Here is a 50711-nt window from a genome sequence, read left to right on the forward strand (position 1 = left end):
TATCTCTTTTGAAAGCTCATTTCATGGTCGCACATTATTTACAGTAAGTGCAGGTGGTCAACCGAAGTATTCTAAAGATTTTGCACCACTTCCAGCAGGTATTCGTCATATTCCATTTAATGATCTAGAAGCAGCAAAAGCAGCCATCAATGCCAATACCTGTGCAGTCATTGTCGAACCTATTCAGGGTGAAGGTGGGGTTATTCCTGCAGATCCAGAGTTCTTAAAAGTATTACGTCAATGCTGTGATGAAGTCGGTGCGGTATTAATTTTTGATGAAGTACAAACAGGTGTGGGGCGTACAGGTGCGTTATATGCCTATATGAATACTGATGTAACCCCTGATATTTTAACCACAGCAAAAGCGCTCGGTGGTGGTTACCCAATTGGTGCAATGCTAACCACAAATCGTTATGCCAATCAATTTTCAGTGGGTGACCACGGCACAACTTATGGAGGTAATCCATTAGCTTGTGCAGTTGCAAATGCTGTTTTTAGCTTTATTAATCAGCCTGAAGTTTTATCGGGTGTAGAAGAACGTCATCAATATTTTGTACAACGTCTTGCTGAAATTAATCAAAAATATCCGATTTTCAAAGAATTCCGTGGTGAAGGTTTACTTTTAGGTTGTGTATTAAAAGATGAGTTTAAAGGTCAAGCCAAAAAAATCGTCAATTTAGCAGGTGATGAAGGTTTACTTGCATTGGTTGCAGGTGCTGACGTTGTACGCTTCACACCATCATTAGTTATTCCATTTGCTGATATTGATGCGGGTTTACTCCGTTTTGAACACGCATTAGCAAAATTTCAGTAATATCATCGGGAAGCATATATGATGTTAATTCGTTACATCCAAACAACTGATTTAGAAGATATTTACCAGTTAGCTGAAAAAGCAGGTTTTGGTCTGACTTCATTACAACCGCATAGAGAAAAGTTGATGGCACGTATTCAACGTGCTTGTGACACTGTGCAAGGGATCACCCAAAAAGCAGATCAAGTCTATTTATTTGTACTTGAAGATACTCAAATGAATAAAGTCATTGGTTTATGCGGTATTGAAGTTGCATTAGGTTTAAGTGAGCCTTGGTATAACTTCCATGTGGGCACACAAGTACATACATCCAATGCTTTAGGGGTATATAAATCATTACCTACCCTCTTTTTGAGTAATGACCATACCAATTGCAGTGAACTTTGTACGTTATTTTTAGATCCAGACTATCGTCAAAATGACAATGGAAGATTTTTATCAAAAGTACGTTTCTTATTTATTGCAGCTTTTCAGTCGCTGTTTGAAAAGAAAATAGTAGCAGAAATGCGTGGCTATTCGGATGAAAATGGTCATTCTCCATTTTGGGATTCAGTCGGTTATAAATTTTTTAATATTGAATTTACACAAGCAGATTATTTAAGTGGCACAGGTCAAAAAGCGTTTATTGCTGAGTTAATGCCACGTTATCCGATTTATATCGACATGCTTCCTGTAGAAGCACAAAAAGTGATTGGTTTGGTACATCCCAATACTGTTCCTGCAAGTAAGTTATTGCATGAAGAAGGTTTACGCTTTCAAGGCTATGTTGATATTTTTGATGGTGGCGCAACCTTAGAAGCAGATGTTGAAAACTTACGTGCTTTAAAACAAAGCCAAAGTGCAACTGTAGAAATTGTCTCTGAAATTAGCCAAGCGCAAACAACGAGCCCGCTCATGATTGCCAATGATCATTATGCAGACTATAAAGCGATTTTAGTTTTTCATGCACCTGTTGATGGTGTATTACAACTCACTGAGCAACAAGCAGCTCAACTCAATGTACAAGAACATGATGTTGTACGTCTCCTTTCGATCAGAGTATCTGAACAGGATGCCGTTAAACAACTCTCACATCATACGCTAGGAGAGGCTGCATAATGTCTTTAGGCTCTGTATTTATTGCTGGACAATGGTCAAATGCAATGGGTTCTGACTTTGTCAAAACCAATCCCGTTGGTGAAGCGATCATTTGGTCTGGTCAAGAAGCAACGGTGGATGATGTACAACGTGCATGTTTAGCTGCTCGTCAACAATTTTTAAGTTGGTCACAAACATCACTGAGTTCTCGTATTGAAATTGTTGAGAAATTTGTTGCTCTATTGAAAGAAAATCAAGAGCATTTAGCAAATGTCATCAGTCAAGAAACCAGCAAACCTCGTTGGGAAACATTAACTGAAGTGCAATCGATGATTGCTAAAGCTGCTATTTCTATTCGCGCATATCAACAACGTACAGGTGATACAGCAACAGATTTACCTGATGGTAAAGCCACATTACGACATCGTCCACATGGTGTTTTGGCTGTCTTTGGTCCGTATAATTTTCCTGGGCACTTGCCTAATGGACATATTATTCCTGCTTTAATTGCAGGGAACTGTATTGTTTTCAAACCAAGTGAGTTAACCCCGTGGACAGCAGAAGAAACCGTCAAAATTTGGCAACAAGCTGGCTTACCTAATGGCGTGTTAAATTTAATTCAAGGTGGGCGTAGTACGGGTGAAGCTTTAGCCGAAGCACATGAATTAGATGGTATTTTATTTACAGGTAGTGCAAATACTGGCTATCACTTGCATAAATTAATCGCGGGTCAACCTGAGAAAATACTGGCGCTTGAAATGGGTGGAAATAACGCACTCATTATTGATGATAATACTGATTTAGATGCGGCTGTCCATCTGGCAATCCAATCTGCATTTATTTCGGCAGGTCAACGATGTACTTGTGCACGCCGAATTTTAGTCAAAAATTCTGAGTTTGGTGATCGATTCATTCAACGTTTTGTTGAAGTGGCAAAAAACTTAAAAATTGATACTTGGAATGCGACTGAACAACCTTTTATGGGTGGTGTAATTTCAGCCCAAGCCGCAGCAGGATTATTAACCGCTCAAGAACAGTTAATACAGCTAGGTGCCAAACCTTTAGCTCAAATGCGTTTATTGCAAGAACATTCATCATTGCTGAGTGCAGGTATTTTGGATGTAACGGGTATTGAAAATATTCCCGATGAGGAGTATTTTGGACCGCTCACTAAAATCTATCGTTATCATGACTTTAGTGATGCTTTAAAATTAGCCAATCAAACTAAATTTGGTTTAGCTGTTGGCTTAATCTCTCCAAATCGCGAATTGTATGAACAACTACTCTCTTCAGCACGTGCTGGCATTGTTAACTGGAATAAACCCTTGACTGGGGCATCAAGCGCAGCCCCTTTTGGTGGTATTGGTGCATCAGGCAATCATCGCCCAAGTGCATTCTATGCTGCTGATTATTGTGCATGGCCAATGGCATCACTAGAAAGTGATCATATTGCATTGCCACAAACATTATCGCCTGGTTTAGTCTTTTAATTTGGAGTGATTCATAATGTCAGGATTTGAAATAAATTTTGATGGGCTAGTAGGACCAACGCATCATTATGCAGGTCTAGCTTTTGGTAATGAAGCCTCATTTAAACATCGTCATTTAATTTCAAATCCTCGACTAGCTGCGCAACAAGGTCTAGAGAAAATGAAGGCTTTGGCAGATTTAGGATTAAAACAAGCGGTATTACCGCCCCATCATCGTCCTATTTTGCCTGAATTACATCGACTCGGGTTTCAAGGTTCAGACCATCATTGTCTAGAACAAGCGTATCAAGATGCACCACAAATTTTATCTGCGCTTTATTCAGCATCTTCAATGTGGACTGCAAATGCAGCCACAGTAAGTCCATCGGCAGATACGCAGGATCAGAAAATTCATTTTACGCCTGCAAATTTATGTTTGAATTATCATCGTCATTTAGAACAATACAGCACAGAAAAAATCTTTAAACGTATTTTTCAGGATGAAAATTATTTTGTACATCATCATGCTTTACCAAATGTTCCTCTGTTTGGTGATGAGGGTGCTGCAAATCATTTACGGTTTTGTCAGGATTACGATCAAGCTGGTGTCGAGGTTTTTGTCTATGGCAAAAGTTTTTCGCAAAAACAGCAGCATACACCGACACAATATCCTGCCCGACAAAGTTTAGAAGCCAGTCAAGCGATTGCGCGTTTACATGGTTTGAATGCAAAAAATGTATGTTTTTTACAGCAAAACCCCGAGGTTATTGATCAAGGGGTCTTTCATAATGATGTGATTTCTGTAAATAATAAAAATGTGCTTTTTACCCATGAAAAAGCCTTTTTAAATCAAGATCAAGTTTTAAAGCAACTGACTGAACAATTACAACAACAGTCTATTTCACTCAATATTATCCAAGTACCCGAGCAACTAGTCAGCGTACAAGATGCGGTCAATTCTTATTTATTTAATAGTCAAATCATCAGTCATCCAAATGGCACAATGACTTTAGTTTTGCCAGAAGAAGCACGTCAAAATCAGGCTGTTTGGAATTATTTACAACAACATTTATTAGCAGAAAAAACCATTGATAACATTCAGTTTTTTAACCTAAGAGAAAGTATGCAAAATGGCGGTGGACCTGCTTGCTTGCGTTTACGGGTTGCTGTTAATGCACAAGAATATGCTGCTATTCATCCTCATATTTTTTTGAATGATCATTTGTTTATCCAACTTCATGCTTGGATTGAACGACATTATCGTGATCGTTTATCTATACATGATCTCATCGACCCTCAATTGATGAGCGAAACTCAAACTGCCTTAGATGAATTAACTCAGATTTTGGCACTAGGAGCTATTTATTCTTTTCAAACCTAACTTATGGAGCTGTAAAAATTATGGAAGATTTTCTAAAATTGACATTGAGCGGTGAGCAACCATCGCAAAAATCTGGAGAAAACCAGATCTTACTGTGGGAATGGATTGCCGAAGGGATTATTCAATTTACCCCACGCCAATCCTATCAAAAAGCCATTGTATTATCCGCAGGTATTCATGGCAATGAAACTGCACCTATTGAAATTTTAAATCAAATTTGTACTGATTTAATTACAGGAAAATTACATTTAAAAGAACAGGTTCTTATGATATTGGGGCATCCTGAAGCGATGCGTCAAGGTGTTCGTTATCTAAATAATGATCTCAACCGTATGTTTTGCGGAGGCAGAGTACATTTAGATGAAGACCAAGAAACACAAAGAGCCTTTCAGCTTGAAAATACTGTTTCTGACTTTTTTAGTCATCAAAATCATGATGTAGATTTTTATCATTATGACTTACATACCGCAATTCGTGCTTCATTACTCCCGACTTTTGCACTCTTGCCCTTAAAGAAAGTGCCTTATAACACCACTTTATTAGAAAGCTTAAATGCTGCCCAATTAGATGCGATTGTGAGCCATAATTGTGCTGGGAAAACCTTTACGAGCTATACCAGTGAGCAATTTAATGCTCAAAGTTGTACACTTGAATTAGGTAAAGCACAGCCTTTTTCACACAATAATCTAGAAGATTTTGAAGCAACAAATGTCATGCTTCGTGCGCTTTTGAGCCAAACTAACCTATGTCCTACTGAAAACAATAAAACTAAATATTTTAGTGTCATTGAAAATATCATTAAAAATAATCATAGCTTTAAGCTAAATATCCCTGCTAATGCTCCAAATTTCACCTCTTTTTCACAGGGCGAAATTCTATATTCTCAAGATAAACAAGATTATATTGTTGAAAATGAAAAAATATGGATTTTATTTCCTAACCCTGATGTAAAGGTTGGATTAAGAGCAGGATTAATATTAAAAGAATCCTAAACCAAAGCCGTACCCGTTATACAGCAATGTAATAAACTAAATTTATATGTTTATTTATATTGATCCTTTTTAATATTTTACCAAAACAGTAAATGTTTAAAAACCACTTAGATGAAGTTGAAAAATATTGTCATAAAAATTTTATTTATTCATTATATTTTAAATAAAATGAGTGTAAAAATTTATATTCAATCATGACAAATATATTTAATTTCAATTTTTTAATATTATATCAAGCTAAAATTTATTTTAGTCAAAATAATATCTGGTTTAAAAAGCATTTATTGCCAAAACATTTATAACCCTTGTTATAAATTGGAGTGATCATTGATGCAAAAAAATGATAGTAAGCCATTTTTAGAAGGAGATCTTCTAGGAGGCAATCATATTAGCCCTGAAGAAGAAGATAAACTTCAACGTTCATTAACCAATCGTCATATTCAAATGATTGCAATTGGTGGTGCAATTGGTACAGGATTATTCATGGGTTCAGGAAAAACACTGAGTGTTTCTGGAACTTCTGTTTTATTTACTTACCTGATTATTGGTTTCTTTTTATTTTTTGTTATGCGGGCGATGGGTGAAATTCTCCTTTCTAACCTGAACCACAAAACTTTCGCAGACTTTGTTACCGCCTATGTTGGACCTGGAGCAGGTTATTTTATTGGTTGGTCATATTGGTTAAACTGGGTTGTCACTGCGATTGCAGATGTCATTATCATTGGTGGCTATATGCAATTTTGGTATCCAGACTTACCTGTTTGGATTCCTGCATTTACTTCAATTATCATTTTAACTTTACTGAATTTTATTGTAGTAAAAACTTTTGGTGAAGTTGAATTTTGGCTGTCTCTCATCAAAATTTTTGCCATTATTGCCTTTTTAGTTGTCGGGCTTTACTTGGTCAGTACGAGTTTTGTTTCACCAAGTGGCGTAACAGCGTCAGTTTCACATTTATTTGAAAAAGAGTCATTTTTACCGCATGGCTTGGCAGGCTTTTTAGCAGGATTTCAAATTGCCGTCTTTGCTTTTACGGGTATTGAGCTTGTTGGAACAACAGCTGCTGAAACGAAAAACCCACATCAAGCTTTACCTCGAGCAATTAACTCAATTCCATTACGTATTGTCTTATTTTATATTTGCGCGCTTGCTTTTATTATCTGTGTAACTTCTTGGTCTAAAATTGCACCTGATAAAAGTCCATTTGTTGAAATGTTTACATTAATTGGACTGCCGATTGCCGCAGGTTTAGTCAATTTTGTTGTAGCAACTTCTGCATTATCTTCTGCAAATAGTGGTATTTTTGCAACTAGCCGTATGCTTTACGGTTTATCTCTAGAAAAAGATGCACCAACAATATTTAGTAAACTTTCTAAAAGTAAAGTTCCATTAAATAGTCTAATGTTTTCGATGATTTGTGTTGTGATTGGAACTTCTATTTTATTTCTTGTTCCAAATGTAATGACTGCTTTTACGATAGTCACCGCTTTTATTTCTATTTTATGTATCTTTACTTTTGCCATGATTATTGTGGCATATATCGCGTATCGTAAAAAATCCCCTGAATTACATGCTGCATCTTTATATAAAATGCCAGGTGGATTATTTATGGCTTGGTCTACTTTAATCTTTCTTATATTTGTAGTCGTCGTTTTAGCATTTGATCATGACACCATGATTTCATTAGTTGCTTCTCCTATTTGGTTTATTGGACTTTATTTTGGGTATAAATTTAAACTCAAAAAAATAAGAAAAAACCAAGAGAAAGAATCTCCTGTTAGTGAAGTTGAAACATTAAGCTCTAATTAGTTTTTATACCCCAAGGACAGAATATATTTATTTTACACACATAAATATATTCAACATTATTTTAAGGATTTAACCCATGAAACCTCTATATAAAGCATTATCTTTTGCAATCGGTAGTATTATTTTCCCATCCGCTTATGCAGCGACAGATTTAGTACTGATCAATGGTAAGATTTTTACTGCAAATGCTCAACAAGAGCATGTGCAAGCTTTAGCAATTGAGGGTGATCACATTCAAGCTGTTGGTACAAATCAAACAATTAAAAAACTAATTAATAAAAACACACAAGTTATCGACTTAAAAGGGAAAAGCGTTTTTCCTGGAATGATTGATTCACATAGTCATGCTGTATTAGGTGGGATTCAATTAGGTTCTGCCGATTTGCTTGATGAAATTTTATCTACCGATGAGATTGAAAAAAAGGTCAATGATTTTCATACAAAAGGACTCACGCTCAGTGATGGTACACTAAAAGTACTTGGCGTGAATGGCGCTGCATGGGTACATGCTGATGAACTCAATCAACGTTTTAATCAAGGACAATGGCATGAAGCACCATTGGCTTTAATGGGCAGCGATTATCATACTGGCTGGGCAAATGATGTCGTGCTTAAAAAAGCAGGCATTAATAAGCAAATGATTGAAAACTTGCCAAAAGCGGAGCAACACAATTATGGACGTCTTAAAAATGGCGAACCAAATGGCTTATTAGTAGATGCAGCTTGGGATAAAGTCTCTTCTAGTTTACCAAAATATACTGAACAAGAAGTTGATCAGGCAACTGAACGTGCTGTTGCCTATAATAACCGCTATGGTATTACTGCATGGATGGATCCTGCTGCAAATGTCACTCCGAGTGATTCCATTTTTTCTATTGTACCCACTGAAAAAACGGTAGGCATTTTACCGGGTTATAAAAATTTATCGCAACAAGGTAAATTGAACGCTCATGTAGTCGCACTTTTGGTTATGAATTCAAAAAGTACACCAAAAGATATTGAAGTGATTAATAAAGTCCGCCAACAGTTTCAAAATGTTGACCATTTATATATGTCTGGCGTAAAAATTTTTGCAGATGGTATTTTAAGATATCCAATGCAAAGTGCTGCCGTTTTACAGCCTTATAAAAACTCAAACAAACGTGGTGATTTACTGGTCGATGAAAATCATTTCGGTGAATTGGTCACAGCACTCGACAAACAAGGCTTAATCGTTCATGTCCATGCTATTGGTGATCGTGCAGTGCGAGAAACTTTAAATGCCGTTGAACAAGCACGTCAAAAGCAACAAAGTAATATTGGTCATTCAATCACTCATATGCAACTGGTCAGTGCAGAAGATATTCCTCGATTCAAAGCTTTAAATGTTTATCCATCGATGCAATTGGCATGGGCTGCTGCAGATGAATATCGCATTCCGCCTGTAAAACCTTATATTGATGAAAAAGCATTTGAGCTAATGTATCCCGTACAATCGTTGAAAAAAGCAGGAGCAATTATCGCTGGCGCAAGTGATTGGCCTGATTCTCCTCCAAATCCGTGGTTATCTATTCAGCAAGGGATTACTCGTGAAGGCTCCTACGGTGTGTTAAATGCCAATGAACGTTTAGAGCGTAAAGATATGTTTTATGCCTACACTTTAAATGCAGCCAAACTCATTGGATTGTCTAATATGATTGGCTCACTTGAAAATGGTAAAAAGGCTGACTTTATTATTTTAGATCGAGATGTATTTAATACACCAACCCACCAATTAAAAGATACTGAAGTTTTACAAACTTATTTTGGAGGAAAATTAGTCTACTCTAAATAATAACGCATTAAAAATACTTCAAATCTTTTCAGTAAAGGTTCATTTCAAGCACAACTTAAAATAAATGAACCTTTACCCTAAATTACTCATTTTACAAGGAATACTTAAAAAAGGCGGTCATGGATGATATTGACGCTTTAGCCCTACTTTTTTTTATTTTTTGTTCAACGTGATTTGAAAGATAAATTATGTGAAAAGCATATGAATCATTTATTTATAAAATCAAATGATTTTTATATTTTCAAACTCAAGTTTTTCACGCTATTTTTTTCAATATGAGTCATTGAATGGGTGGTTAAAAAGTTAATTTTTACATCTCACCACCTAACCATTTTGACATGAATGCGTCATTATAAGTGATTAAATTAAATGAATTTACATTTTCATTATTTAACAATTTCTGGACTATTGATCTCATCGATTGCCTATGCCCAAGTCAATATCATTGACCAAGAGCATGTATTTAACAATCAAGATCATTTTCAACTCAACACTTCAGGCAGTATTCGCTTACAAGCACTTAATTTTGAAGAATATAATGACAGTAATAGCTCACAAAAAGCTCGACGTAATGGCTACAGTGCTGCAAGTCGTATTTATGTGAATGCTGACTATCAAATGAATGCAAAAACACATTTGATTGCTGGATATCAAACTTATATTAACCCTGCTAAAATTTTGGATTGGGATGGGCATTATCAAAAATCTGATCAAAGTTTAGATACAGCTCAACTCTATTTTGGTATTCAAGATGCTGATTTAGGTACCTTAAAATATGGGCAAATGAATAGCCTTTATTATGATGTCGTCGGTATTAAAACTGATCTATGGAATTATTCTCCTTTGGCGCAACCTGCGACTTGGAGTACACAAAGTTTTTATGATGGTACAGAAGCATCACGTAAAACTTTACGCTATGAGAAAATAAATGATCACTTCAATTGGTATGCTGCCTATATGTTTAAGGATCAGACCTATCCCGCAGCAAACGAAAATCTGCAATATAAACGTCAGCATGGTTTTGCTCTAGCAACAGATTTGAAAATTACCTCATATTTAACTTGGTCAATGGCATGGCAACGTACTCAAAGTGATTTAATTTCTCTTTTAAATGATACAGAAAAAAGCTATACACAAGATATTATGGGCACTTCTCTGTTTTTTTTAAAAGATTCTTGGATGATTGGTATCGGTGCTGGTCTTTATAAAAACATTCATCCTAATCGTCAACTCAGTCTGAACAATAATCAAGATGTTGATCATTTTTTAAATACCGAATCTTATGGTTTAGAATATTATGTCGGCTATAAACTTCCTATTGATCAACACATTATCCAATCAATACGACCCTATTTTATGGGAAATCATTTTTCTTATACCAGTGGAGGTGATTTTTATCGTAAAGACAATGGTTTAGGTGTAGCAGTACGTTTTAACAAAGGTATTGGCTTTGATTATGAGCATCTCTTTACTCAAGATTCATTTAATACACCATATATGGATTTATTTCGTTTACGTTATGAATTTTAATTTTTAAAATCAATATAAGCAATCAATAGTATTTATTTATACCATTGATTGCTTTTTCAAAGCATTAAAATAAAAATTATTACTCAATAAAACTCATTATTAAAGAAAATTAATCACATAAACAGATTAACTTTTCATTTTATATGATTAATTATTTATTAAAAATTTCGTTAGAATACAATCTTTAATATTTTTTGGTCTATATTATGTTAGGTTTATCTATTGGGCATATCGTATTATTCTTATTGGTTTTAGTTTTATTATTTGGAACATCAAAATTAAAAAATTTAGGAAAAGATCTTGGTGGTGCTTTAAAAGATTTTCGTAAATCTATCAATGATGATGACCTTGAAAGTTCATCCACAAAACCAAAGGATAAAAATTAATATACCCTATTCTATAAAAGCACTATTTTATGTTCAATATCGGTTTATTTGAATTATTATTTTTTCTTGGTTTTGCACTTATTTTTTTAGGACCAGAAAAATTAATTGAATTATTCAAAGCATCTTATCAATTTTATCACCAATTTAAATCATTATTTCGACACCTTCAGACTGATTTAGAACGTGAATTAAAATTAGATCAATTACAGCGAACACTTGAAACTGAAATCAGTAAAATTCATGCTTTAGAACTTCGCTTACATGAAAAAATAAACGCTCAATCACATGACTCTTTACCTTACCAACTTCTTCCCTATTTTTATCATCAAGAAATTTTAGCTTTAAAACCCTTACCTAATACAATGATTTATCATCATTTCCTCCCCCATAGTTATAGTTTTTTAAACTTCAAATTTGGTCAGTTTTATGAATCCAAGCAAAAATATTAATCATGCAACATCAGAAAAATTACAGAATATTTTTTCTCACCTGACTGAATTAAGAAAAGCTTTAATTTATATGAGTATTTGTATAAGTGTGGTCTTTATCTCACTCTTACCATTTTCTAAACAACTTTATACGGTATTTTCAACGCCATTAATTGCGCAAATGCCAATAAATAGCCAGATGATTGCCACAGATATTACTACAATATTTTTAGCACCTTTTAAATTAAGCTTATTTTTAGCATTTTTGATTTCTTTACCCTTTTTGTTATATTGCTTATGGAAATTTATACGTCCTGCCTTATATAAATTAGAAAAAAGTTTGATTCAATATTTATTAATTACAAGTTTATTTCTTTTTTATATTGGAATTTCATTTGCATATTTTATTGTTTTACCTTCTATTTTATACTTTTTTATGCATGCCGCTCCTGAAGTCATTCAACCTATGACCGATATTAATAGTTATCTTAGTTTTTGTTTGAAATTATTTTTTATTTTTGGATTGTGTTTTGAAATCCCAATTATCATCATCACACTGATTATAGGTAATATCGTTGACCGAAAAACGATGATTGAAAAGCGTAAATTTATTATTGTTTTCTGTTTTTTTATTGCTATGCTTATTACTCCACCTGATATTTTTAGTATGTTATTTTTAGCAATTCCGATGTGGTTTTTATTTGAAATTGGGCTATATTCTGCTCAATATATCGAACTTAAAAAATTGAATTAAAATCATTTGAATTTAATTCAATCTATGTAAGATTAACTTAAATTCAAAATCAATTTTATACAGCAGCAAATCTTTTTTGTAAAAAGATGACCGCACGATCCAAAATAAAACCTATTAATCCAATAATTAAGATAATAGATAACAACTCTGTATAATCTAAACGATCACGTGCATCTAAAATAAAATAACCTAATCCCGAGCTGACGCCTAACATTTCACTTGGGACAAGCACAATCCAGACGATTCCAATCGCAAGACGTAAACCAACTAAAATTTGCCCAAGAACACTTGGCCAAATAATATGCCGCAATACTTCTAGTGGCGTTGCATCTAAACTTTGTGCAAGTTTTAAAAATTGAGGATTAACGTTTTTTACACCAGTTGCTGTATTTAAAATAATAGGCCAAACAGCAGCAAATGCGAGTAAAAAGTAAATTGGTTTATCTCCAACCCCTAAGATCATAACAGCGATTGGCATCCAAGATAGAGGAGAAATCATTCTTAAAAATTGAAAAATTTGTGAACTAAATGCATCTGCTTTTTGATTTTGCCCAATCAATAACCCTATGGGAATTCCTATAAGTAAAGCATAAAATAATCCAATAAAAATACGTTTTAAACTCATAGCAATATGTGTATAAGTTTCAGGATCTTGAACCAATCCTATAAGCTTTAATAAAGTTGAATTTAAAGTAAATTGTTGAAAAAAACCTTCTGGTATTTGCAAACCTAAAACCCACCACATCATGAAAAATGCAATAAGCCCAGTTAACCCATAAATATGATAGAGCCAATTTGGTAATTTTTTATTGTTCATAACTGAAAAATCTCCTGACGATTAAACTGCTCAGGTAAACCAAAAACCTTCATTCCGCCCAAACGTAAAATCGCTTTTTTGACAAATCGATCATCAACAATATCTCTGGCGGCTAAAGTTGGATTCAATTGTTTTAAAAATAAAGTATTACCCTCAACTTGCGTGTTTCTCATTCTTTTAATCAGTTCAATCATATAACTTTCAAAAGGATAAGGTTGAAAATCAATACGTTGCTCTTTCCATTTCACATGTTTTATCGCACCTGAACGTTGATAAACCAACGCTTGTTCTGGTTTAGGATTGATCACTTTTTCAATTACAGCATGGATATGGGGAGTAAGCCGAGGTTTATGCTCCCTCGAAATTAATTGTGCTGTTTCAGCGCGATGATTTCGACACCAGTGTTGGGCTTCAACAATGCTATTCACAACCTTTTGCGTCCATTCAGGATATTGTTTTAAATCTTTTTCATGCATATATACAACACAACACGCATGTTTATCCCAAATATCGCCTGTAAAACGCAAAATTTTTCCAATTTTTAAATGTTCTGCAATCGCATTAAAAGGTTCAGCAACCAAATAACCTGCTATTTGTTTACTCAGTAACGCAGGTGGCATATCAGAAGGGGCTAAAACAATAATACCGACTTCATCTGCTGCCAGTTTTTCTGTTTGCTTTGTGACAACCTTCAATCCTTCTGCACGTAACATTTCTTGTAACACGACATTGTGAATTGAGTACCAAAAAGGAATAGCAACTTTTTTACCCGCTAAATCTTTTAGTTGATTAATTTTGGGTGAAACAGTTAATGCTGAACCACCGATATGATTCCAAGCGACAATTTTTGCAGGAAAGCGACTGCTAAAGCGTGTCCAAATCGCCATGGGTGATAATAAATGAATAACATTGACGTTGCCTGATAAAAAGGCTTCAATCAATTGCGCCCAACTTCTAAATAAAATCGGAGGATCAACTTTTAGACCTTGTTGTTCAAAAAGTTTTTTTTGATAAGCAACCAATAACGGCGTTGCATCTGTGATCGGAATATAACCAATACGAACTGTTTTATTTTGCATGGTTTCTTGAGGTTTTTGTGCAAAACTTTGCTGTATAGGCAAAGCAAGCGTACCTGCAAATAATCCCATAAGTTTTAAAAAATCACGCCGCGAGGAATTAAAATCATCATCACACATAACGGTTTCTCTTTAAGCACTCTGTTGAGTTTTAAGTTGATGCTGATGTAAACTTTTTAAAATACAATTTCGAATATTTGAAAATTCATCTGCCCATAAATCACGGTCTTTATTTAAGCCTAAAGTCCAAATTTGATTAATTTTTGCAGGTTGCCCTGATAAGAAAAATATACGATCTGAAATCAGTAAAGCTTCATCAATATCGTGTGTAACCATAACCGCAGCGCCTATTTCTTCACGATGAACAAGTTCAATTAATAACTGCTGGAGTTGGCTACGGTTTAATTCATCTAAAGCACTAAAAGGTTCATCTAAGAGTAAAAGTTTTGGCATTTTTGCCAATGCTCTAGCCAAAGCGACCCTTTGCGCCATTCCACCAGATAAAATGTTTGGTTTTGCATGCGATACATGATCAAGTTTGACTCGAACTAAAGCATTTTCTACACGCTGTTTAATATATGCAGGAGGATGAGATGCTTGATGTTTGAAGTTTTGCCCAAATGCAACATTTTCATAAATACTGAGCCAAGGTAATAGCACAGCTTGTTGAAACATAAATGCCAATTCAGATTTTTGAGTTTCAATTGCCTGACCCAATAACTGTATTTGCCCTTTTTGTGTTGAATGTAAGCCAGCCAAAGCAGATAAAAGTGTTGATTTCCCAACTCCACTGGGTCCTAATATACTAATAATTTCACCTTGCCTAATCTCAAACTCGACTTGATCTAATACCGCTTGAGATTGTCCAGCATGGCAAATTTGTAGCTGTTCCACCGTTAAAATTGGCTGACTCATTTCGACTATACCCTTGTTTTTGAAAGCTCAGTTTGTAATTGCAAAACACTAGGCGTAACTATGGGTATAAATGCAGCCTCTTTAAGACGTCGAGTAAATCCTGCTTCATAGGGAGATAAATAGCATTTCCCACCCGTACTACACAATTCCAACTGGATTGCTTGTTGTGTTAACTGACTGAGGCTAATTCTAATTTGAAATAAAGCTTGTGCATTTTCAACAAATACACCCGAATCCAATCCAGTAAAGAGCTGCGTACATAAATCCGTTAAATTACTTTGAATTTCATGGATCTGTTGTTCAACTAATGCAGAATGCTTTTTAGCAATCACTTGTTTTAGACTACGTCGAATTAAACCTATCGCTAAAGCGCACTGTAAGCCTAAAAATGCTGGACGTATTTGAGGTAAATAGCTTTGTGCCTGTAAACTCAATACTTCATCTGTACGCACAAAAACATCTTGTAACTCAGCCGCTGCTGTTGAACTACCTCGTAATGCTATTAGCTCTAGATTTGGTAAACGTTGAAAACCTTTTCTATTTGACGGCACTAAAAGCAAAATAGCGCCTTGATTGGTTTGTGCTGCAACTGCCACACTAAACCCATGAGGATGAAAATTAGTTACCCATGGTAATTTACCATTAAGTTTCCATCCCCCTTCAACAGCTTCGGCTTCAATCTGTAATGCTTCTAAGCCTGATAAAAATTTCATGGCATTAGACAGACCTGTAGCACCTGCATATTTTCCAGCTAATAAATCTGAAAATTGTAATTGATCAAATAAAGCTGAATCCAAAGTCATTAAATATTCAATATATGTACGCTGGCTCCAACTCACAAAAGCAGCAGTAAGTGAATATTCCGCAATTTCTGCAATGCTAAGAATGGCATCTTTAAGGTGAGTACCTGTCCCACCTAAAGTTTCTGGTACACCCTGACGAAAAATATCAGCTTGTCCCAGTTGATGAAGCAAAGCAAGACTTGCACTTGCTTCGCCTTCATTTAATTCCTCAGCATGCTTTTCTAACCACGCAAGCAGATTGGAATTAAGCATTTTTGGGTTCCCATCGATGTGCAGCAAGTTGACTATTTAATTCTGTTCGAGCCAAACTATTTGCATAGTTGCATAAGGTTGCCAAACTTAATCCTAAGATCACATCTAATGCCTGCTGTTGTGTATAACCTGCTGCAAAAAAAGCTTGAATCTCAGCCTCATCAACAGCACCTTTATTTAAAAGTACTTGACGAGAAAAAGTTGATAATGCATTTAATTTTGTATCAGATAATGTAGCTTGGTCACGTAATTCTTCTACAATTTCAGGTGATAACTTGGCTTTATTTTTTGCTAAAGCAGTGTGTCCAGCAACACAAAAAGTACAGCCATTGTCTGTTGCTGCAACCAATTGCACAACTTCACGTTCTTGAACATTTAAACTTGAACGAGAGTTAATTTCAGATACCGTTTGGTAAGTTTCTAAAGCGGTTGGGGCATACGCTAAAACACCCAATAAATTTGAACTAAAACCATTCGCTTTTTCAGCATTGCTTAAACGTTGTTTTGCTTGTTCAGGGGCTTGTTCAATGGTTAAAGGTTGAAAATTTGTCATCTGATTTACTCCAAGTAGAGTACATAGTGTTAGAGATTTGCTATATTCACTCAATACTGTTTCTTCTATAAAAATGCTTTTTCGTCTAAACAATTGGAAGTTTTTATGCTTAATAATTCTGAAAAAATGCTAAGCTGGTTTATGGAGAGTTTAGAAATTGAAACCTCTTTACAGCATCTAAGTCGTTATCATGAACAATGGTCAACATCTATTCAGGGCAGTGGTTATGCAAGTTTTCATTTAGTTTTAGAAGAAGATTGTCATTTTCATTTTTTAGAACAACAAGATTATATTCATTTATATCAAGGTGATGCAGTTTTTCTATTGCGTGACTTACCTTTTATTATTACCGATGCATCTCAACGTACAGCACCCTCTCTGCAACAGCTTAACCGAAATTTAGCGAATACAAAATCTGGTACTGTACTGAACTGTTCAACCCATTTAGCATGTGGTTTTTTTAGTTTTCGTTCAAAACTCTCTGAACTCTTCTTAGAAGCCTTACCTTCATATATTGTATTACGTCAAAATGATCATACATTAATTGAATGTTTTCATATTTTTGAACTCATTCGTAATGAAGTAAAACAAGCCAAGCAGCCTGAGAAAAATACAGCCTCAGAAATCTTAATCGAACGTTTAACCAGTATTTTATTTTTTTATTTAATGCGCCATATTTTAAATAATCCGAACAACAAACAAATTAAGTTATGGCAATTATTTAATGATGCTGTACTTTACCCGCTCATTTTAGAAATTATTTCACGACCTGAGCATGATTGGTCACTCACTGAAATGGCTGAACGTTGTAATATTTCACGTGCTACTTTTTCAAAATATTTTACTGATGTTGCTGGTTTTTCTGCTACAAAATTCTTGTTGTACTACCGAATACAAATTGCACAAAAGTTGCTAAATCAGGGAGTACCTTTACAAAATTGTGCTGAGCAAGTGGGCTACCAATCTATTTCAGCTTTTACACGTGCTTTTCAACGTGTAACAGAAAAAAATCCAAGCGCATTTATGCAAAAAGTATAATGAATGAAAAAATAAAAAAATTGGTAGCATTTTCAGATGAATATTTTTTTAAATATTATCATTTAAATGCTACCTTTAAATTCTATATTAGAAGTCTATCAAGCTAAATTTTAAAGGATTTATATTTTATTTTTAAGCTCATGTTTTCTGTCAAAAGTAGTATATTCCAAACGATGATCTAAGCGATCTAAAGGTTGAACTTCCTGCAAAGTATTTAAACAACGGGCTGTTAAATCAATATATTCTTCAGTTCCTCTGCGTTTCCATGCAATTTCTTTAGGCTCTAAATGACGTAGCACTTTTGCAGGACTCCCTAACGCTAAAACATGAGCAGGAATGATCGCTTTTGCTTTTACAGTACTATTTGCACCAATAATTGTATTTTCACCAATTTCAGCTTCATCCAAAATCACACTGTTCATTCCAACTAAAACATTTTTGCCAATCGTACAACCATGCAAAATAGCAGCATGACCAATATGCCCATACTCCTCAACCAAAGTAACGCTATTTGGAAAACCATGAATTACACAATTATCTTGGACATTGGCATTTTTTTTGATATGAATACGTCCAAAATCAGCTCTTAATGAAGCAAACGGTCCAATGTAGACCCCTTCCTCAATAATCACATCACCAATTAATACAGCAGTTGGATGCACAAATGCTTGAGGACTCACGACAGGAATCACATTATCTATTGCATAACAAGGCATATAAATATTCCATTATCTATAAAAATTTTTTAATTAAAAATCTATTTAACTATATGACTCTTCAACTTTTAATCCCCCAAAACGTTTATAAAACTGAGGATGTACAGGCGGCATTGAACCTTCTGAAGTACGTGCATATTCCATAAAATATTCTTCACCTGCCGTAATCACCAATTGATACAAATTACTACTTAAATTACGAGCATTTAAAGACAACCAATTTGAAGGTAACAGCTCAAATGGTAGATCTGGATCTTTAAGTAAAATACGGCGAAATTGATGAATCAATAAGGTACGAATTTGAAAAGCTTGCATACTATCAAGATCATCAGCACTTTCAACCAAATTTAAAAATTCACGAAAATCTTGGATAAACTTCTCATATCGTGCATGTAGTTCGATAATCGCCCAATTTGTTTCAACCATTCGTTTAATCGTAGGATAGGACTCTTGCCATAATTGTAAAGTTTCTGCTTTAAAAATCACAACTTGATCAGTCATATTTAAATTAAGCAGTAAATTCTGTAATTTCAAATGATCACAACCTGGATAAGCCATGACATTGCTTGCAATATTTGCAAAACCCAACCATTCCAGTTCTTTCTTTAAAACTTGCTTCGCTTCAATTTCGACTGAACTGAGTAAAACCAAATCCCATTTTTGATCCCATTCGATATGATTAAAATTATAAATTTTTGCATCGGCTAAAATAAAACGTTGTCGACTACTTTCAGTCACTCGATAATAACTTGTACGCCCTATTTTTTCTGATACCAACCAACCATTTTGTACAAGTCGAAAAACTGCGGTTCGCACAGATCGTTCATTGAGTCCAAAAACATCCATTAATTGAATGAGACTCGCAAGGCTAATGATTCCACCATGATGATAAATGCTGTCACCAAATACCGTCATGATGAGTGATGTACCACTTAATGCTTCAGTTGCAATGAATTCATCAATTGCTTGCTTTAATTTTAGATTCATAACGTCCTAAATCCTGTCATCCATTGCAACTTAATAATCAGCTTAACATCTTAAGCTGATTTGTAATTTTCTGAAATAGGTTGACGAATATCAAAAATTCGCTGAGCCTTACCTTCAGAACGTGGCAAACTTCCTTCCATTAATAATTCTACACTTACCGTAATTCCGACCATGGTCTTAATCTTATTTTTTAATTGAGTACAAAGTTGGTTCATCAGTTCATGTTCAGTATCTCTACGCATTTCAGCACGGACATGTAATCCATCTAAATGACCTTGTTTACAAATTTGAATTTCGTAATTTGGCAATAATTGTGGAATATGTAAAATTTGCTCTTCAATTTGTGATGGAAAAACGTTGACGCCACGGATAATCATCATATCATCACTACGCCCGACAATTTTATCCATTCTACGCATTGTTCTTGCTGTACCTGCTAATAAGCGCGTTAAATCACGTGTTCTATAACGAATTACAGGCATACCTTCTTTGGTAATAGTTGTGAAAACAAGTTCACCGAGTTCACCATCAGCCAAAACTTCACCCGTTTCAGGATGAATAATTTCAGGATAAAAGTGATCTTCCCAAATGGTTAAACCATCTTTAGTTTCTAAACACTCCATTGCAACACCAGGTCCCATAACTTCAGAAAGACCATAAATATCAAGCGCATCTATCCCTAAACGATCCTCAATTTCTTTACGCATTTCATTGGTCCACGGTTCTGCACCAAATACGCCAGTTTTAATTGAACAATCTCGTGCTGTGCCATATTTACGTTCTAAAGCTTCTATAATGTTTAAGCAATAAGATGGTGTGACCATTAAAGCAGTAGGTTTAAAGTCATGAATCAATTGTGCCTGTTTTTCTGTTTGACCACCTGACATTGGGATCACGGTAGCACCTAAGCGTTCTACGCCATAATGTGCGCCTAAACCACCAGTAAATAAACCATAGCCATAAGATACTTGAATAATATCTTTGTTCGTTAAACCTGCTGCACGTAATGAACGTGCCACGACATCAGACCAAATTTGAATATCATTTTGCGTATAACCGACCACCGTTGGTTGCCCTGTCGTACCTGATGAGGCATGTACACGCACAATTTGTTCTTGTGGTACAGCAAACATACCAAAAGGATAATTATCACGTAAATCTTTTTTAGTGGTAAAAGGAAATTTTGCTAAATCTGCCAATGTTTTAAAATCATCAGGATGTACACCTGCCTCATCAAACTTTTTACGATACACTGCGCTATTGTTATACGCATGTTCCAAAGTTTTTTTCATACGGACAAATTGAACATGACGTAATTCATCAATCGAAGCAGTTTCAATATGTTCCAAAGCATTATTATTCATCTTTTATCTCCCTGAACAGCCATCCATTGGCTGTTACTTATATCCTTGTCTGTAATGTCTCAGCGTTTATCGCTGCACTCATTTACATTTTCTAAAATCAATGCCACACCTTGTCCTACACCCACACACATGGTGCAAAGTGCGTATTTTCCATTACGGCGTTTTAACTCTTTCATTGCTGTGATGACCAAACGTGTGCCACTCATCCCTAAAGGATGTCCCAGCGCAATTGCACCACCATTAGGATTCACTCGGGCATCGTCATCTTTTAAACCTAGCTCTCGCATTACTGCCAAAGATTGTGCAGCAAAAGCTTCATTTAACTCAATAACATCCATTTGCTCTAGTGTTAAACCTGCGAGTTTTAAAACTTTTTCTACAGCAGGCACTGGACCAATACCCATGTATTTCGCTTCTACACCTGCGCTTGCTGTCGCAATAATTTTTGCTAGCGGAATGAGTTGATGTGTTTGAGCAAAACTTGCGCTCGTTAATAACACACAAGCAGCACCATCATTGACACCAGAAGCATTGCCTGCTGTGACTGAACCACCTGTTTTACGAAATGGTGCTTTCAGTTTGGCTAATGCATCTAATGCTGTATCAGCACGAGGATGTTCATCTTGTGTCACTAAAATACTATTTTTTTTACGATCAAAAATTTCGACAGACATGATTTCTTCTGCAAAAATACCTTTTTGCTGAGCTTGTGCTGTTTTTTGCTGACTGTTATAAGCAAATAAATCTTGATCCTCACGGCTAATTTGATATTTTTCAGCCACATTTTCAGCCGTTTCAGGCATGCTATCGACCCCAAAACTCGCTTTAAATTTTGGATTAATAAAACGCCAACCGATGGTTGTATCATAAATAGTTGGTGTGCGGCTAAAAGCTGTTTCAGGTTTAGACTGTACAAAAGGTGCTCGGCTCATCGACTCAACACCACCAGCTAATACAAAGTGTACTTCACCTGATTTAATTGAACGTGCTGCAAAACCTATCGCATCTAAGCCCGAAGCACATAAACGATTGACTGTAATTGCAGGAACAGTTTCAGGTAGACCTGCCAACAAACTTGCCATACGCGCCACATTACGGTTGTCTTCACCCGCTTGATTGGCACAACCTAAAATCACTTCATCTACCTGCTGCCAAGGTAAATCAGGATGTTGTTGTTTTAAGTATTGGATCGGTAAAGCTGCTAAATCATCTGTACGAATACTGCTTAAAGCACCAGCATAACGCCCTATTGGAGTACGAATCGCATCACAAATAAAGACTTGTTCCATCATGTACTCCTTAACCTGCTTGTTTTAATGTTTGTGTTTCAACATCTTGTGATTTTTTCACAGATTGAAGCGCCACTTTTTTACGTAAATACAGACTTGGACGATAACGTTCTTCGCCATAAAGACGGTATAGATTTTCAAGCGTTGTTAAAATCTGAGTCGCCCCGATTTGTGCTGCCCATTGAAATGGACCTTGCGGATAATTCACACCATATTTCATTGCAGCATCAATATCTTGTTCAGTCGCAATACCATGTAATACAGCTTCACATGCTTCATTGACCAACATTGCGATGCTACGCATTACAAATAATGCAGGATGATCTTTCACCCAGATACTTGTCACCCCCAATGCTGCAAATAATTGGCTGACTTTGTCACAATCAGCAGTTGTACAGCGCGGAGATGCGGTTAGCACCACTGCTTTTGCTGTCGTGGCATTTGCTAACCAATCCATCAAAACCACTTTTTCTTGTGGATATTCAATCATCACTGATTGACCTTGCGTCAACATCACTGCCATGTCATCAATCAGAATTTTGTCTATTTCTGATTGGATCTGCACAGAATTGACACTTGAAGTATTTTTGAGTCGCTGAATAAGTCCTGTATCGTGTAACCATTGTCCTGAAATTTGCACTTTAACGCTCGTGCTGAGTTCAGGTTTTAATGCAGGTAAAATATATTCAGGTCTACGTTTTTCTTGACGATAATCATAAAAGCCTTGACTGCTTTTACGACCATAACAACCTGCATCAACCAATTCTTTTTGAACTAAAGATGGACGATAACGTGGTTCATAGAAAAATTCCTGATATACGCTTTGTGTCACAGAGAAGTTTACATCTTGCCCAATTAAATCGGTTAATTCACAAGCGCCCATGGCAAAACCACCACACTCACGTAAGATAAAATCAAGTTGTTCAGGTGAGCTCACATTTTCCTGTAATGCTCGAAAAGCTTCAGCATAGTAGGGGCGTGCAACACGGTTGACAATAAATCCTGGTGTAGACTTCGCCATGACAGGAACTTTATGCCAGCTTTGCATCAAGACAGCGAGCGCTTCTGCAATCTCAGGTAAAGTCTTTAATCCTTTTACGATTTCAACTAACTTCATGACTGGTGCTGGATTAAAAAAATGTAATCCAACAACACGTTCAGACTGAGAAATACCAGATGCAATTGCTGTGATTGAGATCGAAGAGGTATTTGAAGCAAAAATGGTAGTTTTCGAACAAATTTCAGCAAGTTGTTGAAATAAACTTTGTTTGACTTCTTTCTTTTCCACCACAGCTTCAATAATCAAATCGGCATTTGCTAACTGCTGTAAATCTGCAACGACCTGAATATTACCCAATGTTGTATCAACGGATGCTTGAGTCATTTTTCCCAATTGCACGCGTTTTTCAAGCTGGATTCTGAGTTGTGAAAATGCAGTTTTGGTTTTTTCAATGTCCAAATCAAATATATAAGTAGTATGACCATTCATTGCTGCTAATTGTGCTATTCCGATTCCCATCGTTCCTGCACCAATCACAGCAACTTTTGCCTGCTGTAAATTGAATATTTTCATTTTTAGCATCCTTTAAATTCAGGGGTACGTTTTTGCATAAATGCTTGTACACCTTCTTTATAATCACTTGAACGACCTGCTAAACGTTGTAAATCACGTTCTAAAATCAGTTGATCATCTAAGTTATTATCTGCGGCTGCATGAATCGCTTTTTTAATTAATGACAAGCCAAAAGTGGGTTGTTTAGCAAGATGTTCTGCCATTTTTTCAGCTTCAGCTTTTAACTGATCATCTTCAACACACTGCCAAATCATGCCCAACTCTACTGCTTGCTCTGCTGCAATTTTATCGCCAAGCATTGCCAAACCCATCGCTTGAGCACGACCCACCAAACGCGGTAAAAACCACGTGCCGCCAGAATCAGGAACTAAGCCTAAACGACAAAATGCCTGAATAAATGATGCAGATTTTGCAGCAATTACAATGTCACATGCTAAAGCAATATTGGCACCTGCACCTGCCGCAACACCATTCACTGCACAGATCACAGGTTTTGGCATTTCAGTAATCAATTTAATCAAAGGGTTATAGTAAGTTTCTATCGAAAGTCCTAAATCAGGTGCATCTGCATGAGGGTCTACAACACGATCACCTAAGTCTTGCCCTGCACAAAATCCTCGTCCTTCAGCCGAAATCACCACTGTACGGATATTTGAATCTTTTGCCCAAGTTTTAAGTACACTTGATACTTCTTTATGCATCATTTCGTTAAAACTGTTGAGCTGTTTTGGGCGATTAAATGTTAAATAACCCACTGCATTTTTTTCTTCAGCAATAATTGTTTGGTAATCCATCACACACCTCTAAATTCGGGTTGTCTTTTTTCAAAAAATGCTTTGATGCCTTCTTGGCGATCTTGAGTTGCTGCAAGCCAGACAAAATGTTGACGTTCTTGCTTTAAACCTTGGCTTAACGTTACTTCATGAATTGATTTTAAAGATTGCTTAATGACTGCAATCGCAAGGGGTGCTTGGCGAGCAATTTTTTCTGCAAGTTCAATCGCGTACTCTACCGTCAAAGCAGTGGGACAAACTTGACTGCTAATGCCATATTGCAACGCAGTTTGTGCAGTCACTCGCTCGCCTGTCATTGCCCAACGCATGGCTAACTGTTGCCCTACCAAACGCGCTAAACGTTGCGTGCCACCTGCACCAGGTAACATCCCTAAACCAATTTCAGGCAGTGCAAATTGTGCATTTTCACCTGTTAACACAATGTCACCATGCAATGCCAACTCGAAACCTGCACCAAAGGCAAAACCATTGACTGCCATAATCAGAGGTTTTGAAAATTCGTCTATTTTCTTCCACAATTTAGGACGTGGATCTTGTTGAATGGATACCACATCCAACGCAGCGAGTTCATTTAAGTCTGCTCCTGCCGCGAAGCATTGCAAATTTCCTGTAATGACAACGCTGCGAACATGGGGATCTATATCCAATTTTTGCAATAATTCTGATAATTCTATTAAAGTTGCATTATTCAATGCATTACGCTTTTCAGGTCGATTCAGCTCTATCAGCATCACCCCTGATTTTACGACTGTGCTTTTTAATAACGCCATCTCATGCCTCCCATTGATTCAATTATTTTCAAGTTATTCATCAAAACTTAATCGAACATTGGGTGTTGTTGGACGTGCCTGACAACTTAAAACATAACCTTTTTCAACTTCTTCAGGTTCAAGGCTATAGTTAATTGCCATTTCGACTTGACCTTCAAGTACCTTACATTTACACGTTGCACATACGCCACCTTTACAGGCATAAGGCAAATCTGCACCTGCACGTAAAGCTGCATCCAAAATGCTGTCATCTTCTTTTGACACATCAATGATCAACTCACGACCATCAAGAATAATATTGACCCTTTCTTCCTGACGACGATCAATTTGTTCAGCACTTATTCTTTTGGTGCTACCAGTGTTAAAACGTTCAGTGTGAATTTTGCTACGTTCAATACCAAGCTTAGGCAATACTTTTTCGATAGCATCCATCATTTCATCAGGACCACAAGCAAAACAGTGATCGAAATTTGCATGAATTAAATCAGCTTTAAATAACAACTGTAATTTCTCAGCATCAATACGACCATTAAATAACGCACTGTCATTCATTTCACGTGAAAATATATTAACCAATTGAAAACGTTCTTTAAAACGATCTTTTAAGTCCATAATCTGTTCAGAAAACATGGTTTGTTTCCATGAACGGTTGCCATAAATTAAGGTAAAACTCGAGTCTGGTTGTTGTGCAAGTACAGTTTTTACAATGGATAAAATCGGCGTAATACCGCTTCCCGCAGCAAAACCAAGATAATTTTTCCCGCCAACTTTGGCTGCTTTTTGGAAGAACACGCCTTGTGGTGGCATCACTTCAAGCTGATCACCTGCTTTTAGATTGTCATTTGCCCATGTTGAAAACTCACCTTGATCAATTTTTTTAATGGCAATACTGATATCTTCTTGCATATCACTACAAATTGAGTAACAACGGCGTAATTCACCATGTTCTGTCATATGACGAATGGTTAAATGCTGTCCTGCCTGATATTTAAAACGGTCTTGCTGTTCAGGTGCGAGATCAAATGCAATACAAATCGCCTGCTCAGTTTGAGGCGTAATTGATTTTATGGTTAATGGTATAAATTGACTCATTTGAAAATCCCTCTTTCTGTTTAGATGTTGATGCATTCAGTATTTTTAAATCCACCCCAACCCTCCTTTTTTAAAGGAGGGAGTTTTCCATGACTAAAGTTATTTTAGTTTCGGTACTCCCCCTCTTTTTAAAAGAGGGGTTAGGGGAGATTTTTAGTATTTGTTCAATCATTGACTGAACTCACCACCATCAATATTTGGCTTTAACCTATAAATGCCTTAAATACATTTAAAATAGTCAAATGGTTCTAAGCAGTCTTGGCATTTGTATAAGGCTTTGCATGCAGTCGAACTAAATTCGCTTAATAATTTGGTCTGTAGGCTATGGCAATGTGGACATTCAATGCCATCAATCAGCGCAACATGTGTTCCACAGCTATGTGCTTCACCCTGAGGTGGTGCAATGCCATACTGTTTCAATTTATCTTTACCGTTTTGGCTCATCCAATCGGTTGTCCATGCTTCAGATAAATCCACAACAACTTGGACAGGTGTTAATCCTTTTTGAGTAAATGCTTGTTCAATTTCATCTTTAAGAACATCTGTTGCAGGACAACCGCTATAAGTTGGCGTCAAGCGAACCACAAGTTCATTTTGTGTATTCAATTCCACGCCACGAATCATGCCTAAATCAACAACAGATAACACTGGAATTTCGGGATCAGAAATATGCTGCAAAACGTCCCAACATTCATCAGTACAATGTCGAATTAAATTCATGTGGTTCACTCCTTGTGAAATACCTTTACCAAGCCATATTTGGATAAGCCCGTTGCATATATTGAATTTCAGCTAAAACAAAACCCAAGTGTTCTGTGTGTAAACCTTGTTTAGCACCTGAACGATAAGCCCCTGTTTCAGGTAAACTTAATTCAAAGCGCTTTAATTCAGCATTTACATCGATTAACCATTGCTCTTTCAATGTTTCTAAATCTGTAATAATGTGGCTCTCAATTAATTGTTTTTCATCTGTCGTTAATACGAATAATTCTTGGGTAAAACGCCATAATTCATTTAAGGCTTGTTGTGTTTTTTGATGTGCTTCTTCAGTCCCTAAACTTAAACGTTCCATCCAAGCCGTTGAAAAACGTAAGTGATATTTCACTTCACGCAAAGACTTAACTGCAAATGCACGAAGTTGATTATGGCTACTTGTCGTTAAAGCAGTAAATAATAAATTATGGTAATGATCCATTAACCATTGTCGTACCATGGTTTGTGCAAAGTCGCCATTCGGTTGTTCACACAACAATAAATTGCGATATTCACGCTCTGTACGTAAAAATGCCAATTGGTCTTCATCACGCCCTAGACCTTCAACTTCACCAGCTAAACTGAGTAAAGTACGGGCTTGACCCAATAAATCCAAACCGATATTGGCAAGTGCAATATCCAACTCTAGTTCAGGTGCATGACCGCACCACTCAGCCAAACGATGCGACAAAATCAGTTGGCTATCCGCTAAATGCAATAGAAATTGAGAAAATACAGAATGATTCATTGATCTAACTCCTTACATATGCTCAATGCCATCAGGGATATGGTAAAAAGTTGGATGACGATAAACCTTGTCTAATGCAGGGTCAAAAAATTGATCTTTTTCATCAGGTTGTGAAGAAGTAATTAACTCAGATTTCACTACCCAAATACTGATCCCTTCATTACGACGTGTATAAACATCACGCGCGTTTTGCAAAGCAATCTCAGCATCTGGTGCACGTAAACTACCCACATGACGATGGCTTAAACCTTGTTTACTACGTACAAATACTTCAAATAACGACCAGTTATTTTTATTGTTCATGAGAGAATCCTTCCTGAAAATTAAACCTGTATAAAAGCTAAAATTAACCAATACGCTTTAAATTAAGCGACTTTTTCGGTTTGTTCAGCCTGCTGTTTTTGTGCATAAACTGCTGCTGTATCACGCACCCATTTTCCACCTTCCCATGCTTTACGACGAGCTTCTATGCGTTCGTGGTTGCATGGACCTTTACCTGCAAGGATGTCATTGAACTCATCCCAATTAATTGCTCCAGACTCGTAATGCCCTGTTTCTTCATTAAAACGTAAGTCAGGATCAGGCACTGTCAGACCGAGCATGTGTACTTGTGGCACAGTGTTATCAACAAATTTTTGGCGTAGTGCATCGTTACTAAATAATTTGATTTTCCATTGCATGCTTTGTGCACTGTTTGGTGAATTGTCATCACTTGGACCAAACATCATTTGCACAGGCCACCAAAAACGATTCACAGCATCTTGCGCCAACTGTTTTTGTTCAGGTGTACCGTTGGCGAGTTGCATCATGGCTTCAAAGCCTTGACGCTGATGGAAACTTTCTTCTTTACAAACTCGCACCATAGCGCGTGCATAAGGTCCATATGAAGTACGGCATAAAGCAACCTGATTGACAATCGCAGCACCATCAACCAACCAACCAATCGCAGCGACATCTGCCCAAGTTAAGGTTGGATAATTGAAAATAGATGAATATTTCATACGCCCAGAAATAAGCTTATCCATCATGTCATCACGATCTGCGCCTAGCGTTTCAGCAGCACTATACAAATACAATCCATGCCCTGCTTCATCTTGAACTTTAGCCAACAACACCGCTTTACGTTTTAAGCTTGGTGCACGAGTGATCCAATTTCCTTCTGGCAACATTCCTATTACTTCTGAATGTGCATGTTGTCCAATTTGACGAATTAAGGTTTTACGATATGCATCTGGCATCCAGTCTTTTGGTTCTATCGAAATATCCTTTTCGATGGATTGGTCAAACTGTTGTTGATGATTATTCATTGTGTCCTCACTTATCCCAAGTGTTTATGCATTTAAGTTAAAACGATACAATATAAAAATCAAGATTAATTTTTCGTATCATAATTATTTTATTGTTAAAATTTTATAAATTATTGTTTTTTATATTTATTTATTTTAATAAAAATCATTAAATTATTTTTTATCATAAAAATATTTGACAATTTTAAAATTTAAGAACAAATTATGAATCATTAAAAGCAAAATATTTCACAAAGCGTATCATAAAAGGAGTTTTTCAATGCTTGAGTTAGATACGGGAATAAATCCTACAGAACATGAATCAGTCAACGTTGCAGCACAAACATTGTCCATAAAGTCATTAAGCTCATTGGTCTATGGTCAGGAATATACGGCTGCTCAAGATTTTCGCACGGTTTATCATGCTATTTCGGGTCAGGCAATTTATCAGGTCAGTAGCCACGGTATTGATACCAAAGCCATTATTCAGTATGCCAAAACCAAAGGTTCAGCGATTGCTCATTTAACTTTTCATGAACGTGCAAATGCTTTAAAACAGGTGGCACAATATTTGCTCGAACGCAAAGAACACTATTATGCCTTAGCCAAAGCAACGGGTTGTACGCGTAAAGATGCATGGATTGATGTGGAAGGTGGAATTGGAACATTGTTCGCTTATTCTAGCCTTGTTCGCCGTGAACTCAGCGATGAAACAGCTTTAGTCGAAGACAGTTGGATTCCATTGTCTAAAAATGGCACATTTGGTGCAAAGCATATTCTTAGTCCTAAAGCAGGTGTTGCTGTACATATTGATGCATTCAATTTTCCAATTTGGGGAATGCTAGAAAAAATTGCACCAACACTTTTGGCAGGCGTACCGTGTATTGTCAAACCTGCCACTGAAGGTGCAGAGATGACGCATGCTGTTGTCAAAGACATTTTAGCAAGTGGTTTTTTACCTGAGGGTGCTTTACAACTGATTTGTGGTCAGACTTATGATTTGTTTGAACACCTTAATCCACAAGATACCGTGACGTTTACAGGCTCAGCCACTACAGGGCAAAAACTTCGCGCACATCCTCATCTCAACCAATATTCAATTCCATTTAGTATGGAAGCAGATTCTGTCAATAGCGCAATTTTAACTGAACATGCTTCTGATGAAACTATTGATTTGTTTGTTCGTGAAATATTCCGTGAAATGACCACCAAAGCAGGACAAAAATGTACAGCCATTCGCCGTGCCTTTGTACCACATAGTTTATTGGATACAGTACAAACGCGCTTAATTGCTAAATTACAAAAAGTCGTTGTCGGAAATCCTGAACTTGAAAATGTTACGATGGGTGCGTTGGCAAGCATTAAGCAAAAACATGATGTCGCTGAAAAAGTTGAACAATTAAGCCAAAATGCTGAGATTGTATTTGGTAGTCATTTGCGTGATGATTTTAAAATTGAGGCTGAATACCCTGAAAAAGGTGCATTTTATCCACCGACTGTTTTGGTCTGCAAATCACCTAATACAGCCCAAGCCATTCACCAAATTGAAGCATTTGGTCCTGTTGTCACACTCATGCCTTATGACACACTGAACGAGCTAGCAACATTAGTTGCCAAAGGTGAAGGGAGCCTTGTCGCATCTATTGTACGTAATGCTGACGAAAATATTGAAAAAATCATTGCCAAAATTGCGCCATGGCATGGTCGTGTGCATGTATTAGACAGTGAAAATGCGAAAGAAAGTACAGGACATGGTTCACCACTTCCTCTGCTTGTACATGGTGGACCTGGTCGTGCAGGTGGTGGAGAAGAATTAGGTGGTTTACGTGCAGTGAAACATTATATGCAACGTACTGCGATTCAGGGTTCACCTAAAGCCATGACCCAAATTGGACATAGTTGGACCATTGGTTCAGAAGTTTTTGAAGATCGTGTCCACCCTTTTAAAAAATCATTTGATGAACTTCGTATCGGAGAACGCTTATTAACAGCACGTCGTACCGTAACTGAGGCTGACATTGTTAATTTTGCCTGTTTAAGTGGCGATCATTTTTACGCACATATGGATAAAATTGCTGCTGCCAACTCTTTATTTGGTGATCGTGTTGCACATGGTTATTTCATTGTGTCTGCTGCTGCTGGTTTATTTGTTGATGCAGCCCCTGGCCCTGTCATTGCCAACTACGGTATGGATAATCTTCGCTTTGTTGAACCTGTAAAAATTGGTGACACCATTCAAGTTGAGTTGACTTGTAAGCAAAAGACCCCAAAACCATTGCGTGATCCTGAACAAAAACCGCATGGTGTAGTGGTTTGGGACATTAAAGTCAAAAATCAACGTAATGAGTTGGTTGCAACCTATGACATCTTAACCCTCGTCAATCGTGACTAAAATATAAATATTGGTTAGCCCTTCTCCCACTGGGAGAAGGGCTAGCATGAGGGTGCTTTGATATAAATTCATTCCTTTTTATGAAACTTAGTGCTCTATCCTGAAAAGGAAAAGAGTATTGAGTTCAAAGCAACTTTGAGAAAAACATCCTTCCAAATATGGATTTTGGAGCAGCACAGAAGGATTTAAAAATGAATAAAGTCTACCCAGACAGCCAGACCGCTTTGTTTGATATTGTACAAGACAACATGCTCATTGCAGTGGGTGGTTTTGGGCTGTGTGGCATCCCTGAAATGCTCATTGAAACATTAAGAGATACACAAGCTCAGCAACTGACTTGTATTAGTAACAATGCAGGAATTGATGGTATTGGATTAAGTTTACTTCTTGAATCACATCAGGTTAAAAAAATGATTTCCTCTTATATTGGCGGAAATAAAGAATTTGAACGTCAATATTTAAGTGGTGAACTAGAGGTCGAACTCACCCCTCAAGGCACATTAGCTGAAAAATTACGTGCAGCAGGTGCAGGTATTCCAGCTTTTTACACCAAAACAGGAGTAGGCACGGCTGTTCAAGAAGGTAAAGAAGTCAGAAATTTTAATGGTCAAAACTATCTTTTAGAAACAGCTTTACATGCTGATCTTGCTTTAATTAAAGCTTACAAAGCAGATAAGGCAGGCAATTTAGTCTTTCGTAAAACGGCACGAAATATTAATCCCGACTGTGCGATGTCAGCTAAATTTACCGTTGTTGAAGTAGAAGAATTGGTTGAAATTGGTGAAATTGATCCAGATGATATTCACCTTGCAGGCATTTATGTAGATCGTATTGTGGTCAATGCACAGCCAAATAAACATATAGAGATTCGCACGGTAAAACCCGCAGCCTAAAGGAGTACAACCATGGCTTGGACACAAGAACAAATGGCACAACGTGCAGCATTAGAACTCAAAGATGGTGACTATGTTAATTTAGGCATCGGTTTGCCCACCTTAGTTGCAAATTACATTCCTAATGATTTGTATGTATGGCTTCAATCGGAAAATGGTTTATTGGGCATTGGAGAATATCCTATTGAAGAAGAAGTAGATGCTGATTTAATCAATGCTGGTAAACAAACCATTACAACTCGAGCAGGCGCTTCATTTTTTTCAAGCTCAGACTCCTTTGCTATGATTCGTGGCGGACATGTCGATATTGCAATTTTAGGTGCAATGGAAGTTTCTAAAACTGGTGATATTGCAAATTGGATGATCCCAGGTCAAAAAGTCAAAGGAATGGGAGGTGCAATGGATTTAGTTGCAGGAGTAAAAAAGATCGTTGTACTGATGCAACATTGTAATAAGCTTGGTATGCCTAAAATTTTAGATCAATGTACTCTCCCATTAACAGGCGTAGGCGTAGTCAGCCGTATCATTAGTAATTATGGTGTTTTTGATGTTAAACCTGATGGTATACATCTGGTGGAACTCGCAGATGGCATAACACTGGAACACGTGTTGCAATCTACTGGGAGTCATGTCATCACAACATCTTTACAGCATACAGCCGCTTAACAATACGCTAGATTCTTGTTATTTATTTTGTAGCAGACAAAGATGATCAATACAGCGAAGCGAGTGAGTCTAATCACCTGCTCGCTTTTTCTCACCCATTAAAAACCCTCAAAATATGATACATTTTAAAATATTTTTAATTATTTTAAAATATTTTTAATTATTTTAAAATCATTTAATATATAAAAATTAAAACCCAAAACACGAAAAATTCTATAAAATCATAAATTTTAACAATTATTTAAATAAAAAATAGCAGTTAAACATTACATTGAAATAATAAAAAGATACTCTTTATTAAAAAATAAAAAATTAATGTATCTCTTTTTAAAAAAATAATTCATACTCATTGATATAGTTAACGTACAAACTATGTAAAGGAAACGATCACGACAAAACAATCATTCAATATCGTCGTGATAATGAACAAAAAATTGTAAAAGGAAATACGATGGAAAAGGCACACATAGGGACAGTGTCCCCTGAACTATTAAGAGATGTATCACAAACATCTCGCACCAAAAAAATCGCAATGGCAACCATCATTGGCACGACTATTGAGTGGTATGATTATTTTATTTACGCAGCAGTCGCAGGCTTAGTATTTAACCAATTATTTTTCAAACCTGCAGGTCCTGCATTTGCAACTTTGCTTGTATTTGCATCCATTGGTATTAGTTTTATTTTTAGACCATTTGGAGCATTTATTGCTGGATATTTTGGAGATAAATTTGGCCGTAAAATGGTACTTGCAATTACGCTCATCATGATGGGAGGTACCACAACGGTGATCGGCTTACTGCCAACTTATGACAGTATCGGAATAGCAGCTCCAATTTTATTGATTTTATTACGTATCTTACAAGGAATATCAGCAGGTGGAGAATGGGGCGGTGCTGTACTCATGGCAGTAGAACATGCTCCTACAAAAAAACGCGGTTTATTTAGTTCATTTCCTCAATTAGGCGTACCTCTTGGTTTACTACTTGCATCATTGGTTTTAGTCATCATGACAGGATTTGTTTCTCCTGGAGATGAATTTATGCAATGGGGCTGGCGCGTTCCATTTTTAATGAGTATTGTACTGTTTGGTCTTGGTTATTGGATTCGTCGCTCTGTAGAAGAAAGCCCGATTTTTGAGGAGCTCAAACAAAAAGGAACAAATCAAAAACCGATCCGTGAACTTTTTAGTCAATACAAAAAAGTGGTTTTTAGTTCAGCTTTACTAATCGCAGGCACTACAGCGCTTGGCTATATGACTGCTGGTGGTTTTGTACAAAGCTTTACTACAAATCCTACAGGTTTAAACTTAGATCGCCCAACCATCATGGCTTTAGTGAGTGTTTCCGCAATTATTTGGACATTCTTTACTTGGCTATCTGCAGTTCTTTCTGATAAATATGGACGTAAACCTATCTATATCTTTGGTTCGATCGTTCAAGTACTGACTGCACTGCTATTATTCCCTCTCATCAGCACGGGTAGCTATATTTACATTATGCTTGGATTGGCATTATTGTCGATGGGCATAGGCATTACCTACGGTGTACAGGCAGTTTTCTATTCAGAATTATTTCCTGCGTCTATTCGCTTTTCTGGTATTTCAATTACTTATGCAATAGGATCAATTCTTGGAGGGGCTTTTGCACCGTTAATTGCAGCGACATTAATTACTAAATCCAATGGCGTATTACTGGTCAGTGCTTATTTAACTATTGTTTCACTGATTGCATTGATCTCAATTTGTATGTTTAAAGATCGGACAGCGATTTCTTTAGATCCATCAGATGAGGAAGAACAGAAAAAATCACCTTTTATTTGGAATAAATAAGTTTATTTTTGTGTATATCTTTAAGCAGATTTTAAATCTTACTCACTGATGTTACGCATTGGATTCAAATTAAATAACTGAAAAAAGCAAAAGCTAAATTTACACGACGCGGGATCTTACATCTAAAGTTGAAATTTGGGATTAGCCTTCGGCTCGACCTACTTTTGTTTCGGCAAAAGTAGGCAAAACCATTGTCATCCGCAAAACTCGTCGACCACCGCAAATTGATAAATACATCGCAGAAACATTTCTACCCAAAGTAGTCCTGCCTCAAACACGTTGCGGATGACGTTTCCGTGTATCCACATTTTTCTAGTTCCAAAGTTTAATTTTAGAGTTACTGCGTAACATCAGTTACTCAGTTAAAATCTGCTTAAACCAAATGAATATTAGACGAAGTATTTAACAAATTTAAAGCTAAAATATAGTCATCTAAAGAAAAAATTTATGCCTTTTATCATTTACAGCAAGCTTTTAATCAGGAAAAAACTTCCTATACACAATAATAAAACTGCAAAACATTTTTTCAATACTGCTGGTGATAAAGCATGTGCAGCTTTGGCGCCAAATTTTGCTGTAAAAAAGCTCATCAAGCTAATACCAATAAAAGCATAAACATGAATAAAGCCTATTGTATTTGGTACATCAATTTGTTCTTTCATACCAAAGAACATAAAGCCTAGTGCGCCTGCAATTGCAATGGGTAAACCACATGCTGCTGAAGTCCCCACAGCCTTTTGCATCACCACACCATAATGCGTCAAGTAAGGTACTGTTAAGCTGCCGCCACCAATACCAAAAATAGCTGAAGCGATTCCAATACCAGAACCTGCCATAATTTGCTTACTTGTTGATGGCAATGCTTTACTCGGATCAACCTGTTTTTTTGCTCCAGTAAACATGGTATAGGCAACCCAAAGTAAAAAAATTCCAACGATTAACTGAAGATGAATACCTGAAAGCCATCCTGCTATCCCTGCTCCTGCAAAACATCCGATTGCCATAGGTGGCGCAAGATTTTTAAATACAGACCAAATCACTGCACCATTTTTATGATGTGCCATCAATGAGCTAATGGAGGTCACCACAATCGTTGCCAATGATGTGCCTAATGCAAGATGCATAATCACATCTGGGCTATAACCCATTTGCGTAAAAACAATATATAGGAGTGGTACAATAATCGTTCCACCACCCACACCAAATAGACCCGCAGCAAATCCAGCGAACGCGCCAATGACTAAAAAAATAATTAATTCCACAACACACTTACTTTAAAATTTAATATTAAAAATAAAAAGCAAAAACAAAAAGCTTAGGCAATTTCTACTTGCCCAACAGTATGATAAGCACGATTAAAATATACTAAGCTTTCATCCTGCTGACTTTGTTGAATAGCCACCACACGACACATGAAAATACTATGTGTTCCTACTGCCTGAATTTGTTCAATCTCACAATCAAAGCTGACTAAGGCATCTTCCAAAACAGGAGAACCTGTTTCTAACTCAGTCCATTTCGCATGTTTAAAACGCTCTTCAGTCGTCATTTTCGTTGAAAATGCTGTAGAAAGATGTTCATGCTGTGCAGCCAGTACATTTACCGTTAAAACTTTGTTTTCAATAAAGTGTGCATGTGAACTTGATGCTTGATTCATACATACCAACAAAGTTGGTGGTGTATCTGTCACGCTACATACTGCAGATGCCGTAAAGCCATAACGACCAGACATTCCTGATGTCGTCACCACATTGACTGCACTGGTGAGTAAAGACATTGCATTTTTAAAGTCTGTTGATTGAATCATGATTTGGTTCCAAAATTAAATCGTCGTTTTATCTTGTGATTTAGATATCAATAAAAATCATCACAAGGGCATTCATCTGAATATGTACGAACAAGAGAATGAGTTTGCCACAATATAAAAGGCAGAGTTACAGTCCAATATATTTGATCTAAACACATGCGAACCGTAACTCTTTTACCTTACAAAATCAGAGATTATGCAGATAACTCTTTACGCACAATTTCTGCACCTGCACTTAGAGCATTTAATTTACCACGTGCAACTTCACGTGAAAGTGGTGCCATACCACAGTTTGTTGACGGATAAAGTTTATCTGCATCAACAAATTGCAATGCTTTTCTTAATGTATCCGCAACTTCTTCAGCAGTTTCTACTGTATTTGTTGCAACATCAATTGCACCCACCATGACTTTTTTGCCACGAATCAGTTCAATCAAGTCCATAGGTACACGCGAATTTTGACATTCTAATGAAATAATATCGAGTTTAGACTTTTGTAGCTTTGGAAATGCCTCTTCATATTGGCGCCATTCTGAACCTAAAGTCTTTTTCCAATCTGTATTGGCTTTGATGCCATAGCCATAACAAATATGTACAGCCGTTTCACATGTTAAACCTTCAAGTGCGCGCTCTAAAGTTGCTACGCCCCAATCATTCACTTCATCAAAGAACACATTAAACGCTGGCTCATCAAACTGAATAATATCAACACCTGCGGCTTGTAGCTCTAAAGCTTCTTGATTAAGAATTTTGGCAAATTCCCATGCAAGTTTTTCACGACTTTTATAATGACCATCATATAAGGTATCAATCATAGTCATTGGACCAGGTAAAGCCCATTTAATTGGTTGATTGGTTTGGCTGCGTAAAAATTTTGCATCTTCAACAAATACAGGTTTTTTACGTGCTACTGCTCCAACAACTGATGGAACACTTGCGTCATAACGATTTCGGATACGTACTGTTTCACGCTTTTCAAAATCCACACCTTCAAGATGTTCAATAAACGTCGTCACAAAATGTTGACGTGTTTGCTCGCCATCGCTCACAATGTCAATACCTGCAAGTAATTGCTCATGTAATGACAAACTTAAAGCATCTTGTTTTGCTTCGAGTAGTTGTTCACCTTCTAGCTTCCAAGGTGACCAAAGTTTTTCTGGCTCTGCAAGCCAAGAAGGTTTAGGTAAGCTGCCTGCTGTTGATGTTGGTAATAAAATTGCCATGTCTAATCTTCTATCTTGATATCTATTAAATTAAGTATTCAGTGCTTAATGAGTCATTAAGCTGCGTGTGTTGAGCGAGTATCAATGTCTACAGCATAGTTTTCAGCCCACTGTTCAAGCACTTTTTGATATGGCTTAATGAAATTCTCTTCTGTCCATTTACCTTGTTTAACTGCCAATTGGCTACGCTCTTCACGGTCATAAACAATTCGTGTCAATGAGTAATCTTGGTATTTCAAGCTTGGTTGATACTGTGCGGCTGCTGTTGAATTTGCATTGTAAATTTCTGGACGATAAATCTTTTGGAATGTTTCCATCGTACTAATCGCACTGATTAACTCAAAATCTGTGTAATCACGTAGTAAATCACCACTAAAATAAAATGCTAAAGGTGCAACAGCATTTTTAGGCATAAAGTAACGAACCGTTAAACCCATTTTGTTAAAATAATCATCGGTACGTGAAGCATCATCATTTTTATATTCCACACCTAAGACAGGATGTACATTTGTTGTACGGTAATAGGTTTTACTGGTTGAAACACTGAGACAAATCACAGGCTTTTTATTAAATTCAGCTTGGAATACTTCAGAATTTACAAGATGCTGATACAATTTTCCGTGTAAATCGCCAAATTTTTCTGGCTTTTCACCTGTTGTGAAGCCTTTTTCTAATAACACGACACTAAAGTCATAATCACGTACATAAGATGAAAAACTATTACCAATCATGCCATCAATACGTTGGTTAGTATGATGGTCTACAATTGTACTCTTCAACGTTTCAATAAATGGGAATGTATTTCCATTTCCTTCAATATCAATTTCTGCAGAAATAATATCAATTTCAAGTGAATAACGATCACCTTTAGGATTATCCCAATTCGCCAATGCATTAAAACGGTTATTAATCATATTCAGCGTATTACGCAAATTTTCTTGACGATGCGCTCCACGTGCTAAATTAGCAAAATTAGTTGTTAAACGTGTGTTATCCGCTGGTTCATAATTTTCATCAAAACGTATGCGTTTAATCGAACATGCAAATGTATTACTCATGGTATCCGCCAACTTAATTTCTAAAAAGACTAAATTTTTTCAATGAAGCTAAGATAACCGAACACAAAGATGAATAAAAATGATTTAATTTAATCACAAACTGAGCTAAATTCATGTTTAGTGATTTTTCCCTTATCATTTGTCTAATATTGCAAAAAAATAATTGAAATAAGCATTTAGAGAAAAACACTTTTAAATGATTAAAAATATATTATTATCATATATTTAATAAATTTTTATTTTTTTAAAAGAGCTATAAACAAGCAAAAAAAAAATCGAATATCAAAAATATAAAAATAGCCAATCAAGCTATGATGATGAAAAAACAAATTTTAACCAATCGTGAATTTAACTCATCATAAGCTGAAAAAACATCAAGCTTCTCATCTTTTAAAAATTAAATATCTTCAAAATAACATTTTATTTCTTATGCGATTTATCACTTATATCGAAAATTTCGGGCTAAAGACAGAAGTCAAAAGCCCTGACAATGCACTCAATCAATACAACTCAGCTTCTGTTGCCAAATACCAATTTTTCCAAGAACTTGTTCCACGTCTATCTAAGGGCACAGTTGGAATTAATTTATCTTTTAAAACTTGGGTCTGTTGCACCGCCTTTGCTAATCTGGCTTTAATTGAATGGATACATTCACGATCACCAAACTCACAACGATCTAAATTCGTTCCTCCACAAGGTCCATTGGCTAGACCTTTTGGACAAGTTTCAGGGCAAATATACAAGGTATCCCCTAAACGACACTGACCACAACTTTCACATCCAACGACACGATGTTTACTGAGAAATTCCGTTTTTAATAATGCTTTAGATATGGGTTTATTTTCCCAAAATGAGGCTTTAAAAATAAATTTTCCAACGCCTTTAGCCAGTTTAGAATCAAATAAAGCATCATGCATTAAGTGTAATTGTTGATATTTAATCATTTGACTTGATGTTGGCTGACGAGAAAAATAAGCTAACTTGGGAATAAACTCTTGACCTGTTTTGATTTGCCAAAGTGAATTCCACAGTCGCTCTAACTCATCTAATGCTAAATGACGATATTGTTCTATATAACTTTCAAGCAATATTTGTTCTTCTGCTTTATGACACGCAGACAAATGAACACCTGCAAAACCCAAATGCTTACACATTAAAATCTGTAAAGCACAGCGTAAATACATTCTTTCACTCTGTCCTGTTTGTTTTTCATCTGCTAAGATTTTCAACATATGAGGTGTAATGACAATACCTGCAACATTATTTTTCAGCATAAATTGAGCACGTGCCAAATTAAGAGGCATTACACATGCCAGTATTTTTTGTGTGTAATGACAATGCTTTAAAAAATTCTTACTTTGTTTTAATGCTGTAATATCGTAGCCTAACTGCGTAATAATAAAATCAGCACCAGCTTTAATCTTTTTATGTAGTTTTAAATATTGTGCATCACGTTCAGCTTCAGCATATTTAAAGGGATTAAAAGCGACTCCTATTGTAAAACCACCATATTTTTTAGCCGCCATGATGCTATTGACTGACTCTAGATATCGGGTACGTTCACTTTCATCTTGCCCATCATGATGATTTTTTAATTTATCACCTGTTAATAATAATAAATTTTGGATATTGGCTGCTTGAGCATGCTGAAGAAACTGCTCAAAGTCCTGAATATCTCGTCCCTTTCCTGCAAAATGTAGCACTTTATCTATCGTATCAGGATAATGCTGACTTGCTTCAAGTGGCGCAATATCATGATCCGAATGTACACGGTCAGCGAATGTCATCAGACTCGGATAACCCGCAAATGATGTTTTCACAGAAAATTTTTCATTGAAAGACGTTAAGTATTCAACCAAAACACAAAACTGGTTCTGTTGAAAATGGAGAGAAAGTTGCGACATAAAAAAGGCTTATCGAAATACGATATCAATCGAATTGATATGATAAATCATAATCGAGTTATTTTTACAAAATTAATAAGAGAGATTTTTAAAATTTCTATTGCAATAAAATTTGTAGAAAATCTTAGCTAAACAATAAAAAACCCAAAGAAAATACAATGGAATAAAATTTTACGAATGTTTATTAGTGGCAGAAGCACGTCTATATTCTCTATGATTAAAAAGTTTATAGACCGCTTTCTTATGTAGAAAATCATCTTCCACCACAAAAACTAAAAAATCTGAGTATTTAAAATATTTCAGATGATTAATCAAAAAACTGTACAAAGTTATTAATAGGCTCTCTAGGTGTTCTTAAGCGATTAATCTCACTGCTTAAATCAGCATAACCTAAAGACATGCCACAAATAAAAACTTCCTCATCACTTGCACCTAAAATTGGCATGATGATTTGGTGATAATCATTCCAAGAGGCTTGCGGACACGTATCTAAACCTTGTGCTTTTGCTATCAACATTATGTTTTGCATCAGCATTGCGATTGCCATTTTTGCACCCGCTTCTAGCGCTTTGTGTGTAGTAAAAAATAGCCCTACAGGTGCATCAAAAAATTTAAAATTTCGCAGTTGTTGTTCATGCATTGCACTTTTGTCTCCTTTGGCAATTCCGAGGAGTTTATACATTGACCAACCATTCTCACGGCGCCGACTTAAATAGGGTTCAAACCATTGTTCTGAATAATACAAATAAGGGGCTTGAAAAGACTTTTTATCCACCTGTCCTTGATATACTGAATTTACAGAAGCTACAACCTGCGCTGTGATTTGACACTTTTTATTTCCTTGTACAACATAAACTTTCCAAGGTTGAGTATTCGTGCCAGAAGGTGCAAATGATGCTTTACTTAAGATATCTTGGATCGTGTCTCGACTCACGTCTTGAGTTGTAAATGCTCTCACAGAATGACGATCTAAAATAATCTTTTCGACATCATTATTTGGCTGTAGTTCCATAAATTCGATCCTTAAATTTTAAAAATTGTAGCCGATGTTAATATTCCATCTGAACTTCCACTCATCACTATAATCAGAGTTGGCAGAGGTATAGCCCGTTGAATTTTTTGCACCACCAAGCACATTGACATTTTTACCCACACTCCCATCAACCCAAATTAAAAATGGCATTGCATTAAACTGTATGCCAAAAGTGTCCATTTGTGAATCTGACCAATCCGAACGATCTTTCCATAAGATACTATAATCATTATAAAATTTTACAGATTTTAAATTTGGGAAGAACTTAGTCGTTACAGGTTGCGTATAGCCAATATTAAAAATACCAATCGTTCCTTCGGAAGCAACAAAGTAAGCTGGTGTTAATCCATTAGACTGCATCAGAATTTTATCGCCATCTACGCCATCTGGATTTTTAGCATCATATTGATAGTGAATCGCTGAAGTCTGAAAATCCCATTTGCCATAGTTATTCAACGCATGCAAACCCAATGCATAATAATGCCCGTCTTTATCCGTTTCTTTATTATGTAATTGAGAATATGCGCTACTAAATCCGAACTCTTGCTTTCCAAACTCATAATCAAATTTCTTAGCAACTCGGATGTTCACTTGGTTACGTTTTTCATTTAAATACTGCTGTTGATTCGGTAGTACAAAATCCAACTCATCTGCCGAACCTGCTTCAGGGGCATAACGAATGCTACCGTTGCTCATGATTGGCATATAGGCAAGTGTTAAATCATACGCATCACTATAATTTTTCCAACTAATGCCTGGTGCTACACTATCGGCAAAACCTAAGAAAAATGGAATTTGAAATGTCCATGCATGCTCAGGAAATGGATAAATTGCAAAAGGCTTATAAATAATCCCTGCTTGGATATCATTATTCTGATTGGGTTTATAGCCAACAAAAGCATGTTCAATTGATCGCTTATGATCATCCTGAAATGCATAACTCGTATCTAAGTAGAATTGATTATATTTGGCTTTTACATTTAAGCGCGCATTATCAAATAGTACTTTTCCATTATTTTGGCTTTCCCAATGCTCATCACGATAATTTGCTCGTACAAACCCGCCTAATTCTAATGACTGAGCTCCATCTTCTGTTTGCCACTTAAATGGTGAACCCTGTACCTCAGCATATACAGAAACTGAGATCAAACATCCAATCGACAAAGCCAAATAACTTTTTTTAGACATAAACTTCCCCTCAACAAATAACCTAAATGGCTTATTTGTTTAATAAAATATTTAAATTATTTATTGACCAATGACTTAGGTAAGGACAAAACAATCAAACAACTGAGCAATAAGAACCCAGCAAAAACCATCAACGCACCTTCAGGTTTTCCTGTAATCTGGATTGCATAACCCACCAATGTGTTACTCACTAGACCCGCAAGATTGGCGATCGAACATGCTAATGCAAATCCAGTTGCTGCTGCTGTTCCAGACAAAAAAGTTGCTGGGAGACTAAAAAACACAGGAATTGTTCCCGTTGTTGCTATTGCTGCGATCGAAAACAACACAACGGTCATGGTGATATTTCCACTAAACATATGCGTTAAAAACAGTGCAATAGAACCAAATACAAAAGGAATAATTAAGTGCCAACGGCGTTCTCTATATTTGTCTGAACTACGCCCAATCAGTAACATTGCAATTAAACCAATCACACTTGGAATAGCGACAACAAAACCAATGTGAAGTAAATTATCCATGCCCGCACTTTTGATAAAGGTCGGTAACCAGAACCCCATAGAATATGTGCAAAGCAACATTGAAAAATTAATAACACCTAACTTCAGAACATTAAGATTAAAAAATCCATCTTTAAAACTATGCTTTTCTTTTGCAGAAGTATTTCCTTCCAAATCCTTTTTTAAATTATTTTCAATAATTGATTTTTCTTGTTCATTCAGCCATTTTGCCTTTGAAAAATGGTTAGGTAAAACTTTGAGTGTTAATATGCCTAACAAAACACTTGGAATTGCCTCTAAAAAGAAAAGCCATTGCCAACCTGCCAACCCATGTACTGAGTCAAAAGTTTGCATAATCCAACCAGATAATGGGCTACCAATAATGACCGCTAAAGGTAAACCGATCAGAAAAAGTGCAATAATTTTCCCACGATAATATGTTGGAAACCATGTTGTTAAGTAATACAAAACTCCTGGTAAAAACCCTGCTTCTGCCGCCCCAAGCAAAAATCGTAAAATATAAAATTGCATCGGTGTAGTTACAAACATCGTTAAACCAGACAAAATCCCCCATGTAATCATAATTCGAGCAATCCAGACCTTTGCTCCAACTTTTTCCATGACTAAATTACTAGGTACTTCAAAAATAATATATCCAACAAAAAATAAACCTGCACCTAACCCAAATGCAGCTTCACTTAAATGCACATCACTGAGCATATGTAATTTAGCTAAACCGACATTAATACGGTCTAAATATGCAGCGATATAGCAAAAACATAAAAAAGGGATTAATTTCCAAATCACTTTTTTATAAACCTGAACTTCTTCTTCTGTATAAGTTACTTTTCCAATTTCTTTGGAAACAATCACATTGGTAGACATATCTAACTCCTTTTAGACAACAAACCAAACCCCACCTAGCTACAAGGCGGCTGATCATAGATCGAGTCTTAAAACTCACTTTTTCAACTCCATCCTGACCAGTTTTTAATTCCGCATTGCATTATTCCTTAGGTTTGAAATCTCAATAAAAATACTTTTTTTGACAATCCATCTATTTCACAACATCAATTTTTTCAAAATAATTGAGGACTTCATCCTTAAGTACGACATCCCCATACTTACTATCAATATCGAATAAATTGGCTTCATGTGGCGCTTGATGACGATCACCTACACACTCTCGGATCACGATCGCCCTAAAACCATGTTGTACCGCATCAACAGCCGAAGCTCTGACACAACCACTGGTTGAACAACCAACCATAACAACCGTATCTATCCCTTGTGCTGTTAAAACCGATGCTAAACTTGTGCCAAAAAAAGCACTGGCATAGTTTTTAGTGATCACCAATTCACTCTCTAGTGGTGCAACTTCAGGACAAAACTGAGTTGCAGGATTCGTTGCTACCATTGCTGCCATCACAGGTGACTTTTTAACCCACATCCCACCATCTAATTGATTGCTGTGATATAAAATATTGGTATGGATTACAGTGACACCTTTTTCCCGTGCAATTTTTAAAACATCTTGTGTTTCTTTCACGGCTTGGATGACATCTGGTGCGTATAGAGGTTCAGAAGCTGTGGTATATGACTGCATAAAATCGATAAGCAATAGCACTGGTTTCTGACCAAAACCCACTCGATTCCCCCAGACCCCTTGATAGTTATCTTCTAAGTTCTGTTGTGTCATGACTTATCTCCAACTATGCATAAGCACCAGATAATAAAGCGCCAGCACCTGGAGCAATCGGCTCAAGGTCTAATGCTTTTAACATTTGATACGTTGTTGCAATTGCAGCTGAAATAACCGGTTTACCAGTCAATGCTTCAACTTTTGCGACTGCTGGTAATGACTGCATTTGCACACAAGCGGACAGCACAATCACATCTGCATCTTGATAATTTAATTTCTGTACAATTTCAGGTAAGTTATTTGGATCATGTTGTGCTACAGCAATATTGTCTGCAATTTCCAATGCAACATAGTCTAAAACCTCAAAACCTTCGGCTTTGATATAATCAACAACAAGTTCCGTTAAAGGTTTCATATAAGGTGTGACGACGACAATTTTCTTTGCCTTCATCACCTTTAATCCTTCAACTAAAGCTCCTGCACTTGTCACAATCGGAGCTGCTGCATCATTATCTACGGTTACTTGGTGCAAACGTTTTTCAGACTCGCGATGATAACCAATCCCCATAGACATAATTGCAACTAAGCAGGCATAGCCCAACACATCCACTCGCGAATCTGATAACTCAAGTGCACAACGATCAGACTGAGCATCCATTGCAGCAAGCTCTTCTTTTTTCACATGTTTCATTCGCATGCGACTTGAATGAAATGTAAATTTCTCTGGTCGAATGAGTTGACGTGCCTTAAGCATCGCTGGAATTTCTGTTTCCATTGTCGTATTTGAGCTTGGGACGATTTGACCAATTTTATAAATATGTTCCATTTTTGCTTTTCCCTAAACGATGTGGCGCCCTAAAAAATCTTCAAATGCTTGATAAAAACCTTGTTCATCATCCCAAGGAATCATATGTCCAGCATTTTCCACATGACTGACACTAATATTGGCATTGAGTGCCTGAATTTCTTGAATATCTTCAGCCTGAATCACCCCACCTTTCCCAGCAACCATTAACAAAGTTGGCACCGCAATGTCAGGGATATATTGGTGAATATCAACCTCATGAAAATCATTAAATGCTTTAACAATTGCAGGTAAATAGCAGGTGTGTAGCCATTCAGCACGTAATTGGCGTTGTTCAAGCGTCCATGTCGGGCAGAATTTCTTCATCTCTTCTGCATCCATACCTTGAATCGACTGCTCAATAGAATCGACATACCACGGAAGCTGACTCGGATAAGCTCGATGTTGAGGACCTGAAACAGGTGGATCAATCAACACGATTTTCTTCAAACCCTTTGCTTGTTTTGATGCACAACGTATTGCAAAACGAGCACCCATCGAATGACCAACAAGATAATACTCTTGTAGACCAAGCTGTTCGACAAAATCTAAAATATCTTGTACGCAAGTTTCAGTGTCGTATTGCAGATGGTCGCCAGATGAAGATAGACCGCGCCCTCGTACATCTAAAACATAGACATCAAAATATTGAGCCAATTTTTCAGCTACAAATCCCCACGTGATTGCTGGACTGGTTATCCCTGGAATCAAAACCAATGGATGCCCCTGTCCGCCATAGCGAAGATAATGTAAACGGACAGCATTTGCCGCTACATGAGCTCCATACAGAAGTCGACTCATGCTGTCTCCTCCGCATGTAAAGGCTGTGCATATACATCAAAACCATATACCCACGATGGATCTTCTTGTTCTTTCAAGAAAGTGTTTGCATTTGAAACTTTTTGTACTTGGCTTGCACGCTCTTTACGATTTTGCTCATACAGGCTAAATGCTTGCTCATAATTTTCTAAGCCTTCTTCCAACAAGCAACGCGTCAGCATGGCTGCATCTTCAATTGCCATACCAGCACCCTGAGCCATATGTGGTTTCATAGGATGACAAGCATCACCAAGTAGAACTAAGCGCCCATTACTCCATACTGGTAAAGGATTACGATTATTTAGAGGCCACTTAGTAACATCATCACTCGCTTCAATCATGGCAAGGATAGATGGATGAAAGTCCTTAAAGGTTTCAAATAATTCAGCCTTATCGCATGGCACAAAACTTTTCCCTTGGAAATCCCAAGCTGGATGTGGCACACCAGTGACAAAGTAGTATTCATCACGTTCCTTGGTGGTGCTATATGCCATAATATGACGGTCTTCATACCACCATTTCACACAATCATCTAAATCAAATTTTGCTTTGAGTTGCTTTAATTTCTCCCCCGAAATAATCGCTCTATGTGCAACCCAGCCACTATATAAAGGGGCTTCAACACCTAAAATTGTCTCGCGAATTTTAGAGTTAATGCCATCTGCACCAATTACGATATCGGCTTGTGTGACAGTACCATCAGCAAAAGTTAAAGTAACACCATACTCATCTTGCTCAACCTGACTTAGACGCTTATCAAAATGTAATTTATCTTGTTGTAATGCCTCAATTTGTCGTGCATGCATATCACCACGATGAATTGTTAAATAAGCTGCTCCATATCCTGTTAATTTTGCTTGAGCTTGTACTTCACCAGTATTACCGTTGCGGCTAATCCATTCCTCTGAATGACAACCCATTTCCTCTAAATCATGCTCTAAACCCATTTCACGAAAAATTTTCATGATATTTGGACCGATGTGAATTCCCGCACCTAAACGAGAAAATGCTGGTGCCTGCTCATAGACCTCCACATCGAAACCTGCTTTTTGCAGTAGGATCCCCATTGCTGCCCCACCTAAACCTGCACCAATCACTGCGATCTTTTTAGAATGACTCATTGCTTACTCCGTTAAACAAATATTTCCGACTATTTAGATATACATTAAGAAAAAATTAAAGTCTATACACTTTAAAATAAAAATTTAAAGAAACTCCATAAAAATAATATAAATACTTGTTTCTACTACTTTTAATTAAATTTATATACATTAATTTAAATTAATTGATATTTAATAATTAAGTGTATACTCTATATAAATTCACATTTGATTAGAAAAGGAACTCTAACCATGCCGGTAAATTCATCAGAACTCACCCAAATGTTTGAACACGTTTTACAGCTCTCCAAAGTGGATGAAACACAAACAATTGCTATTTTAAAAAGTCATTATTCGCATCCACAAACAGTTCAAGCAGCAATGGATGCTGCTTGTCGTTTAAAAGCAAAAGTCTTTATTTTGGAATTACCTTCTTTCAATCACCCCAAAGCAATGGGCAATGATATGACGGCATATTGTGGTGATACTGCATTGACTGGGAATTTAGCGGCTCAACGTGCTTTAGAATCTGTCGATTTAGTCATTGATACGATGATGTTGCTTCACTCGCCTGAGCAAGAACAAATTTTAAAAACAGGTACACGTATTTTATTAGCGGTTGAACCACCTGAAGTTCTCGCACGAATTTTACCGACCCTTGAAGATAAGATACGAGTACAAACTGCTGAAAAATATTTAAAAAAAGCTCAATCTATGCATGTAACATCAAATGCTGGAACTGATTTTTATGCTCCACTCGGTCAATATCCTGCTGTAACTGAATATGGTTTTGCAGATGAACCTGGACGTTGGGATCATTGGCCAAGTGGTTTTTTATTTACATGGCCAAACGAAAACATGGCTGAAGGAACTTTGGTTTTGGATGTGGGTGACATTTTGTTGCCTTTTAAGACTTATACGAGAGAGAAAATTACTTTAGAGATTGAAAAAGGCTTTATTACTAAAATCCATGGTGGCTTTGATGCAGAATATTTACGCGAATATATGAAGTACTTTAATGATCCTGAAGTTTATGGTATTTCTCATATCGGTTGGGGGTTACAACCTAGAGCACAATGGACTGCGATGGGCTTACATGATAAAAATGATGGAATGTGTATGGATGCCAGAGCATTTAATGGAAACTTCCTATTTTCTACTGGACCAAACACTGAAGTTGGAGGGAGCCGAAAAACACCATGTCACATGGATATCCCACTCAGAAATTGTACAATTAAATTAGACTCACTCACTGTCGTAGACAATGGGATACCTGTTGATTTAACTTAATTTTTTATAACGACTTCTACACTTTGGAGTCGTTATTTATCACCGCAACATTTATACTGAATTTAATTTTTAGTTTCTCTACTTTAGGATCATTAGACAATGCCTGAGTTAAACAATGAATATATCATTGAAGATCAAGTAGGATATTTACTACGCCGTGTTTATTACCACCATTTATCTATTTTCCAGCAAAGTTTAGATGAAACTCAACTAACTTCTGTTCAATTTGCAACACTCTATTCAATTAATAAATTAAAAGAATGCTCACAAAAAGAACTTGTTACAGACACAGGTATTGACCAAGCCACAATTCGTGGAATTATTCAACGCTTAAAAGATAAAGGACTAATTTCACAGGACCCTGATCATCTGGATAAACGCAAAGTATTAATTCATATTACCCAACAAGGCAAAGAAGAGCTAAAGCAAGCAATTCCTATTGCTGAAACCATTACGGATTTAACCTTAGAATCACTGAATCCAGCAGAGCGAATCGCATTAAAATATTTATTACAAAAAATTATTGAACAAAAAGCTAAGTAAAAATATTGGTGGTGTTTCAAAATGTATGCCAATGATTTTAACACCACCCACTACATAAAATCATGATTAATATAAAAAAGCTAAGTTAAACACTTTGACATGACTCAGTACTTTATTTAAAAAACAGTATGTTCTTGTTACTGCTCACTTAACCCAATATCTGAATCAATAATTATAGTCTTTGCCCCCAACTGTATGAAATACATCTTATTGATCAAGTTTAAATACTTTATCTCAAGCAATTAATGAATTATTTCCAGAAAATATTTGTAAATAAAATTACAAGTGATTATTATTATCATTTACAAACCTTATACAACCGAAACATACATTTTTTCTAAACAAGAAAATTTATGCAATAAGGCTAACGACGTATATGGTTTAAACAAAATAGTACAAAAATCCTAGATCAATCTATACAGGATTTTTAGTTTTTAAATGATTGATTATTAATATTTTATATATGCATGCAAAGCATATTTTAAATTTAATCAATTTTGGATGTAAGGAAATAATGATGCGATTATTCGTACAGTTTGCGGCAAGTTTGTTAATTATGGCGACTGGAAGCGTATATGCTTCTGAAAAATTAGAGCAAAATCAGGCTTATCAGCAAGCATATGCACTATATTTACTAAATCATCCACAAAAAGAAGCTAAAAATAGTCCATTCAATATCTCAGAATATACACAAGATTA

General features: G+C 36.3%; 47 protein-coding genes and 1 pseudogene. 19 read left to right on the top strand and 29 right to left on the bottom strand.

Annotated elements, in window-relative coordinates:
• The 11 genes from C9E89_RS15775 to tatC all read left to right on the top strand — a co-directional run.
• The coding region (locus C9E89_RS15775; RefSeq protein ID WP_107009295.1) for an aminotransferase class III-fold pyridoxal phosphate-dependent enzyme at positions 1-814 on the top strand (814 nt) is incomplete at its 5' end.
• An 18-nt stretch (positions 815-832) separates the two neighbouring features.
• Positions 833-1912, top strand: a complete 1080-nt coding sequence (gene astA / locus C9E89_RS15780) for an arginine N-succinyltransferase (protein ID WP_107009296.1) — start codon at positions 833-835, stop codon at positions 1910-1912.
• A complete protein-coding gene (astD, locus tag C9E89_RS15785) occupies positions 1912-3381 on the top strand; it encodes a succinylglutamate-semialdehyde dehydrogenase (RefSeq protein ID WP_107009297.1) in 1470 nt (489 codons plus the stop codon). Before astA ends, astD begins: the two co-directional genes overlap by 1 nt.
• A gap of 16 nt (positions 3382-3397) precedes the next feature.
• Entirely contained in the window at positions 3398-4741 is a 1344-nt protein-coding gene (astB, locus tag C9E89_RS15790; protein WP_107009298.1) for an N-succinylarginine dihydrolase, read from the top strand.
• A gap of 20 nt (positions 4742-4761) precedes the next feature.
• Positions 4762-5733 carry a succinylglutamate desuccinylase gene (astE, locus tag C9E89_RS15795; protein ID WP_107009299.1) on the top strand — a complete coding sequence of 324 codons (972 nt, stop codon included), beginning with the start codon at positions 4762-4764 and terminating at the stop codon, positions 5731-5733.
• Between the two features lie 330 nt (positions 5734-6063).
• On the top strand, positions 6064-7542 hold the full coding sequence (locus C9E89_RS15800; RefSeq protein WP_107009300.1) for an amino acid permease: 1479 nt from the start codon (positions 6064-6066) through the stop codon (positions 7540-7542).
• Positions 7543-7618: 76 nt separating this feature from the next.
• Positions 7619-9355, top strand: coding sequence for an amidohydrolase (locus C9E89_RS15805; protein WP_107009301.1), 1737 nt, complete (start codon positions 7619-7621; stop codon positions 9353-9355).
• Between the two features lie 369 nt (positions 9356-9724).
• Positions 9725-10885 carry a porin gene (locus C9E89_RS15810; protein WP_107009302.1) on the top strand — a complete coding sequence of 387 codons (1161 nt, stop codon included), beginning with the start codon at positions 9725-9727 and terminating at the stop codon, positions 10883-10885.
• A 206-nt stretch (positions 10886-11091) separates the two neighbouring features.
• Entirely contained in the window at positions 11092-11271 is a 180-nt protein-coding gene (gene tatA, locus C9E89_RS15815; RefSeq protein WP_107009303.1) for a twin-arginine translocase TatA/TatE family subunit, read from the top strand.
• A gap of 29 nt (positions 11272-11300) precedes the next feature.
• Complete coding sequence (locus C9E89_RS15820) at positions 11301-11720, top strand: Sec-independent protein translocase family protein (protein WP_107009304.1); 420 nt, start codon at positions 11301-11303, stop codon at positions 11718-11720.
• Positions 11698-12453 carry a twin-arginine translocase subunit TatC gene (gene tatC, locus C9E89_RS15825; RefSeq protein WP_107009305.1) on the top strand — a complete coding sequence of 252 codons (756 nt, stop codon included), beginning with the start codon at positions 11698-11700 and terminating at the stop codon, positions 12451-12453. The genes C9E89_RS15820 and tatC overlap by 23 nt, the downstream gene beginning before the upstream one ends.
• Positions 12454-12508: 55 nt before the next feature.
• Here the strand turns inward: tatC and C9E89_RS15830 are convergent, their stop codons facing one another.
• From C9E89_RS15830 to C9E89_RS15850, 5 genes are read right to left on the bottom strand one after another with little or no spacing between them, the layout of a single operon-like run.
• Entirely contained in the window at positions 12509-13270 is a 762-nt protein-coding gene (locus C9E89_RS15830) for an ABC transporter permease (protein WP_107009306.1), read from the bottom strand.
• The gene (locus C9E89_RS15835) at positions 13267-14466 is read right to left on the bottom strand and encodes an ABC transporter substrate-binding protein (protein ID WP_107009307.1); all 1200 of its coding nucleotides are present in this window, start codon (positions 14464-14466) and stop codon (positions 13267-13269) included. Before C9E89_RS15835 ends, C9E89_RS15830 begins: the two co-directional genes overlap by 4 nt.
• 12 nt (positions 14467-14478) lie before the next feature.
• The gene (locus C9E89_RS15840; protein WP_107009308.1) at positions 14479-15261 is read right to left on the bottom strand and encodes an ABC transporter ATP-binding protein; all 783 of its coding nucleotides are present in this window, start codon (positions 15259-15261) and stop codon (positions 14479-14481) included.
• A gap of 5 nt (positions 15262-15266) precedes the next feature.
• Entirely contained in the window at positions 15267-16316 is a 1050-nt protein-coding gene (locus C9E89_RS15845; RefSeq protein WP_107009309.1) for an acyl-CoA dehydrogenase family protein, read from the bottom strand.
• Positions 16309-16869, bottom strand: coding sequence for a carboxymuconolactone decarboxylase family protein (locus C9E89_RS15850; RefSeq protein ID WP_107009310.1), 561 nt, complete (start codon positions 16867-16869; stop codon positions 16309-16311). The genes C9E89_RS15845 and C9E89_RS15850 overlap by 8 nt, the downstream gene beginning before the upstream one ends.
• Before the next feature lie 105 nt (positions 16870-16974).
• Here C9E89_RS15850 and C9E89_RS15855 point away from each other — a divergent pair, with 105 nt between their 5' ends.
• The gene (locus tag C9E89_RS15855; RefSeq protein WP_107009311.1) at positions 16975-17907 is read left to right on the top strand and encodes an AraC family transcriptional regulator; all 933 of its coding nucleotides are present in this window, start codon (positions 16975-16977) and stop codon (positions 17905-17907) included.
• 119 nt (positions 17908-18026) lie between these two features.
• Here C9E89_RS15855 and C9E89_RS15860 read toward each other — a convergent pair whose 3' ends face one another.
• The 12 genes from C9E89_RS15860 to paaA all read right to left on the bottom strand — a co-directional run bounded on the left by C9E89_RS15860 (position 18027) and on the right by paaA (position 29300).
• Positions 18027-18623 carry an acyltransferase gene (locus tag C9E89_RS15860; RefSeq protein WP_107009312.1) on the bottom strand — a complete coding sequence of 199 codons (597 nt, stop codon included), beginning with the start codon at positions 18621-18623 and terminating at the stop codon, positions 18027-18029.
• A gap of 45 nt (positions 18624-18668) precedes the next feature.
• Complete coding sequence (locus C9E89_RS15865) at positions 18669-19610, bottom strand: PaaX family transcriptional regulator (protein ID WP_107009313.1); 942 nt, start codon at positions 19608-19610, stop codon at positions 18669-18671.
• A 50-nt stretch (positions 19611-19660) separates the two neighbouring features.
• The gene (gene paaK / locus C9E89_RS15870; RefSeq protein WP_107009314.1) at positions 19661-20974 is read right to left on the bottom strand and encodes a phenylacetate--CoA ligase PaaK; all 1314 of its coding nucleotides are present in this window, start codon (positions 20972-20974) and stop codon (positions 19661-19663) included.
• Between the two features lie 59 nt (positions 20975-21033).
• On the bottom strand, positions 21034-22263 hold the full coding sequence (gene pcaF, locus C9E89_RS15875) for a 3-oxoadipyl-CoA thiolase (RefSeq protein WP_107009315.1): 1230 nt from the start codon (positions 22261-22263) through the stop codon (positions 21034-21036).
• 10 nt (positions 22264-22273) lie between these two features.
• Complete coding sequence (locus C9E89_RS15880; RefSeq protein WP_107009316.1) at positions 22274-23836, bottom strand: 3-hydroxyacyl-CoA dehydrogenase; 1563 nt, start codon at positions 23834-23836, stop codon at positions 22274-22276.
• A 2-nt stretch (positions 23837-23838) separates the two neighbouring features.
• Entirely contained in the window at positions 23839-24630 is a 792-nt protein-coding gene (gene paaG, locus C9E89_RS15885) for a 2-(1,2-epoxy-1,2-dihydrophenyl)acetyl-CoA isomerase PaaG (RefSeq protein WP_107009317.1), read from the bottom strand.
• Positions 24630-25400 carry an enoyl-CoA hydratase-related protein gene (locus C9E89_RS15890; RefSeq protein ID WP_107009318.1) on the bottom strand — a complete coding sequence of 257 codons (771 nt, stop codon included), beginning with the start codon at positions 25398-25400 and terminating at the stop codon, positions 24630-24632. The genes paaG and C9E89_RS15890 overlap by 1 nt, the downstream gene beginning before the upstream one ends.
• Before the next feature lie 33 nt (positions 25401-25433).
• Positions 25434-26492 carry a 1,2-phenylacetyl-CoA epoxidase subunit PaaE gene (gene paaE / locus C9E89_RS15895; protein WP_107009319.1) on the bottom strand — a complete coding sequence of 353 codons (1059 nt, stop codon included), beginning with the start codon at positions 26490-26492 and terminating at the stop codon, positions 25434-25436.
• Between the two features lie 219 nt (positions 26493-26711).
• The gene (paaD, locus tag C9E89_RS15900) at positions 26712-27212 is read right to left on the bottom strand and encodes a 1,2-phenylacetyl-CoA epoxidase subunit PaaD (protein WP_107009320.1); all 501 of its coding nucleotides are present in this window, start codon (positions 27210-27212) and stop codon (positions 26712-26714) included.
• Positions 27213-27237: 25 nt separating this feature from the next.
• Complete coding sequence (gene paaC, locus C9E89_RS15905) at positions 27238-27993, bottom strand: 1,2-phenylacetyl-CoA epoxidase subunit PaaC (RefSeq protein WP_107009321.1); 756 nt, start codon at positions 27991-27993, stop codon at positions 27238-27240.
• A 12-nt stretch (positions 27994-28005) separates the two neighbouring features.
• Entirely contained in the window at positions 28006-28296 is a 291-nt protein-coding gene (gene paaB / locus C9E89_RS15910; protein ID WP_107009322.1) for a 1,2-phenylacetyl-CoA epoxidase subunit PaaB, read from the bottom strand.
• 62 nt (positions 28297-28358) lie between these two features.
• Positions 28359-29300 (bottom strand): 1,2-phenylacetyl-CoA epoxidase subunit PaaA, encoded by a 942-nt coding sequence (gene paaA / locus C9E89_RS15915; RefSeq protein WP_107009323.1) that lies wholly within the window; start codon positions 29298-29300, stop codon positions 28359-28361.
• A 259-nt stretch (positions 29301-29559) separates the two neighbouring features.
• On the opposite strand from paaA, the gene paaZ reads away from it, so the two are divergent.
• The 4 genes from paaZ (at position 29560) to C9E89_RS15935 (ending at position 35061) form a co-directional block, all read left to right on the top strand.
• On the top strand, positions 29560-31671 hold the full coding sequence (gene paaZ / locus C9E89_RS15920) for a phenylacetic acid degradation bifunctional protein PaaZ (protein WP_107009324.1): 2112 nt from the start codon (positions 29560-29562) through the stop codon (positions 31669-31671).
• Between the two features lie 191 nt (positions 31672-31862).
• Positions 31863-32564, top strand: coding sequence for a CoA transferase subunit A (locus C9E89_RS15925; protein WP_107009341.1), 702 nt, complete (start codon positions 31863-31865; stop codon positions 32562-32564).
• 12 nt (positions 32565-32576) lie between these two features.
• On the top strand, positions 32577-33230 hold the full coding sequence (locus C9E89_RS15930) for a 3-oxoacid CoA-transferase subunit B (protein ID WP_107009325.1): 654 nt from the start codon (positions 32577-32579) through the stop codon (positions 33228-33230).
• A gap of 451 nt (positions 33231-33681) precedes the next feature.
• Complete coding sequence (locus tag C9E89_RS15935) at positions 33682-35061, top strand: MFS transporter (RefSeq protein WP_107009326.1); 1380 nt, start codon at positions 33682-33684, stop codon at positions 35059-35061.
• Between the two features lie 461 nt (positions 35062-35522).
• On the opposite strand, the gene C9E89_RS15940 is transcribed toward C9E89_RS15935, so the two are convergent.
• From C9E89_RS15940 to C9E89_RS15995, 12 genes are all read right to left on the bottom strand, one after another.
• Complete coding sequence (locus tag C9E89_RS15940; RefSeq protein ID WP_107009327.1) at positions 35523-36323, bottom strand: sulfite exporter TauE/SafE family protein; 801 nt, start codon at positions 36321-36323, stop codon at positions 35523-35525.
• 53 nt (positions 36324-36376) lie between these two features.
• Complete coding sequence (locus C9E89_RS15945; RefSeq protein ID WP_107009328.1) at positions 36377-36868, bottom strand: flavin reductase; 492 nt, start codon at positions 36866-36868, stop codon at positions 36377-36379.
• A 194-nt stretch (positions 36869-37062) separates the two neighbouring features.
• Positions 37063-38091, bottom strand: coding sequence for a methionine synthase (locus tag C9E89_RS15950; protein WP_107009329.1), 1029 nt, complete (start codon positions 38089-38091; stop codon positions 37063-37065).
• 56 nt (positions 38092-38147) lie between these two features.
• The gene (locus C9E89_RS15955) at positions 38148-39149 is read right to left on the bottom strand and encodes a DUF1852 domain-containing protein (RefSeq protein WP_107009330.1); all 1002 of its coding nucleotides are present in this window, start codon (positions 39147-39149) and stop codon (positions 38148-38150) included.
• Positions 39150-39649: 500 nt separating this feature from the next.
• Positions 39650-41053: a methylenetetrahydrofolate reductase C-terminal domain-containing protein gene (locus C9E89_RS15960; protein WP_107009331.1), complete on the bottom strand. Its 1404-nt coding sequence runs from the start codon at positions 41051-41053 to the stop codon at positions 39650-39652.
• Positions 41054-41360: 307 nt separating this feature from the next.
• On the bottom strand, positions 41361-42065 hold the full coding sequence (locus tag C9E89_RS15965; RefSeq protein WP_107009332.1) for a nitroreductase: 705 nt from the start codon (positions 42063-42065) through the stop codon (positions 41361-41363).
• 18 nt (positions 42066-42083) lie between these two features.
• The gene (locus C9E89_RS15970; RefSeq protein ID WP_107009333.1) at positions 42084-43274 is read right to left on the bottom strand and encodes a hypothetical protein; all 1191 of its coding nucleotides are present in this window, start codon (positions 43272-43274) and stop codon (positions 42084-42086) included.
• Positions 43275-43330: 56 nt separating this feature from the next.
• Positions 43331-44659 (bottom strand): MFS transporter, encoded by a 1329-nt coding sequence (locus C9E89_RS15975; RefSeq protein ID WP_107009334.1) that lies wholly within the window; start codon positions 44657-44659, stop codon positions 43331-43333.
• Positions 44660-44831: 172 nt separating this feature from the next.
• Positions 44832-45473, bottom strand: a complete 642-nt coding sequence (locus tag C9E89_RS15980; RefSeq protein ID WP_107009335.1) for an isochorismatase family protein — start codon at positions 45471-45473, stop codon at positions 44832-44834.
• A 13-nt stretch (positions 45474-45486) separates the two neighbouring features.
• Complete coding sequence (locus C9E89_RS15985) at positions 45487-46242, bottom strand: maleate cis-trans isomerase family protein (RefSeq protein WP_107009336.1); 756 nt, start codon at positions 46240-46242, stop codon at positions 45487-45489.
• A gap of 12 nt (positions 46243-46254) precedes the next feature.
• On the bottom strand, positions 46255-47061 hold the full coding sequence (locus C9E89_RS15990) for an alpha/beta fold hydrolase (protein WP_107009337.1): 807 nt from the start codon (positions 47059-47061) through the stop codon (positions 46255-46257).
• Complete coding sequence (locus C9E89_RS15995) at positions 47058-48200, bottom strand: FAD-dependent oxidoreductase (RefSeq protein WP_107009338.1); 1143 nt, start codon at positions 48198-48200, stop codon at positions 47058-47060. The genes C9E89_RS15990 and C9E89_RS15995 overlap by 4 nt, the downstream gene beginning before the upstream one ends.
• 231 nt (positions 48201-48431) lie before the next feature.
• Here C9E89_RS15995 and C9E89_RS16000 point away from each other — a divergent pair, with 231 nt between their 5' ends.
• The 3 genes and pseudogenes from C9E89_RS16000 to C9E89_RS16010 all read left to right on the top strand — a co-directional run.
• Positions 48432-49469, top strand: coding sequence for a 2,5-dihydroxypyridine 5,6-dioxygenase (locus C9E89_RS16000; RefSeq protein WP_107009339.1), 1038 nt, complete (start codon positions 48432-48434; stop codon positions 49467-49469).
• Positions 49470-49568: 99 nt separating this feature from the next.
• On the top strand, positions 49569-50012 hold the full coding sequence (locus C9E89_RS16005; protein ID WP_107009340.1) for a MarR family winged helix-turn-helix transcriptional regulator: 444 nt from the start codon (positions 49569-49571) through the stop codon (positions 50010-50012).
• A gap of 517 nt (positions 50013-50529) precedes the next feature.
• A pseudogene (locus C9E89_RS16010) lies at positions 50530-50711 on the top strand (hypothetical protein); the annotation flags it as partial.

It is taken from the genome of Acinetobacter sichuanensis (genome assembly GCF_003024515.2).
Lineage (GTDB): Bacteria > Pseudomonadota > Gammaproteobacteria > Pseudomonadales > Moraxellaceae > Acinetobacter > Acinetobacter sichuanensis.

Excerpts from the sequence above, each read along its gene's own strand:
- astA (WP_107009296.1), top strand. The coding sequence starts at position 833 with ATGATGTTAATTCGTTACATCCAAACAACTGATTTAGAAGATATTTAC.
- astD (WP_107009297.1), top strand. The coding sequence starts at position 1,912 with ATGTCTTTAGGCTCTGTATTTATTGCTGGACAATGGTCAAATGCAATG.
- astB (WP_107009298.1), top strand. The coding sequence starts at position 3,398 with ATGTCAGGATTTGAAATAAATTTTGATGGGCTAGTAGGACCAACGCAT.
- astE (WP_107009299.1), top strand. The coding sequence starts at position 4,762 with ATGGAAGATTTTCTAAAATTGACATTGAGCGGTGAGCAACCATCGCAA.
- C9E89_RS15800 (WP_107009300.1), top strand. The coding sequence starts at position 6,064 with ATGCAAAAAAATGATAGTAAGCCATTTTTAGAAGGAGATCTTCTAGGA.
- C9E89_RS15805 (WP_107009301.1), top strand. The coding sequence starts at position 7,619 with ATGAAACCTCTATATAAAGCATTATCTTTTGCAATCGGTAGTATTATT.
- C9E89_RS15810 (WP_107009302.1), top strand. The coding sequence starts at position 9,725 with ATGAATTTACATTTTCATTATTTAACAATTTCTGGACTATTGATCTCA.
- tatA (WP_107009303.1), top strand. The coding sequence starts at position 11,092 with ATGTTAGGTTTATCTATTGGGCATATCGTATTATTCTTATTGGTTTTA.
- C9E89_RS15820 (WP_107009304.1), top strand. The coding sequence starts at position 11,301 with ATGTTCAATATCGGTTTATTTGAATTATTATTTTTTCTTGGTTTTGCA.
- tatC (WP_107009305.1), top strand. The coding sequence starts at position 11,698 with ATGAATCCAAGCAAAAATATTAATCATGCAACATCAGAAAAATTACAG.
- C9E89_RS15830 (WP_107009306.1), bottom strand. The coding sequence starts at position 13,270 with ATGAACAATAAAAAATTACCAAATTGGCTCTATCATATTTATGGGTTA.
- C9E89_RS15835 (WP_107009307.1), bottom strand. The coding sequence starts at position 14,466 with ATGTGTGATGATGATTTTAATTCCTCGCGGCGTGATTTTTTAAAACTT.
- C9E89_RS15840 (WP_107009308.1), bottom strand. The coding sequence starts at position 15,261 with ATGAGTCAGCCAATTTTAACGGTGGAACAGCTACAAATTTGCCATGCT.
- C9E89_RS15845 (WP_107009309.1), bottom strand. The coding sequence starts at position 16,316 with ATGCTTAATTCCAATCTGCTTGCGTGGTTAGAAAAGCATGCTGAGGAA.
- C9E89_RS15850 (WP_107009310.1), bottom strand. The coding sequence starts at position 16,869 with ATGACAAATTTTCAACCTTTAACCATTGAACAAGCCCCTGAACAAGCA.
- C9E89_RS15855 (WP_107009311.1), top strand. The coding sequence starts at position 16,975 with ATGCTTAATAATTCTGAAAAAATGCTAAGCTGGTTTATGGAGAGTTTA.
- C9E89_RS15860 (WP_107009312.1), bottom strand. The coding sequence starts at position 18,623 with ATGCCTTGTTATGCAATAGATAATGTGATTCCTGTCGTGAGTCCTCAA.
- C9E89_RS15865 (WP_107009313.1), bottom strand. The coding sequence starts at position 19,610 with ATGAATCTAAAATTAAAGCAAGCAATTGATGAATTCATTGCAACTGAA.
- paaK (WP_107009314.1), bottom strand. The coding sequence starts at position 20,974 with ATGAATAATAATGCTTTGGAACATATTGAAACTGCTTCGATTGATGAA.
- pcaF (WP_107009315.1), bottom strand. The coding sequence starts at position 22,263 with ATGGAACAAGTCTTTATTTGTGATGCGATTCGTACTCCAATAGGGCGT.
- C9E89_RS15880 (WP_107009316.1), bottom strand. The coding sequence starts at position 23,836 with ATGAAAATATTCAATTTACAGCAGGCAAAAGTTGCTGTGATTGGTGCA.
- paaG (WP_107009317.1), bottom strand. The coding sequence starts at position 24,630 with ATGGATTACCAAACAATTATTGCTGAAGAAAAAAATGCAGTGGGTTAT.
- C9E89_RS15890 (WP_107009318.1), bottom strand. The coding sequence starts at position 25,400 with ATGGCGTTATTAAAAAGCACAGTCGTAAAATCAGGGGTGATGCTGATA.
- paaE (WP_107009319.1), bottom strand. The coding sequence starts at position 26,492 with ATGAGTCAATTTATACCATTAACCATAAAATCAATTACGCCTCAAACT.
- paaD (WP_107009320.1), bottom strand. The coding sequence starts at position 27,212 with ATGAATTTAATTCGACATTGTACTGATGAATGTTGGGACGTTTTGCAG.
- paaC (WP_107009321.1), bottom strand. The coding sequence starts at position 27,993 with ATGAATCATTCTGTATTTTCTCAATTTCTATTGCATTTAGCGGATAGC.
- paaB (WP_107009322.1), bottom strand. The coding sequence starts at position 28,296 with ATGAACAATAAAAATAACTGGTCGTTATTTGAAGTATTTGTACGTAGT.
- paaA (WP_107009323.1), bottom strand. The coding sequence starts at position 29,300 with ATGAATAATCATCAACAACAGTTTGACCAATCCATCGAAAAGGATATT.
- paaZ (WP_107009324.1), top strand. The coding sequence starts at position 29,560 with ATGCTTGAGTTAGATACGGGAATAAATCCTACAGAACATGAATCAGTC.
- C9E89_RS15925 (WP_107009341.1), top strand. The coding sequence starts at position 31,863 with ATGAATAAAGTCTACCCAGACAGCCAGACCGCTTTGTTTGATATTGTA.
- C9E89_RS15930 (WP_107009325.1), top strand. The coding sequence starts at position 32,577 with ATGGCTTGGACACAAGAACAAATGGCACAACGTGCAGCATTAGAACTC.
- C9E89_RS15935 (WP_107009326.1), top strand. The coding sequence starts at position 33,682 with ATGGAAAAGGCACACATAGGGACAGTGTCCCCTGAACTATTAAGAGAT.
- C9E89_RS15945 (WP_107009328.1), bottom strand. The coding sequence starts at position 36,868 with ATGATTCAATCAACAGACTTTAAAAATGCAATGTCTTTACTCACCAGT.
- C9E89_RS15950 (WP_107009329.1), bottom strand. The coding sequence starts at position 38,091 with ATGGCAATTTTATTACCAACATCAACAGCAGGCAGCTTACCTAAACCT.
- C9E89_RS15955 (WP_107009330.1), bottom strand. The coding sequence starts at position 39,149 with ATGAGTAATACATTTGCATGTTCGATTAAACGCATACGTTTTGATGAA.
- C9E89_RS15960 (WP_107009331.1), bottom strand. The coding sequence starts at position 41,053 with ATGTCGCAACTTTCTCTCCATTTTCAACAGAACCAGTTTTGTGTTTTG.
- C9E89_RS15965 (WP_107009332.1), bottom strand. The coding sequence starts at position 42,065 with ATGGAACTACAGCCAAATAATGATGTCGAAAAGATTATTTTAGATCGT.
- C9E89_RS15970 (WP_107009333.1), bottom strand. The coding sequence starts at position 43,274 with ATGTCTAAAAAAAGTTATTTGGCTTTGTCGATTGGATGTTTGATCTCA.
- C9E89_RS15975 (WP_107009334.1), bottom strand. The coding sequence starts at position 44,659 with ATGTCTACCAATGTGATTGTTTCCAAAGAAATTGGAAAAGTAACTTAT.
- C9E89_RS15980 (WP_107009335.1), bottom strand. The coding sequence starts at position 45,473 with ATGACACAACAGAACTTAGAAGATAACTATCAAGGGGTCTGGGGGAAT.
- C9E89_RS15985 (WP_107009336.1), bottom strand. The coding sequence starts at position 46,242 with ATGGAACATATTTATAAAATTGGTCAAATCGTCCCAAGCTCAAATACG.
- C9E89_RS15990 (WP_107009337.1), bottom strand. The coding sequence starts at position 47,061 with ATGAGTCGACTTCTGTATGGAGCTCATGTAGCGGCAAATGCTGTCCGT.
- C9E89_RS15995 (WP_107009338.1), bottom strand. The coding sequence starts at position 48,200 with ATGAGTCATTCTAAAAAGATCGCAGTGATTGGTGCAGGTTTAGGTGGG.
- C9E89_RS16000 (WP_107009339.1), top strand. The coding sequence starts at position 48,432 with ATGCCGGTAAATTCATCAGAACTCACCCAAATGTTTGAACACGTTTTA.
- C9E89_RS16005 (WP_107009340.1), top strand. The coding sequence starts at position 49,569 with ATGCCTGAGTTAAACAATGAATATATCATTGAAGATCAAGTAGGATAT.